Source organism: Candidatus Williamhamiltonella endosymbiont of Tuberolachnus salignus (genome assembly GCF_964019775.1).
In the GTDB taxonomy this organism is placed as follows: Bacteria; Pseudomonadota; Gammaproteobacteria; order Enterobacterales; family Enterobacteriaceae; genus Hamiltonella; species Hamiltonella defendens.
On record NZ_OZ026471.1, the window covers coordinates 749,728 to 807,398 of the forward strand.

Below are 57,671 nucleotides of genomic sequence, written 5' to 3' on the forward strand. Positions count from 1 at the left end.
ATGAGACAACAGATCCATAGAACCCAGTGGATTGATATTTACTATCAAAATGATTCCTTTTGCAGGCATTCATCGTAACGCAGCAATTGATTCATAGAGATTTTTTCTTTTGTTTTTGCATCTACTTTTTTCACAATGATGGCAGCATACAGGCTGTGGCTTCCATCTTTAGCAGGGAGACTGCCTGGAACAACGACGGCACCGGCAGGAACACGACCATAATGCATAGTTTGGGTTTCACGATCATAAATGCGGGTACTTTGGCTGATAAACACGCCCATAGAAATGACAGCGCCTTCTTCCACCACCACGCCTTCAACGATTTCTGAACGAGCACCAATAAAACAGTTGTCTTCGATAATAGTCGGATTGGTTTGTAGAGGTTCCAAAACACCTCCAATACCCACACCGCCTGATAGGTGAACGTTTTTACCAATTTGGGCGCAAGAACCCACTGTGGCCCAAGTATCGATCATCGTGCCCTCATCAACAAAAGCGCCGACGTTAACATAAGAGGGCATGAGAACCGTATTTTTCGCGATAAATGCGCCTTTTCGTACGGTTGCCTGGGGAACCACACGTAAGCGTTCACGTGAAAATCTGTCGCTTTGATAATCAGAAAATTTCAAAGGTATTTTATCGTAATACGCTGTTTCCAAGCCTTTTATCATCTGGTTATCATGAATACAGAAAAAGAGCAGGATTGTTTTTTTTAGCCATTCATGTGTTACCCAATGCCCATTTATTTTTTCGGCAACTCTTCGTTCGCCCCTGTCTAATTGCTCAATAATCTCATCAATGGTCTTCCTCAGCGAGGGAGCTACATTTTTTGCCGTGATACTGGCGCGATTTTCATAGGCATTCTCAATCATCTTTTGTGCGTCTGACATGTTCATATTTTCTCAATATAAGTGAATGATTTTGATGTATCTCAAAAAGATTTATCTTAAAGAGGATGAATCCTGATGCTTAATCAGCTTAGAAACAGGTTCATCTGGACGCCAGGTTAAAATTTCGCAGCCATCATGAGTGACTGCAACGGTGTGTTCATATTGTGCGGATAAGCTGCGGTCTTTGGTTTTGACTGTCCATTTGTCTTTCATGACTCGAATATGTGCTTTGCCTGCGTTCACCATAGGTTCAATCGTAAAAGTCATGCCTGCTTTCAAAATAAGACCATGATCTTCATCATCATAATGTAATACTTGAGGATCTTCATGAAATGTTCGGCCTATACCATGTCCACAATATTCCCGTACAACAGAAAAATGATGTGATTCAACAAAAGCTTGCATGGCTTTGCCTAATGAGCGCAGACGAATACCAGGCTTCACCATTTTGATGCCTAAATAAAGTGTTTCCAAGGTGGTACGACACAGACGTTCAGCGATAATTGTCGGTTTTCCGACCATAAACATCCTAGAAGTATCGCCGTGAAAGCCATCTTTGATGACGGTCACATCGATATTGAGAATGTCTCCTCTTTTTAAGATTTTTTCATCAGATGGAATGCCATGACAAATCACATCATTAAGCGAAATACAAACTGATTTTGGAAAACCCCGATAGCCCAGACAAGCAGGAATGGCTTTTTGCTGATTTGTAATGTAATCATGACAAATACTATCCAGTTCACCAGTCGACATCCCTTCTTTCACATGAGGTTCAATCATTTCTAACACTGCTGCTGCTAAACGACCAGCGACTCGCATTTTTTCAATTTCTTCAGATGTTTTTATAAAAATAGACATAAAAGCACTTGCTACTCCTCACTGCCGTTTTGAAAATGTTTGAGTGAATATTTTAATTCATCTTTTCAATAAAAATGATTGATGCTGATTCTACATTGAAAGTATGAAGTTATCTTCATGGAATTTGTATATCAGGAGCCCTGGGTGTGGTTTTTATCTAAATATTGATACCTAAACGTTGCGACCACTGAATCAATTGAGCTACTTTGTGGACATCAAGTTTTTTCATCATATTAAGACGATGTGTTTCTACCGTTTTTTCACTGATATAAAGCCTGTCTGCAATGATTCGATTGGAGACCCCTTCTGTAATCAGTTTGAGAATTTGTCGTTCACGTGAGGTTAATATAGAAGGAGAATGCTCCGATTCTTTGATTAATTTCAGTACACTATCCACATTTAAAGTAGGGTCTATATATTGTTTCCCTGCAAGTACGGTTTGCACCGCCGCCATTAAAATTTGTTGAGGGCTTTTTTTAATCACATAACCCAGAGCCCCCATTTTTAATGTTTGACTCGCATAATGCTCTTCTTCTCGAGCAGTTAAGACTAAAATGTTCAGTTGTGGCCATCGGCGATGTAATTGTAAAATCACTTCTTGACCATTCATTCCAGGTAATCCTAAATCCAGGATGACCATATCAGGCTCTGTTTGAACACATAAATTATAAACATCTAATCCATTCTCTGTTTGCCCTACTACTTGATAACGTTTATAAGGCGAGAGCATATTTTTGATACCATTAATAATGAGCTCATGATCATCTACGATCAATATTTTTACGTTCATACTTCTTTCCCCTTTCCCCTAGCTTTCAAAATAAAAATTTTTATAATTAATTAATTATTTATATTATTTTTTGATTAAATTTTTTAATTCTTTGATATCTTTTTCCGTTATTTTATTGTTTTCATGAATACTTTTTTCTAACTCTACCACTTTTTCTTGCAATTCTATGAATCCTGCCTGTCCTGCACACCCTTTCAATTTATGTAAATGATCGGCGAGATAGACTGGATCCGGATTGTGAATGGATTCGGCTATCTCTTCAGCTAACTTTGACATGGATAAATATATTTTTGATATTAGGTTTTTGTCTTTTGTATCCAAAACGGGTTTTAGCGTCGATACCTGTGCGACTAAAGAGATATCGCGCTTTATCTGAAATTGAGCTGTCAGGTCAAGAATACCGGCGAGATCTGCTATAGTTACGGGCTTACATAAATAATCATTCATGCCTGCTTTACAAACCCTTTGTTTTTCTGAAGGACTCGCGTTAGCGGTTAAAGCAACAATCATGCATTCTCTATCCCTATTTTTGAGATCTGTTCGCCACAACCTGGTCGTTTGTAAACCATTTAGCTTTGGCATACGAATGTCCATCAACACTAAATCAAAACGTTGATGATGCGCGAGCTCCAGCGCTTCATCACCACTATGAGCCAACTCCACGTCATGACCCAGTTCAGACAACATCATGCCTATAATTTTAAGATTTATTTCTGAATCGTCCACCAATAAAACGCTCATTTTCCAGGGTTGGACGGGTAATTTTGATTCAGGGAGATGTTCTTGTTCAAAAAGTATTTTTTTCACATTTGAATAAAGCCTTCCTGGCAGATAAATCAGATCTTTATCCAAAAGCTTTGGGTTGACCTCATTATTTGACAGACACGCTATCCCCCAAGCGTTCAGTTGGGGGATTAATGAGGAGGGAGCAGATAAACTGCCGCTGAAAATAGTAGGAGGCGCATATTTTTCATTGACAGGAATCTCAAAACAGACACGTGTCCCTAAATTCAAAGTGCTCTGTAAATCCAGAGTGCCTTTCATGAGGCTGGCTAAATTACTCGCAATCGTGAGTCCAAGACCTGTTCCTTTGTTAATTCCTGCCTGAAAAAAAGGTTGAAATATTTTTTTCTGAAATTTTTCATCGATCCCACAACCGGTATCTTCAACGGTAAAACAGAGCTTGTGATTTTCATGTTGGACGTAAAGAGAAATAGATCCCTTTTGAGTGAATTTTACCGCATTACCTAGTAGGTTAATTAAAATTTGTCTTAAACGTAAAGCATCTAGTTTTAATACTAAAGGCACCTCTTTACTGACGAAGGTATACAAATTCAGTGAATGTTTAAACGCCTGGCTTTGAATGGTTAACATGGCTTGATCTAAAATGGGCAGCAATTCCGTCTGCTCTAAGACCAATGTCATCTGACCTGATTCTATATGTGAAAAATCAAGTAATGCATTAATGATACTTAACAAAGAAGCAGAACATTGTTGTGTTGTATCCAACAGCTTTAATTGGGAAGGACTCAAAGAAGTATGTTTGAGTAATTCAATAGCACCAAGAGCGCCATTGAGAGGTGTTCGGATTTCGTGGCTAATCGTGGTTAAATGTAAGCTTTTACGACGATTGGCCTGTTCTGCCACTTGTTTGGCGCGTTCCAACTGTAGTGTTCGTTCATTGACTCTCGTTTCTAAAGTATCATATTGCTTATTAAGTACATCCAGTAAATCATTATATGACTGAGCGATTCGTCCTAGTTCATGATGACGATTCATTGGTAGACGTTTTTCCATGGATTCCGTCCCTGTTGTACTAATAATTTTAACGAAATTCCAGAGGGGAACGGCCAGGTAATAGCGTAATAAAAAAAATACGGTGAGAGTAAGTAATACCAAAATGCAGATGGCAAAGGGTAATTGATCTAACGCTGGCTGAGCGGCTTCTTTTAGGAAATTGGCGCGGGGATAAACGATCAATTGTTGCAATTTTTGGACAGGTAATCGTAAACGCCAAACCAAAAAATTTTCAGTTTGTTGTAATCCATCATGCAACTTAATCGTTCTAAGTTCTTTCAAAAGATGATTGATTGTTTTTTTTGAGCTGAGGGGGTGGGAAGACGCTAAGAGATCACCCGCCTCATCTAATAATAAATGAATATCCTGATTCTTTTTTTGGGGATCATGAGAAAAAAAACGGTTTATGTTCAAAGCAATGCCAGAGAATCCTCCATGTTTATTACATAAAGCAAGAGAAAGATGCCATCCATCGTTTTTTACATAAACTGGGTTTCCCCAAAAAATATTGTCTTTTGGAGAACCAGACAACAGATCCAATAACTCATTTTGTCTTTTTATGAGCTCTTGATGAGAAAGAGTTTTAGGTGTGAACAGAGCGATCCCTTTTTCGGGTTGTATGATAAAACTAAAAAAATAATTTTTTTGATCTATCATTCTTGAGACCTGTAAGATATTTTGCGCACTGCTCAGAAGTGGCAACCTATTGCAGTTTTGATTTTGAATGAATGATCCAGAAAAATCTTTAGCGTTATGGGGAGCAATTTCATCAATTTGTGTCAATAAAAGCGCATCGCGCTCAGCTGTTTGAAACAGCTGATTGATTAATCCAACTTGTAAATCCGCTTTATTTTCTAACTCCTTAATCAAACGCGTTGTTGTGTTTTCAAATGAAAAAAAAACATTCATCGCTGTTGCAATGAACCAAATGCACGTCAAGTTGATACCCAATAATAGGGTCAATTTATTGACCAGTGATGAGGATTTATTCTTTTTCATAGTATTATCATCCCGATTTTTTAAGGGCATTTTGTCAAACCAGTACTAGTTCGCGTTCAATAAATTTTATTCTAAACTTTGATATGTTTAAAAAATCAAACATTTTCAATTGAGGTTTTCGCCTTATATTTTAAATCTCTTATTGAGTTAATAATATAAATGTTCAAATTCGCTTGGGAGTTGAGATGCAAGAAATATTAAATGTGCTCCCTCTGGTGACCGATATCCAGCTTTTAAAAAGCTCAAATACCATTGAGTTTATTTTAGATAACGTCCAGGCCCAGGCAAAAGATTATCAACATTCTGTTTGTGTAGGATTGCTTTTATGTGAAGAAAAGATTTTATACGATGTCATCTTTAAACATATAAGCTTACTATTCGCCTCCTTGGAAGAGGCACAAGATTACGGATTAGAGCTCAGAAAGAAACATTGGTGGTTATGGTGTCGAGCTGATGGTGATATTGGGACCAATGTAGAAGAGATGGCATCCATATTAGATCAACTATTATCTTTTAGACATTATCTGATCTCACTGATATCAAATCATTCTAAAAATTGATGAGAACTTTTTGGTCATCATTTCAAGATGAGTCTAAATCGGATGATGAATCTGAATGATATTTCCCTCTTTATTTTCCCGTTTAACTATAGTTGATATTATTCGGGATAATTTTCAAAAAAATAAATGCGATATCACAATGAAAAAAATCATCAGCCTTTTTATCTGTTTTTTGTTAAGCAACCCCTTTTTAAAGGCACAGACCATTCATTGGAAAGGTGCCCCGTTTTTTATTTACACTCATGGCATCTCGCTTGGAAAACTTCTAAAAGAAATCGGGCTTAACTACGGTATTCCTGTGATCGTAAGCCCCGACATTACTGACACTTTTTCCGGCGAATTAAAAGATAAAACCCCTAATCAAATGTTAGATGAGTTATCCACTCAATATAATTTGACGTGGTATTTTGATGGTGATGTCATTTATTTTTATAAAATTCAAGATATTAAAAAGCAGATTCTGTCTTCTGGTGATTTACCCATCAAAGCATTAATTAAGTATTTAAAAAATAGCGGCCTCCCTAATGGGAAAAATTGTGCCTTAAAAGCCTTGACTCGTCTTAATACAGTAGAAATCAGCGGTGTGCCTGTGTGTATTGAGCGTGCAACCCAGTTAACCTCATTATTAAATACACAACGGCAAAATTATAATGACAATAAACAAGCCGTCCGGGTGTTTTCACTGAAGTATGCTTCAGCCACTGATACCACTTATCAATATCGTGATCAAAAAGTGACTTTACCAGGATTAGTGAGTGTTTTACGTGACATGAATTCACAAAATACCATCGCTATAGGAGAAAATAAAACCTCTGGCAAAGATCAATCTTTAGGGTTACCCCTATTTTCGGCCGATCCTCGTCAAAACGCCCTCATTGTGAGGGATAGAGTGGTTAACATGCCAATTTATGCCAGTTTAGTAAAACAACTTGATGTTCGCCCGATTGAAATAGAAATTTCAGTCGCGATTATTGATGTTGATGCCTCGGATATAAACCAGTTAGGTATTAATTGGGAGGCTTCTGCGTCTCTGGGCGGTGGTAAAGTTTCGTTTAATAAGGGTTTTATATCCAGTGATGACGGTGGATTTTCTACCGTTGTGGGCAATGATTTCATGGTACGAATTAATGCGTTAGAACAACATTCAAAAGCTCGGGTTTTATCGCGTCCTTCTATAGTCACTCTAAACAATATTCAAGCGGTGCTGGATAAAAACGTGACATTTTATACGAAATTACAAGGGGATAAGGTGGCAAAACTAGATTCAAGAACGACGGGTACCCTGATGCAGGTCACACCTAGAATGATTAAAGATAAAGGCAAAGAAGACGTACTATTAAATCTCGATATTCAAGATGGTCAGCAGAGACCTTCTATTAATAATACAACCGAAATACTACCTCAAATAGATAATTCTCAAATTACGACTCAAGCAGTTCTTAAACCTGGACAAAATCTTTTATTGGGAGGATTTATTCAAGATAGTCAAAAAGCTTCAAAGCACAAAATTCCTTTATTGGGAGACATTCCTTTAATTGGAGGACTATTTCGTAGTTCAAGCAAACAATCCAGTAGTGTTGTCAGATTATTTTTAATAAAAGCTGTGCCGGTGAAGAATAAAAGGCAATAAAATATGAAAGCACAGTTTAAAGTACGCTTATTGAATGGCATATTGAATGGCCGTGAAATTTTATTGCCAGAAGGCATATTTACTTTCGGAGAGCAGGATTGCGATATCTTTTTAGTATTGCCAGATGCTCATATCCTGACACTCAAAATCGAAGAAAATGAAATTTTCATGGAGGCTCAATGTCAGGTTTGGGTCAATGGTGTTGCGTTTGATTTAAACCATCCTTTGCCGCTTCATCAGGTGATTGAAGCAGATGGCATTTATATGCTCTTGGGAGCACATGACGATACTCTTACTGCGATGCCTTTACCAAGGCGGGTTGATCAAAGACCCTCTCTATGGTTATCAGTATTAGCGCTCATTTTATTATTCACTTTTTTAGGGGGAGTGTATTGGCTTTCTTCTAATAAGAATAGGCTTTTAAAGCACAGTGAAAAGAAAATGATTGAATATCAATCGACAAACATCGCAAGTCAACTGGCAAAGAAATTAAACACATTAAAATTAAAAGAAGTGAAGACTATTTGGCAGCCTGATGGAAGCGTCATTTTAAATGGATATTGCCAAAATTCTGATTTAATAAAAAATGTACAGAACTTTTTGTTGGCGAATGAGATCGCATATCACAATAATCTGATCTGCGATGATCATTTAATGTTAAGTGTAAAAAACGTTTTCCTTCAATTTGGTTATCCTGACGTTGAGGTCAAGCAAGGTAGTCTTCCTAACACGTTGGTAATTCATGGATTAATTCAATCAGGGCCAGAATGGGCAAAAGTGCAGGAAGCCCTTTCATCTATTGCAGGGTTAAAAGGATGGAGCGTTGTTAACAATCAGGGCGAACAAATTAAGTTTTTGATACAACAATTAATGGAATCGGATCTGCTGGGTTATTTAAGCATGGAGCAAAATAAACAAAATATTGTGATGAGCGGTTGGCTTTCTTCTGAACAGCAAAAAAAATTAAATGAAATGTTAGACAATATTCATCAAAAAGATCCCACTTTTCCCAAAGTCATTTATCAAAATATTCCTGTATTCGATCAATCTGCACAGATATTACCCTCTCCTGTCATGAGCTACGGTGGTAATATTAAATCTGTATTTATTGATTTAGAAAACGGACAGCGTTTACAAGTAGGCACAGTATTATCGAATGGATATAAAGTTATATTCATAGGCAAGCAAGGAATACAACTCATCAAAGGAAATGACATGATACATATTCCTTTAAATTTTTAATTTTTAGACGTTATTGAGAACATCATTTTTATGGCCACTATCACTTATCTTGAAGACTCATTAAAAAACTGTCCTGAACAATTACAGTCAAAATTAGATGAATTGGATGAAGCAGAGGTGACACTAAAATCCGCTTTATCTTCACCAAAAACCCCTGAAGAATATGAAGGGCTACAAAAACTTTATGATTCAGTATTAAGTGCTAGAAAAATCATCAAAACATTGTCTTATCGTTATCACAAAAAAAAACCAGAAAATCTTTTTGATGACGATCAATTTAGTTAGAAAAATCCAAAAATTGAAAGACGAACTCACAAAAGAGGTCTAAATTACTTATAAAATAAATTAAATGAATTTTTTTAAAAAAAATATATATTTAATCAATAATTAATATTAATATTTAGTGGTCAAAATTAAATCACTAGGGAGTGTATATTATGAATATGCAGGTTATGCCTGATTTAGTTAATCTGGTTAATGAAAATAAGGCTTTTTATGCTGAAAACAGCGACAAAACTATTCCAGCCAAGGGCGCTACCGAAGGTATCCAAAAGCTCACAAAAAATCAAATGGGGCGTCTAGAAAACATTTTAAAACAATTGATTCATTCAGTAGAACATGAACCTGTTGATGTTGGTAATAAATTACAGGAACTGCTGACTCTTGCAAAAGAAAACATCTCTAATAAAGATGACTTTAAAAAATATATAAATGATTTTAAGCAATTCATTAATCAGCATAAAGAAGCAAAAGCTAATAAAGAAGCAAAAGCAAAAGCTAAGGCTGACGCGAACATAAAGCTGGTTGCTTTAGCGGTTGAACATTTTCTAAAAGAAGTCGATCCCAAGCGAATCAACAAAAACATGTTGCTTTTCGAGAAGCAGCTCCATGAAATAGCGCTTTCAGGACACCTTTCAGAAATACAGCACAAAGAAATCAGAGAGCAAGCGCGAAAACTACATAATAAACATATATCACCTACAAGAAATAAACGTAGTGTTTTTAATGAGCCTGACCTTAGTGATGATTCTGATGATAATCCCCAGGATTTTAATCATAAAGATATATCTTCTATTCCTATAAGAAATAAACGTAGTATTTCTAATGAACCTGCCCCTGGTCCTGATCCGTATGATAATCCCAACGATGTTGAGGGTAGAACTCTTTTAAGCATGTTATCCAGTGCGCTTCATGATCCTAATATAAGTATGTGGATGTTAATGATATTGCTCTCAATGTGCGAATACAATGCGAGTGCTTCTGGCGCCCTTCATATAGCGGAAAATCAAAAAAAAGCATTAGAAAGACAACAGGCAGCTCAGGAATTAAGCAATCGAGTCAATGAGCTTGTAGATGAAATTCCGCCCAGTGATGCTACTAAAAAGGAAGATTTTACTAAAGAATTAATTGAAAAGGCCGAAGCATTAGGTCTTCAAGTTGACGGTAAAAACATTGTTGAGTATCTAAAGAATCAAACGTCAGATGGAAAAGGTGGTTATCAGATTTCGAGAGATTGTCTTGATGCCATAAAAGGTGCTTCTGATCAAATTGTGTCTGTAGCAACTCAAGTTTCTAGTGAGGCTCAAATAAAGGTTTCTCAGCAAAATAATACAGCATCAAACTGGATGAACCTGGCAAAAACAATGGTATCTTCTTTGGGTCAACTATGCAGAACCATTATGAGCTCTTAGTCACCTGCTTAAATAACAAAATTATCTTAAATAGAATCCATGACTTTATAAAAAATCATCTTAAATGTTTGAAAATGCCGGGGGTGTCATATGGTTGCAGAAATTGATGTTAATCAAACAAAATATCATGGCTTTCAAAAACAAAAAGAGGTTGGTACCTTAACTTCTTTTATAGACAAAAAGAAAGAAGAAAAAACACAGGAACAAGAACTCAAAAAAATATTAAAACAATTAAAACAACGCTTTGTTAATTTTAATTTAAAATCAGAAAATTTAATTTTGATATTAAAAAATCATACATCGCAAACTGAAGCAGTCAACTCTCTTGAGAAACAATTAAAAAATCAAAGTTTGGCCCCACACGAACGACAAGAAATCATCTCCAATTTATTGCCTCATATAAAAAACTTTTTTAATCATTCAAATACTAAAAACGATAAAGCAATTTCACAAAGATCTGCAATAAAAAAATCTTCAATAGAATTAAAAGACAAAATCCCTACTGCACTTGATGCAATAAAAGGGGCAAACCATTTGCTCGATTCTATTTCGGATTTTTGCAATCTTTCCCATGTTTCGGACTTAATGGGTGCTTCCCCTGAAAAGGCAAAGGAAGCCATCAAAATGACTCTTTACCAATTGCATTCTTTAGGTAAGGATCTTGATTCTTTTTCTTCTAATAAGGATCTGGTTAATCTTTTTTCCCGTTTAAAAACACTTCATTCAAATTTACTATTACTTCAAAACACTCCTGATTTCTCTGTTAATAACAACCATGATGCGTATTTAAATTTCGGAAACAACATTATAAATAACAATTTGAGTTTTCAAAATATAATGATCGCCGTCTTTTTGCATTATCAACAAGTTGTTATAAATAATATGTCATCACAGAATCAACAAGACAGGGATAATCTTAAACATCAAAAATTATTAATAGATTATGAGCACCAAAAATTAGTAGATATGATTCATCAACAACAAGAACAAATTAAAAAAAATGAAGAAAGAAGCTGGTGGGATAAATTAATAGACGTTATCGTTAATGTGGTCCAGGTTATCATTGGTGTAGTAGAAGTTTGTATCGGAGATGAAGTCTCTGGTGCGGCTAATATTCTTGCAGGTGCGTGCGGTTTGGCAAAAGATTTATGTCAAATTCTGGAAGCCTGCCATATTGGTAATAAGGAGGCAGAAGATAAAGCAATTGAAGTCTTAACGGGTTTATCAACGTTTTTTCAGTTTGTTGCACTAATGACTGATATATTTTCTGTTCTCTATAAGCCCGCTAAATTACTAAAAGAAGGTGCAGTAAAACTCATCAGAAAGGGAGGTAGTGACGCTCTTGCAGATGCTGCTAAAGTTGGATCATCCCGATTGGCTGAAGCCGCCGCAGAAGGCATGGAGAAAAAGGGGATCAAATTACTTGAAGAGAGAATGGAAAAACAGCTTGGAAAAGAAGCAGAAGAGTTTATCGAAAATCTTTCTGAAAGGTTTAACTTTAACCCGGAGGAAGGAGGAATTGAGCTGAAAAATATGGCGTCGGGTGAGGGTGAAGAGGCTGAATTTGCATTCGAGGACATTAATGCTAAACCAAAAAATATCCAAAAAAATATCGATCGAGCAACAGAATTTTTTGAAAAATCAAAAAAACAAATCATAAACCGCATTAAGCAGAACGTAATGAAAGCCGCTAAGCAAGCCGCCAAAGATGGAGAAGAAATCACACAAGAAGCAATCAATCAGATTATATTAATGTCAGTATCTAAAGAAATCGAAAAAACGGCTTTCAGATCATTCAGATTTGCAGGGTATCGTGCAGCTCAAGCCTTTGTTGAAGCATCAAAATTAACATTTGACGGTATCATAGAATGGCAAGTCACAGGCTTAACATACGAACAGGAAAAAGACGCTGCAGAAAGAGAGATTTCTAAAAATGAGGTCGATAATACCAAAAAAAGGACAGAACTAAACCAAAAAAATCAGCAAAATGAAGTGAAATTTCTTCAAGCAGAGCAGCAAGAAACCATTAAATCGTTACAGCAGGTGGGGCAGCTGAATGACTTAATAATGGGTGGGTAATTAACTAGTAGGCCACTCACCATAAATAAAAATCAGGAGATCATTATGAATTACAATACCGGATTAACTCAAACTACTTCAAACTTTTTTTCTGTAAACCCAGAGAAAGCTTCTCCAACTTTTGAAAACGATCAAAGTGATAAATCAAAATTAAAGGAAGAGCGACCAGGATTTTCCAGCGTTATATTGAAGACTATTGAAGAAGAACTGAAAGTGAATGGTAAAAAAGTCAAGCCTGACCCAGAGTTAATAAAAATAACAAAAAAAATGGAGGAAGAACTAAACAGTATTCCTTCAGCCACTATCGAAGGAAAGAATAAATCACAAATAAATGACAAAGATATAGAGCCTATGGCAAAGATATGTTTAAAGTATGCGTTCCCTATCGTAAAGATTCTTGAAAAGTCTGAAATCAGTAATAATCCTAAAAACGGTATCATTTTAGATAAAGATAATCTAGATACTATCAGTAAACGTGTACATGACATAGCTAACGGGCCTTCAGATAACATGGAGCTCGTCATGTTACAGCTCATGATCATGATCATGCTGGTGGCATTAGAGACTTTAAAAAAGAACTGCATGGACCTTGAGCTGAAAGATAAAAGCCAAATGCGTAGATGCGAGCTCATGCTGGCCTCAGCAGATGAAAAAGCAAAAGGAGGTTATATTGATAGTGGTTGCAAAATTTTCGGGGGCTTACTTGGGGCGGTATGCTCATCTTATGGTATGGCAAAAGGAAATGAGTTGGGTTCTATTGCCGGTCATGCTAGCAGTGGTGTGTCTGGTCTTGGTGGCATCGCCAGTCAAAATGATTATAAGCAATCAAATTACGACAATGCGTTTGCTCAAAATGCAACTGACATGGTTCAGTCAGCTGACACTATGTTTCAGAATAACCAAAAAATAGTGATAGACCTCTTGACCACTTTATTGCAATTTATGAAAGAAATGATGCCTCTGCTCTCTCGTTTACTGCATGGAGGGAGTTTTGTCGCCGGCGGTTAATGAAAAATCGGCGGTTGTTTTTTTCATATAATAGAGCGACTTTGTATAAAATATACTCGATCCATTTATCACCCATAGAAATAATAAACTGATTACTATATGATAAACACACTCCCGATAGGGGGGGCAAAACAAACTTTTTGAGGAATCAAATATGAAAAAAACATTAGCATTCATTATTGCAGTGACGATATCTTCCACTGCTATTGCTGCGGAAGGTTCTATGTTGAAGCAACCCAACCCTACGGAAGTCACTTCTAAAGTGGCGTCTTCAGCAGTGACTTCTTCGACGGCTGATTCAGCGGGTAATATCAAAAAGACTAAAATTGAGAAGTATCATAAAAAAACTGAAAAAAAAAGGATGAAAAAAGATTCTAAAAATAAGCCGGATGCTAATATGAAAAATATGGAAAAGGACAACGATGATAATATGAAAAAAGAGAGCAATTTTAATATGAAATAATCCATTTTTTTCTGGTTTAAAAAAAATGCTCATTTAGCATCACATTCCTTATTACCCTATCTTTAGGTCACATTGCATAGTTTAACCGATTGGCCGAAAAGATAATTTAGGATGGTTTGTAACACAAACCATCCTTCCCATAACCTCTCTCAACCCACGCGGCCTACTTCATTAAAGTTAAACAACCCGAGAGTTAGAGCTTAAGTCGAACGAATCGTTTTGCTTATAAGGCCTTTCTGAGTTTTAATTTGCTTTCGACTCAGCCTGATGTATGGAAATGCCATGCTTTTTTTGTATTTCTTTTATTTTTTCTCTTTCGCTTGAATAAGATTGAATCACTTCTTGAAGCTTTTCTTGTTTTTTGCTTGAATTTTTAAGCTCTTTTAAAACGTTCCCGAATACGATGAACCCAACAATGGCTCCCCCTATTATTACAGCCGGTACGGCTCCAATAGATGCAAGCAATAAAATAACAGTTGTACCAATTCCGGCAACTACCCCTGTGCGCGTGAAAGTTGATGTCATTGCTGCTGAAAAGCTTTTCCAGAAAGTTTCTTCTCTGGGAAGAGAGTTGTTTATTAAATCGAGTCTCTTCAAAGCCATGCTTGTGATTTTATTTATGCATTCTTTCTTTACTTCTTTTGGTATATCTAGATTAGAGATCTGAATAACTTTCTCATTGATTTTATTTCCATTTTTCTCAATTTCTTCTTTGTTTATTTTTTTTGTTGAATTAAAAATGAAATAATCTTTTTTATCTAAAATTTTGTCTACAATGTCTGGAAAACTCAACGTCTGTTCGCAGTTTTTGAGTTTTGATTCATAATTCTTTTTTAAAGAATCATTTATTGTAATCTTCGTTTTATCCGAAAACCCTTTGATCTCTTTGTTAAATTCTTTAACACGATCTTCTTGAACTTGATCTATTTTTTTGCTGAATTTTTCAAGTTTTCCAAAAGAGTTGAGATGATCAGTATCAACCTTACTTATTTCTTCCTGTAAGATTTTTTTATGTTTTTTAAAAATTTCTTTAGTTTTTACATCAGTTATATCAGTTATTATTGCAGTTGTTTTTTCTGGGAATCGCTGCGCTAACAATTTACGTAACGACGATTCATGATCCATAGAATTTTCTAATAATTTTTTTAAAATAGCATCTATTTTTTCTTCTGTAGGCTCTTCATTCCATTTATATGGATTTTGAGTATCTTTTGTTTTTTTCAAAACATCATTATATTCATCTAATTTTTTATGTAGTTTTTCTTGATGATCTTTGTCTTTCCCATATTGATTCAATACTTGTAAAAGTCTATCACTATTGATATTAAGCTCAGGATGACGTTTAGAAAATTCTGATTGAAAATGAACTAAAAGTTGATTCAGCTGCGACTCTTTTTTTGGATGCTTTTCTAATAATGCATTTACAATAAAACAAATATCGTTGATATCTGGATTTTTCTTCCATTTAATTTTTTCTTCAAAATTATTCTTTTCTATTTTAATCCAATTATTACCTAATATATCTTCTAAAATTTTTAGATGACTACCACCATGGCTCAATTTTTTAATGGGGCTTTTTGTGGATGTATTGGCATATTCATTCAATATCCTCAAAAGTTGATCGTGCTCTTTAACTATTGTCTCTTCATTAAGAGGATTCTCAGCTGGCTGAGTCACTAAATTATGATTAACATTGTCATCTACATCATTGAATAAATTGCTATTAGTAGAATCATCAGACTGAGAGTCAGGCGTATTATTTTGATTATCTTCACTGCTGACCAATTTATTTTCTTGAGTAGCAGGAGATATTATTGATATTGTATTTTGTGTTGTATCCTGAGTTATTGTATCAGTAGAAAATGCAGGCACTTCGGGAGTTTTTTCGGCATCGTTACTATCACGTGAATTTTTTGTATAAGTATATGAAGTTAAATTACTTTCAGCAACTTTGATTTGTTCATTAACCGTGTTTAAAATGGTACGCAAACTCGACTTAAAAAAACTACAACTTTCTAAAGCTTCTCCAATGATTTTTTTAAGTTCACTCAGATCTTTAGGCTGTTTATGTTGAGACCATGCGACTTTGTTGCTATCTGTTATAATCAGAAAATCTTTGAATCTGTCTTTTACGTTGTTCTGACGAACTGTTCTGTGTTCATCATTTATATCTAAATCATTTATATATTTATTTAACTTTTTAAATAAAGTTAGCTGAATTAAAGCAACATCAAGACTAAGTCTTGATTTATCAGTCTCAGATTGTGGCTCCCCATTTAATTTAACCTGATCCGCTTTATTTTGAGAAAAAATACCCTTGTCTGTATTTTTAGCAGTAAGCCTCTTTTTAGAAATAGCACTTGCCCCTTTTTGTTTGGAGGAGTCTTGACTTTTTAAAAAAGTAAAAAATTTTAAATTCATATTTGAAACTGTTGATTTTGGCATACTGACCTCTTTACTAACTTAGTATGAATTGCATTATTAAAATATATTTTAAGTTATTCCTTTTTTAAAAGGCGATTTTTAAAAAAGTGATTGGTTAATATTAAAAATATTTTTAACTTTACAGTAACTTGAAATTAAAAAAAACTTGAAGGTCACAAATTGATAGAATAAGGAAAAAACAATCAAATTGATATTTCATTGGGATTGATCACATCGATCAGGTGCTTTTTTTAAAAGAACCTGAGCCTTGATACGTGACACCAGACACATTATCTATTTTTTGATTCATTTAAAATATGAGGTATACACCGGATATTCCCTTTTAGAAAAAATCGATAGATTGTCAGCATTAATACTTAAACGAAGGGGAAAATAATGCAATCAATACAATTTATTTTATTTCTTAAAGCCGGCTCATTGAAATGCTCTGGTGAATATTATGATGTTCCTTCTGGAAGTTTGGTTGTTTCAGATGAAAGTGCTGTCGCTTCTACTGTTGATGGTTATCATTTAAAAAATATTATATGCTATTCGGCTGATTTATTACCGATTTACAAAACACTGACACAGCATTCATCACAATCAAATTCATTTCAACGTTTTGCATTTGATCGCTGTAAAATATTGTCTCTTCAAAAAAATATTATTCAAGTCACTGAACGACTTATGAGCATTCAACCTGGAATGTCGCTTCGATTTATTTATCTTTATTGCCTGGGTTTGGATAGTGAATATTTTTATAATTTGCTGAATTTGATGGTCGGCAATAGCAATGAGTTGCTAGAATTTTTTGAACAAAATAGTCTTAATGCGTGGAGTGTTTCACGCTATGCCGAAGAACTAGGTGTATCATCACGAAAATTGAATTTCTTGTTTTATCAAAAGTTTGGAACGTCCGTAAAACAGTGGCTATTAGACAAGCGTTTAAAAAAAGGATTAGAATTGCTCAAGTCGACTCGGCTACGTGTCTCTGATATAGCGATGGAGTGTGGTTTTAGTAATCATGCTCATTTTTCAGACAGTTTTCGTCGTCGCTATCAGCATTCGCCTTCGCAATTGCGTACTTTAATCTAAAATTAGGAGAAAACCATGAATATTGAATCCTTGATAAATGCTCTGTCAGATAAAATGTCAAAAGTTTCTCAAGATTTAAAAGCCAAAGTATCCTCTACTGACCTCAATAATCCTGGCCACATGGTAAAAATGCAGTACAGCATACAGCAGTATAGTAATTTAGTGAGCATTCAGAGTTCATTAGTTAGAGTATTTAAAGATCTTTTTAGTTCGATTATTTCAAAAATATGACGATACTTTCAAAATCCTGTCGCCAGCTGATCGTTGAAGCCGCTATTGCTGGCCTCAACCACAATTTTTGTAAAGAAAGTCGTGCAATCATGGAATCTCTGCCTTTTTTAGTGCCTGATATTAACGTCCGTTTAACTTGTCATGCCTTATTACTGCATGGTCTTGGCGAAACTCAAAAGGCAATCAATTTACTTAAAGACAGTTCATTAGAAGAAGCCATAGTGCTTCGAGAAATATTTTTAAATGTTGAAACATAAAAAGATAAAAAATCAATGTACAGATAAAACATTATTTTGGAGCTATGACTATGACCACTGAACCTATTATTGCGTTAACTGAGCATCTACAGAACGTCCAAAAAGATAAAAAAACGCAAGGAACTCCTGAACAAATTAATCGTTTTTTTGATCTCCTTTATAATAAAAAGCCTGTAACAGATACCCCTCAAGATGCACTGGGTATTCAATATGGTGTGGCCCGCGCAACAGTAAAAATTGATTTAGATGCTAAAATTGCGGGCGTTTTGGGGCAAGGAATTAATAAATTAGTGAGTATGCAATGAGGTCTGTAAGACGTATTTTTTATATATTTTTAATAATACTGTCTTTAAGCGCTTGTAATGTTCAACTTTATTCCGGATTAGCGCAGTCTGAAGCCAATCAAATGTTGGCGTTGCTGATGCTTCACCATATCAATGCTGAAAAACAGCAAAACAAAGATGGCACCGTGACTGTGAATGTTGACCGTAAGCATTTTATCGATGCAGTCGAGCTATTACGCCAAAATGGCTTCCCTCGCAGAAACTATGTCACTGTGGATAAAATATTTCCTTCAAATCAACTGGTGACTTCTCCTGGGCAAGAACAGGCCAAGATGGTTTACATTAAAGAGCAGCAGTTAGAAAGCATGCTAAGCCATATGGAAGGGGTGATTCGTGTTGATGTCAGCATCGCTGTTGCCGCACCTTCAAACGATAAAAACATGAATCCCAGTTCTGCCTCGGTATTTATGAAATATTCTCCTGAAATCAATTTAGAAATTTATCAATCTCAAATTAAAAATTTAATTCACGATGCCATACCCGGCATTGATTACTCAAAAATCAGTATATTAATGCAGCCTGCCAATTTTCGATTTACTCCTAAAAAAATAACAGAGGCAGACAACTTACAAAAACAGGAACAATCACATTCTGCTCTGGAATGGCTATTAGAGCACATTAAAGTCATACAGATGATTTTGGCTGGTTTGGCAGGAGTGGTAGCCGTATTGTCAGTAGTGGGCTGGATAAGGTATTTACGAAAATGAAAGACCAAAATGAACCTGTTTATCCCAATTTCGATCAAAAGTGTGGGGGTATTAAGACCATTTCGAGTCAGCTTTTACATTTACATCAACTGGCCTGGCAACCCGCTCGTTTTGCTCATCCTTTATGGTTAACCAAAGCAGGTTTAAAAGCGCAAAGCTACTGTTACGGGAATTCTCCTGCTCTTGATGCAGCTTTGAACCGTTATCTCATTCATGTGCGGAACTTTCCTCTCGAACCTCTCCCCGCTGTTTTAACAGATCAACAAAAGTCAGATTTATTGCTGGAATCTCGTTTAAAGAAACTCTGTATGGCGTTAGGCCTTATCAGCTTAAAATGCGTAGAATATCTAAGGATAGCGCATTATCGTCAGGCGTTTCATCCCACTCTTAATGAAACAGATATGCGTCAACTTTTAGGGATTGGCTGTCCATCTCAAAGTGCTATCAGCTTTACTCCCGATTTATTACCAAAGATAGCCAGACAGTTGGGTTATGGCATTTTTCATTCGATAGAATCAGGTAATTTAATTTGGCGTGCATTCTCTATTCTTTTGCCACCTTTACCTAGAGCCATTCATTTTCCTCAAGCACGTCTTTGGCTCGGACGTTTGGAGCGCCTTTTATGAGTAATCCTTTTCATATCAGCATCAAGGAATACAACAGTTCACTGCCAATCGGGCCTTACATCCCCTCAGAATTTTTAAAAAAAATTGACTGGAAAGAAACAATAGAAGAACAAGCTCACAAAAAAGCCAGAGCGATCTTACAGCATGCAGAGGAAGAAAAAACAGCCATATTGAGGGAAGCTCAACTAGAAGCAGAAAAAATAAAACAAAAGCAACAGGATAAATTAGAAGCCTCGCTCCTTGAACGACATGTGAAATGGTTATTAGAGAATAAAAAAATCGAGGACATTTTAGTAGAAAGTGTTCGCCAAAATATTATACAAGCTATCACCACAGTCATCAGAAGTTGGGCTGGCCAGCAATCTATTGATGAAATCCTGGTGGCCCGTTTGGCCGATAAAGTGGAGAAGTTAGCAAAACAAGGCAGCTTAACTTTAAGGGTACATCCAAAACGCTTATCCCCTGTATTACATGAAACCTTCGCTCATCGTTTACTTTTATCCGAAGACGAGACTTTGGATGTCAATCAGGCCATTTTGGCTTCTCCATTACTTTCAGTAGATATTTGCCTGGATCGTCATTTATCAGAATTAATCATCTGGATAGAAGCCGCATCAGAGGGGATAGCGTCATGAGTACAATCAACAGCCATCATTCACTCTTGATCAATGATATTGATCATCGTCAGTCAGCTGAAAGTGAAAAAAAAACCACAATTGCTCACCAAATATCTCCTGGCAGCTCTGTCATGGAAGCCATCTTCGAACAACAGGTACAATTAAGCAGTCAAACTGAAACGATAGAAATGATGGGGCTTAAGATAGGAGAATATTACAAACAGCTGAAAAATACGCGCTCTGAAAGAAGTAAAAACCTGCTACTTCAATTCATTGAGAGCCAAGGCAAAGATGGTTTCAATGATTTACTAAAAAAAAATTTATCCCATCATGCCAATTCGGATTTACTGTTGGCTCAACAAATATTACAAACTGGTTTTTTATTAACACAGCAGGGGCATAACCCTTTGCGGCGGCGCCAATTATCAAAGCAACTCGCAGATTTAATGGAGCAAGAAGGTTGGGAAATTTCCTTATTTGGTCTATTAGAATTTAATGACATGCCCACTGAAAATTTTTCGCGCCTAAGACGCCTTTTTCAACAGGTGATAGATGATGAAGAATATTCCGTGATAAATTTTTTTGAAAAAATAAAAGAATGGGCAGATCGTAAGCGTAGGATCAGAGTCCTTTTACGTGCCATGGCATTTGAATTAAATTCACAGCCCGCTCCAGAGAAAGGGCGGAGGCTAAAAATAATGATCGATCGATTAAAACGCCTTCTTCTTTTTCTCAGTCTAGATGAGCGTTGTGAAGTGATGGCATCTTGTTATGGGTTAGAAGGTGATGTCTTACTATCCCAAATATTAGAGATAACCGCTCAATCCTGGGTCTTCAAAGATTGGCTAGAAGAGCGTTTAGATGATGCTTTCAATTTAGAGAATCTACAAAAGCGCGAATTGATTTTTGATTTAACCAGGCTTTTTAAAATCATGCCTGATGGCTGTTTTACTGATGATGATCATCGTGAACAAATTTTAGAAGCGTTTTCTTCTTTTGAATGTTGAACTTTAAAAAGTGGATATCAATCTCGTCGTCACTCGTAACTTGCAACTGTTTGTTCGACTAGCTCAACTGCCTTGTGAATCGATTGAATCCTGTATGGAATGGAGAATCGGGCAACGGGTCGTTTTTTTAGAGGTCCGCCAGCAAAGAGTATTATTAACAACAGGACGTTTACAGGAATATGCACACAATACTCAATTATTTGATTTACAAAAGCGTTGGCGTCTCGAACGTTTCCAAGGTATACCGCAACGTATCTATTTATTAAATGCAGGTGTTATGGTCAGCTGTTGTTTTGATTTTTCATCCAGGGCTGAGCTCTGGTATCAAATTTATTTACAGCAATATGTATTATTGCGATCTCTGCCAGGCACATGGTCATGAGAGGAGATAAAATAAAAAAAGCGCTGGCTTTACTGTTAGAGCGGCAAGATATTTTTTTAGCGGTCATGTTGCTTGTCGCCATCTTTATGATGATTTTGCCATTACCCACAGAATTGATCGATGTCTTGATTGCCGTCAATCTGGGGCTTTCTGCTATTTTACTGATGATTTCTATTTACATTCGGGATCCACTTGAATTTTCAGTATTCCCTTCTTTATTGCTGATCACCACTTTATATCGCCTTGCCTTAACCATCAGTACCAGCCGTTTAGTATTACTACAGCATGATGCAGGCGAAATTGTTGAAGCTTTTGGACAATTTGTTGTGGGCGGTAATCTGACAGTAGGTCTGATTATCTTTAGCATTATTACTGTTGTTCAATTTATCGTCATCACAAAGGGCTCAGAACGGGTTGCTGAAGTGAGCGCCCGCTTTTCTTTGGATGGAATGCCCGGTAAACAAATGAGTATTGATGGTGATTTACGATCAGGATCTATCGATTCGGCTGAAGCGGGGAGACAAAGAGAACGAGTTCAAAAAGAAAGTCGCTTGTTTGGTGCGATGGATGGTGCGATGAAATTCGTTAAAGGAGACGCAATTGCAAGTATCATCGTGATTTTGGTCAATATTATTGGTGGCATTTCGGTTGGGGTTTTTCAACACCAGATGTCTGCGAGCGAGGCATTACAAACTTATGCGGTTCTCTCTGTCGGGGATGGTTTGGCCTCTCAAATCCCTTCCCTCCTGATTTCAATCACTGCCGGGATTGTGGTAACACGAGTACCAGGGAAAGAAAGAAAAAGTCTTGCAAATGAATTAGCTAATCAAGTGGGCAGGCAACCTGAAGCTTTATGGATGGCCGGAGGTATTTTGCTCGTATTTGCATTGATCCCAGGTTTTCCTTTTTTCGTTTTTGCTTTGTTGGCTTCTCTTGTTGCCAGCCCCGCTTTTCTTGTTTATCGCAAAAAAAAGAAGCTCGGCCAATCTGAATCTATGGGTTTGAATGCCGACGGGGAACCTCAAAATGAAATGAAGCCAGGGGCTGTGCCTTTACTGCTACATTGTGCGCCCAATTTAAACCGCTCTAATCTCAAAACGGAAATTGATTCACTGCGTTTACGTCTTTTTGAACACCTTGGCCTACCAGTCCCTGAGGTCGTTGTACATATCAATCAACAATTAGAAAAAAATGGTTTATCCATCAGCGTCTATCAGGAAAGAGTATTAGAATTGGTATTAGCAGAAAATGAATTGCTGATCGAACGGCCTCACGCCGAATTAACAGTACGCCATCAAAATTTAAGCCGACGTATGGGCGAGCTGTATTGGATATCTTCTGACCAAAAATCACAGGCAATAAGCTTGAAGATCACTTTTTTTGAAGGGGACGAACGCATTATTCAATGCTTGAATTATGTGTTTGAGCGCCATTCTTCTGAATTTATCGGTGTACAGGAAACTCGTTATTTAATGGATGCTATGGAAAAAAATTATGCGGAACTGATAAAAGAGTTGCAGCGTCAAATGCCGGTGAACAAAATTTCAAATATTTTGCAAAAACTGGTACAGGAAAACATTTCTATCCGCGATCTGCGAACCATTTTTGGCGCAATAGTGGAATGGGCACCTAAAGAAAAAGACAATGTGATGTTGACCGAATATGTCCGTATTGCGCTTAGGCGTCATATCTGCCAACGTTTTAGCCACAGTAAAAATTATTTGACCGTATTTCGTGTAGGGGAAGGGCTAGAAAATATTATTCGTCGTTCTATTCGTCAGACTTCTGCAGGCGCTTATTCAGAGCTCAATGCAAAAAAATCCACTCTCATTTTAAATAAAATTAAAAAATCCATTGAAAATAAAACGGGTATTTTATTACTAACCAGCATCGATGTACGCCACTACTTGCGTAAAATGATTGAACATGATCTCTTTTCATTACCTGTCTTATCTTTTCAGGAAATAGGCGATGAAATGCCGATTAAAGTAGAAGGCATGGTCGAATTCATTGGAGAAGAGTTAAATGAGTTTGAATAAAATTCATTTGCCAGATGTCTCACCAGTGAGTGAGCGCCTGAAAAAAAAACTGGATTTTACGATCCCTGTACCCAGTGGCGCTGTTTATAGAGGACCGATACTGAATGTTGGACGCACCTTAATCAAGGTGAGTTTACCTGGCGTCAGAATGGGTGAACTCTGCCGAATAGAGCCGAATCGAATTTTAGCAGAAGTCGTTTCTATTGAACAAAAAACAGCGCTTTTATCTCCTTTTTCATCCTGTGATGGCCTTTATGCAGGTCAATGGGTTTCTCCTTTAAAATATTCTCATCGAGTCCCTGTCAGCATGTCCTTAATGGGGCGTATTCTCAATGGATTAGGTCATCCCATCGATGATGGTCCTGGCTTGGGTTACCATTGGCGTTCATTAGACAACGCCCCTCCTGATCCTCTGAAGCGTAAACCCATTACAGACCAACTTGTCACAGGTATTCGATCATTAGACGCGATATTATCTTGCGGAGAAGGTCAAAGAATCGGGATTTTTGCAGCAGCAGGGGTAGGAAAAAGTACTTTACTTGGGATGCTGTGCGATGGCAGTGATGCTGATGTGATGGTATTGGCACTGATTGGAGAACGAGGCCGAGAAGTTCGCGAATTTTTAGAGCAAGTACTTACCCCTAAAGCCCGACAGCGTACCGTTGTGGTCGTGGCCACCTCAGATCGACCTGCTTTAGAACGCTTAAAAGGGATTTATACGGCCACCACCATTGCTGAATATTTTCGGGATTGTGGTAAAAAAGTCGTATTAATGGTGGATTCTCTCACGCGTTATGCCAGAGCCGCGAGAGAAATTGGTTTAGCCGCTGGCGAGCCACCCGCTGCTGGCAGTTTCCCTCCAAGTGTATTTGCTCAAATGCCGCGTTTACTTGAACGAACAGGAAACAGCGATCTTGGAAGCATTACCGCATTTTATACCGTACTGGTAGAAGGTGATGACATGAATGAACCTGTTGCTGACGAAGTGCGTTCTTTACTAGATGGACACATTATATTATCCAGAAAATTAGCCGGAGCGGGTCATTACCCTGCGATTGACATTGCGGCCAGTGTGAGTCGAATTATGCCACAAATAGCCTCTTCCTGGCACTTGGAAATGGCGCAAAAATTGCGATTCATATTGGCGCGTTATGAAGAAATTGAATTATTGGTACGAGTGGGAGAATATCAAAAAGGGCAGGATTTAGAAGCAGATGATGCCTTAAAACGATACCCAGCTGTTTGTAACTTTTTGAAACAGAAAGGAGGTGAGCATTGGGCATTAGAAAAAACATTAAAAATGCTCGAACAAACAGTGATCTCGTGACCCTGGTTCGTCTATTAAATCTAAAAAAAAATAGAGAACAAACTTTACGTCGCTGTATTTCTGGAAGCATCAAAACACAGGAAAATTTAAAAAGGCAAACTGAAGGTTGCCGCATCAAGCGTGAACAAATATGTGAACAATTAAAAGAATTGACACACTGGCAGGGTGTTTTAGAGGCTAACGAATTTGCTGAACACAAGGAATTGTTTCACTCATTTTATGAGCAAGAGCGTGAACAGTTATCAAAAAGAAATGAATTTTTGATGCAATTGAAACAGGTTGGAAAAAAACTTCAAGAACTTCAGCTTTTGTTAAAACTCAATTTAATAAAACAAGAAAAATTACGGATACTTATTAAAGATGAATCGAATTCATATTGAAGGTGCCATTCCCTTACCTCCACCAGAAAAGGCACGTCGTCAATCAAAAGACGGACAAGATCACGAACAAAAGAAAAAGCATTTTCAACATTTATTGCAGCCCTCCTCTCCTTCAACTCAATTAAAAGAAGATCTGAACCCCTCGCTTTCTCCTTTAGGAGAACAATGGGCAGATTATCATATTGTATCAGGAGTACTTACGGGTACCGTGATCAGAGTCAGTTTTGCTCAAAAAGGCTTTGTCGTGAGATTAACCTGTCCTGGCGATATAGTAAAAAAACGAGTGCTAGGATTACGTAAACGTTGGGAGAGGGAATTAGTACGTATAGGCATACCCTGTTTTTTGGAGGTCAGTGATGCTACTACAAGTCCTCCCTGAATTTAAAGCATTAAGCGCTTTAGTAGGAAATGGCCGGAAAAAAGAAGAAGTGACCGTCAACATGAGAGTGATGGAAGGCCCGGGGATTTATTTTTCAGTGATGTTAAACGAATTACCCTGTGGCCTTTGGTTATCCGAGCAACAGTGGTCATCCTGGTTAGAATCCATCATTTCTGTTGCCTCTCCAGATTGCTTGCATCCTGATTTGTTGATGGGTATCTCCGATTGGACTTTATCTTATTTGCCTAACTTATTTCCTAAAATGACATTGGGCCATGATATACCTCGTCCAACCAGTATAACAAAACAATGGGCTGTTGTTTGTAATTACAAAATAAATCAACAGGAATTTGGTTTTGTGCTGCTAAATTGGTCTGCTCATTTTTTGCTTGAAACCTTGGCAGATTGGCATTCTGTTGATAAGGAAAAAGAGTTTTATGATAAAAATAATGATAAATTACAGTATGAATGCGGACTAGTCGCAGGATGGTGTCGCTTATCTGTATCTCAGTTGAAACATATTCAAGTGGAGGATGGCTTAAGGTTACTGGCCTGTGCCGAACTGGATCAAAGCTGTTGCTGGATGTGGCCAGAGCAGGGTTCCCAATTTTATATCAGCTTAAACGAAGGCAAAACTGTGACGATAAAAGACATCAATGACGATATTGACACTTTTTTAGAGTTAGATTCCGATACAGAGTCAAATGACTTTTCTTATAAAGCGCCTTCTGATGAAGACGCTTCGGATGCATCATCGCCTGATGTTATTCCTGAATTTGAAGAAGAGCCAAAAAAAATCTCTTTAAATGAATTCACACAGACTTTGGTGATGGAAATTGGTCGTATTAACATACCAATCCAGGATCTCAAGCAACTTTCTGTTGGAAAAACGTTAAATTGTAAAACAAGCTTTTATGGGGAAGTGATGATCCGTTTAAACGGCCGGAAGATAGGATCCGGTAATTTATTGAGCTGTGACGGAGAATTGATTGTTCGTATTGAGCAGTGGTTATTGGATAAATAGGGTTAGAAGTTTATCAATTCATCTCTCTCAATAGCATCATTTATAAAAAATGCCTTTTAAAAATAAATCACCCCCAAAATATCGTGCTCCCCTGAACTAAATCCCAATTTTATTATCAGTAAGTTGATTAAGTTTGATGTCAATTAAATGATATCGATACTGTTTAATGTGTACCGCTCAATACTTTAGCAGGATCTAATTTGCTGGCTCGACGTGCTGGATACCAGCTGGCCATTAAACTGAGTAATAATGAAGTCATAAATACGTAAAATACGTCAAACCAATGCAGCTCAACGGGAAAGAAATTGATAAAATAAATATCCCCAGACAAAAATGAATAACCCATCCATTTTTCCAGTAAGTGCATAATTTCAGTTAATTTTAGTGATAGCAGCACACCAAGAAATACTCCACTGATACTACCGATCAAACCTGTCCATAAACCATAAAAAATAAAAATGGTTTGTATGAGTTTATCTTGAGCTCCTAATGTACGTAATATAGCAATATCATTTTTTTTATCTTTTACCACCATGATGAGAGTCGAAACGATATTAAAACTGGCCACACTCATCACTAATACCATCGCGATATACATGATGCTTCGAATCATTTGAATGTCATGATACATATAACCATAGGTAGAGATCCAACTACTAAAATTGACATCACTTTTTGTCGCTTGAGCTGCTTTATGAGTGATATGATCTGCATTAAAAATATCCTTTATTTTTATTTTAATACCACTGATTTTATCACCCATTTCTAAATATTGTTGTGCATCTGACAGGGGAATGATAGCCAGATTATGGTCTAATTGACCACTGAGCTGAAATACGCCTATCACTTGTAGATGTATCCGCTTTGGTTTTAATAATCTGATTTGAGGATTTATGTTAGGGATCAGGATGGTTAGCCATGACCCCACTTTGACACCGAGAGTGTTTGCTAAGCCTTGACCTAAAATAATTTGTTTCTGGTTGGCTTTAAATTTTTGCCAAGCATGATTAAGAACGAAATCGGGTAAAGCACTAATGCTGTGTTCCCTTTTTAGAGAAACGCCATTGATCTGCACTGCTCGAATTTTTGTTTCATTTTCTATTAAGCCCGTAAAATCAATGTAAGGAGCCGCTGAAATAATGCCTTTTATTTTTTCTACACGATTTAAAATAAGAGGCCAATCATAAATAGACAAATCAAGAAAATGAATTTGTCCATGTGGTACCACTGCAAGCACCCTGTTTTTTAATTCTCTTTCAAAACCATTCATTGTACTAAGACTAATAATGAGCACTGCAACTCCTAGCGCAATCGAAAAAATCGAAATTAAAGATAGCAGAGATACCATCCCTCCTTTTCGCCGATCACGATTGAAACGCCAAGCGATTAACCATGCTCTGGCAAATAGGAATGTCATTCTTACCGTGCCTCGGATAACGATAAAATCGGATGCAAATGGCCATCAGTCATTTCCAATTGTTGATTTAGGCGTTTTGCATATTTTAAATCATGGGTCACCACCAGAAAGGTCGTGCCTTGATTTATGTTTATTTGACTTAATAGATTAAAGACGGCTTCTGCATTTTGTTGATCTAGATTACCGGTCGGTTCATCCGCAAGTACTAAAGAAGGTGTATTGACTAACGCACGAGCAATAGCGACTCTCTGGCGTTCCCCACCAGAAAGTTGGGAAGGGCGATGTTGATGACGATTATCGAGGCCGACTAATTCAAGCATCGTCAACGCTTTTTGTTTGGCTGTTCGTGCTTTTTCTCCAGCAATCAACAAAGGCATGGAGACATTTTCTAGAGCAGTAAAATCTGGAAGAAGGTGGTGGAATTGGTAAATGAACCCTAAATGACGATTACGTAACTTTGCTTTTTTTGAAGTAGAAAGATGATTTATCAGGTTACCTTGAAAAAAAATTTCACCAGAGCTTGGTGAATCAAGCCCTCCCAATAAATGTAACAATGTGCTTTTCCCAGAACCAGAGCTTCCAACAATGGCCATCATTTGGCCGGCTTGAAGCGTAAATGTAATATTTTTCAACACATTTGCATGCAATTTTCCTTCTCGGTAAGTTTTACACAGTTTTTCACAGTGCAACAATGGAGGAGCATTTTTATTCATAGCGTAATGCCTCAGCAGGTTGAAAGTTAGCTGCACGCCAAGAAGGATAGAGAGTAGATAAGAGCGCCATGAATATAGCAGACAGACTAATAATAAACACCTGCATAGGATCAATGCTAACAGGTAAGGATTCCCCTGCTATTAATAAACCTAAAATAGGAAGCAATTTTTCTAATTGACCTGTTAATATTATTCCTAATAATGCCCCTAAAACACTGCCAACAATCCCAGATGTTGACCCTTGCACTATAAACATGGTCATAATTTGGCGCCGAGTAAAACCTTGAGTTTGTAAAATAGCGACTTCCCGTTGTTTATCCATCACTAGCAACCCTAATGAAGTCATAATATTAAAGGCTGCCACAATGATGATAAGACTTAACAATAGACCCATCATATTTTTTTCCATTTGCATTGCTTGAAAAAGTGCGCCTTTGCGTTCACGCCAATCTTTCCATACTGTGCCATCCGGTAGTTTTTGCTTGCTTAATGAGGCGACCTTAAGAGGTTGAGTCAAGAATAAACGCCAACCTGTAATATCCCCTAAGGGATAACGCATTAAGCGAGAGGCATCTTGCTGGTTCACAAAAAATTGATCAGCATCGACTTCACTATTTGCAGAGAAAACGCCAACCAGGGTAAATAGGCGTTGACTCAGCATACCTCCCATAGGAGTAAGCTGGCGGACGCTAGGCACAATTAAACGAACGGTATCACCGGATTGAATCCCGAGTTGCTGAGCTAATTTAGCACCCATGATGATGCGGTATTGGCCTGGTTGAAGTAGATTTTGATGAACATTAATAAAATATTTTGAAAGAGGTTCGTATTGTTCTGGATTAATCCCCAGCATGACACCAGCACTGATATTTTGTGCACTCTGTATGACAACATCACTAGTGGTGATAGGTGCAATATGTTTGATGCCTTTTAAATTCTGTAATTTGGAGACAGATATTTTTTGAGGATCAATCACATTTTCAGGAGTTGTAATTAATGCCTCAGGCATAAGCCCTAAAACATTATTTTGCAAATCTCGTTCAAATCCATTCATCACAGATAAAACCACAATCATTGACATGACTCCAAGCATAATCCCGATGCTAGAGAGCGATGAAACTAAACGACCGAAGCGGTCAGAACGTCTTCCATAAATATAACGTAAGCCAATAAAAAGCGTGACAGGCTGATACATGCAAATTGAGATCCTGTTGCTAAAGTCAAGTGTTCAAGGATAATAAAGGGTCTAACTATTTTATGGAACCACTCGTATTTATATTTGCGAGCTTTATCGCATAATTTATGATCTGGTTTTCTTTTACTATATTTGTATGTTTATCCATTATGTTAAATAAAATCATCTCTCAAAAAGACCGTTATAAATTACCCACTGCGCCTTCTGACGTACGACAATTAGGTCAATTAACAGGTTCTGCATGTGTGTTGGAGTGTGCTGAAATCATTGAGCGTCATTTGGGGCTCGCCATCCTGATAACCCCGGATAGGCAAACTGGGCTGCAGTTAAAATATGAACTTCAAGCATTTACCTCTCATCCCGTTTCCATTTTGCCTGATTGGGAAACTTTGCCCTACGATCATTTTTCTCCTCATCAATCGATTATTTCTGATCGTTTAGCTTGTTTATATCAGCTGCCAAGTCGAGATCGTGGAGCGATTATTGTTCCCATAAACACTTTTATGCAGCGAATTTGTCCTTATTCTTTTTTGCATCGTCACGCCGTGTTCTTAAAAAAAAACCAACGTTTGTCCCTTGATCTATTGCGTGTTCAACTCGATAAGGCAGGTTATCGTTCTGTACATCAGGTGATGGAACATGGTGAATTTGCTATTCGTGGCGGATTGCTCGATTTATATCCTATGGGGAGTGATGAACCCTATCGAATTGATTTTTTTGATAATGAAATAGAGAGTTTGAGAGTTTTCGACGTCGATACACAGCGCACTTTATCTGAAATTGAACAAATTAATTTGTTGCCTGCTCATGAGTTTCCTATTGATAAAACAGCCATTGAATCGTTTCGTAGTCAGTGGCGAGAGCAATTTGAGATACGTCGTGATCCAGAACATATCTACCAACAAATCAGCAAAAATATTTTGCCTGCAGGCATTGAATATTGGCAGCCGCTTTTTTTTAATGAGCCCCTGGATACTTTATTTGATTATTTATCCGCTGATGTTTTGTTGATGAATATAGGTGATATACAGGCCGCAGCGGAAGGTTTTTGGAAAGATATTCATCAACGTTATGAGCATCGACGCATTGATCCCATGCGCCCGTTATTGGCGCCTGATAAATTATGGTTAAATGTACCAGAGCTTTTTAGCGGACTAAAAGCCTGGCCTCGTATTCAATTAAGAACTGAGACGCTACCTAATAAATCCGCAAATACCAATTTACCTTATGAGCCATTGCCAGAGCTGGCTGTGCAACGATCGCAAAAAAATCCTTTGATGCATTTATCTGATTTTATAAAACGCTTTAAGGGCATTGTGGTGTTTTCAGTGGAAACTGAAGGCCGTCAAGAAACACTCCGAGATCTCTTAAAGCCGATGGAAATCAATCCAGTTTTGATTTCTTCATTAGATGAAGCCATTCAACATGGGCATTATTTGATGCCAGGAGCCATGGAACGCGGTTTTATCGATACTCAGCGGCTTCGGGCTTTTATTTGTGAAAGTGATTTGTTGGGTGAGCGAGTTAATCGTAGGCGCCAGGACAATCGACGGATCATTAATACGGATGTTTTAATACGTAACTTGATGGAGCTTCGCTCTGGCCAGCCTGTTGTACACCTCGAACACGGAGTGGGTCGTTATCTTGGCCTGATAAACTTAGAAACAGGTGGTATTCAAGCCGAATATTTAATTTTAGGTTATGCGAATGAAGATAAACTTTATGTTCCGGTTTCTTCTTTAAATGTCATCACGCGTTATTCAGGTTCTTCAGACGAAAATGCGCCTTTACATAAATTAGGAGGGGATGCCTGGACAAAAGCATGTAAAAAAACACTCGAAAAAGTACGGGATGTGGCCGCAGAACTTTTAGGTATTTATTCTCAGCGAGCCGCAAAACCCGGGTTTTCATTTAAGAAAGACTCTGAACAATATCAGTTGTTTTGCGAAAGCTTTCCTTTTGAGACCACCCCAGATCAAGAACAGGCTATTCATGCTGTATTAAATGATATGTCTCAGCCATTAGCGATGGATAGACTTGTTTGTGGAGATGTCGGTTTTGGAAAAACGGAAGTGGCGATGAGAGCCGCTTTTTTAGCGGTCATCAATCATAAACAAGTGGCCGTTTTAGTGCCAACCACTTTGCTTGCTCAGCAGCATTTTGATAATTTTCGCGATCGTTTTGCTCATTGGCCGATTCAAATAGAAATGCTTTCACGGTTTCGAACCGCCAAAGAACAAAAACAGATCTTGCAACAAGTGGCGGAAGGAAAGTTAGATATCCTTATAGGAACGCATAAATTGTTGAAAAATGATTTGTGCTGGAAAGATCTGGGTTTGTTGATCGTAGATGAGGAGCATCGTTTTGGTGTACGCCATAAAGAGCGAATAAAAGCAATCCGAACGGATGTTGATATCTTGACCCTAACGGCAACGCCGATTCCTCGTACACTGAATATGGCAATGAGTGGCATGCGAGATTTATCTATTATTGCTACTCCTCCTGCTCGGCGTCTTTCCGTAAAAACGTTTGTAAGAGAATATGACTCGTTTCTAATCAAGGAAGCGATATTGCGTGAAATTTTAAGAGGCGGTCAAGTTTACTATCTTTATAATGAGGTTGAAACCATTGAAAAAACTTATGAAACCTTAAAAAAATTGGTGCCTGAAGCACGAATTACCTTGGCTCACGGACAAATGCGAGAACGGGATCTAGAACGTGTGATGAACGATTTTCATCATCAGCGCTTCAACCTGTTGGTTTGTACCACGATTATTGAGACCGGTATCGATATTGCAAATGCGAATACCATTATTATCGAAAAAGCAAACCATTTTGGTCTTGCACAACTTCATCAATTGCGTGGTCGAGTTGGGCGTTCCCATCATCAGGCTTATGCTTATTTACTGACGCCTCCCCCAAAGGCCATAACAAATGATGCAAAAAAACGTTTGGAGGTCATTACCTCGTTAGAAGATTTAGGTTCTGGATTTGCTTTGGCCACCCACGATCTTGAAATTCGTGGTGCTGGAGAATTATTGGGAGAAAACCAAAGTGGTCAAATAAATGCAGTGGGGTTTTCTCTTTATATGGAAATGCTAGAAAATGCAGTAGAGGCTTTTAAAAAAGGCAAAGATCCTTCATTGGAAGCATTTATTCGTCCTCAATCTGAAATTGAAATGCACCTTCCAACGCTCCTGCCTGAAAATTTTATTCCTGATGTTAATATTCGTTTGTCTTTTTATAAAAGAATTGCAAATGCGAATAATCATGTTGAATTAAATGAGCTCAAGATTGAATTGATTGATCGTTTTGGTTTACTGCCAGATGAAGTGCAGTATCTCTTAAAAACGGCTTATTTCCGACAGAAATCAGAAAAATTAGGCATTAAGCGAATTGAAAGTCATGAAAAAGGAGGATTTTTAACTTTTAGAGACGATCATCAAGTCAATCCTGCTTATTTAATTGGTTTATTACAAAAAAACTCAACAATTTATCGTTTAGAAGGCTCCAGCAAATTGAAATTTATTCTCGACTTAAAGAATAAAAACGAGCGTCTTAAATTTATTGAAGATCTGTTATCATCTTTAGAAGATCATAGATTGATAACAGCTTGAATTAATTGAAGAGATAAATAGATTATTTTTTGAAATAATTGTATTATGAAGCGCGAAATTTTTCGCAGATTTGTATTTTTCTGCTATCAAATATCAATTTTTAATTGAAACAGCATGATAAAGAAAAGTATATTTTCATTACCTCTCTATTCAAAACTCCAGCAAGGGCTGTCTATTCAAAGTCTTAGAGTGTCATGTTAAAAAACTGTCAAGACAGAAGTCACGGTTCCCGATCAGTTTTGAAGAGGTTTTTAAGGAGATTAAAAATGACACAAACAGTATTATTTCAGGGAAAAGAAACCAGAGTTTCAAGAAAATTTCTTGAACCAGGTAATAAGGCCCCTTCTTTCAAACTGGTTGGAAAAAATTTATCAGAACATTCACTCAGTGATTTTGCAGGAAAGAATAAGATCCTGAATATTTTTCCAAGCATTGATACGGGGGTATGTGCTGCTTCAGTACGTCGATTTAATGAATCAGCGGCGGAACTCCGCAATACTGTTGTTCTCTGTATTTCTGCTGATCTTCCTTTTGCTCAATCTCGATTTTGTGGTGCTGAAAATTTAAACAATGTCATTACCCTGTCTGCTTTTCGCGATAACAGTTTTAAGCACGCTTATGGCGTCGACATATCCGAAGGGATGTTAAAGGGATTAACGGCAAGGGCTGTATTAGTGCTCAATCAGCAAGATGAAATTGTTTATAGTGAGCTGGTGAGCGAAATGACTACTGAGCCTAATTATGAAGCTGCTTTGGATGCGTTAAAAAAACTGTAACATTTCATCCGCTCTCTGCAGTAGAAAATTGAAAACATGGGAAACAAGATAGCAGTCAAACAGACAAAGAGATGATTTTAGTGAATGAGGGCTCTTGTGCATCAAAATTGAAAAGATCCCATCATTTTTAGCTATGATCCAGTTGTCTGCTCTATCTGTGAAGAGCTTAAGAAAAGAAAAATACAAAGTTCGCTCTGAGATTCAACGTTTTTTGGCAGGATAAAAAATATCAAAAACTGTCTTTACGTTTTTGATTAACCGGAACTGACTTTTTTTTCGTTTCTCAGTGGCTTATTTTAAAGTATTTTTATTTAATTTAATCCGTGGGAAGATCTTGTTTGTAAAGCAAAACTATTCTCTTCTTTATCTGTAGTAATTTTAGTCTCTTTAAAATGAGGAACCAATCGAGCTTGCTCCTTACGATAATTAGATGCCTCAGAAAAATTATGTTTTACTTTCATACAATCTGAAAACACGTTCGTTACTTTTTCAAAGTTTTCTTTAGTCGCTGGAACATCAACATTCAAATCTCCTGTTGATACTTTATGTGCAGTTTTTATAAGGCCAGTGAACAAACCCGTTAACATATTTGATAAAATTGGTGCTGGATATTCTTCAGGGTCACTTTTACCAAAACGACCATTTTTAGCGTACTGACAATATGTACTTGCGGTATCCAAGAATTCAGAGATGTTTTATAAATAACTTTTATTTCAACTTGTTTCACTGCTGCTGCTTGCATGAAGTGTGGGTGGTGTATTTTTAGGGGATGTATTTTTTGTTACCTCTTTAAAGGTTTCAGGGAGATTTTCTTTATTATGAAAACCTTTTTGATCTATAAGACTTATTTGTGGCATTTCGGTTTTCTTAGAGTAGTTTATTGATGGTAGAGGCGTATAATTTTCCCTTATGATTAAAATTTCGTCATTTTTTATGAAAATGGGTAAAATGTAAATAAATTATTTTATAAAATATTAAATAAGTATCAATATTTCAATTGAGCGTTTATATCACGCCACGTTAATTTATTGAATAAGGTATTTTACTTGGTTTGTATTTTTTGAATTAATATATAATTTATTTATTTCAATAATTTACCATTTTTAATGGTGCCATATAAACATAATATGTGAGTCACATTTCAAAAAATTCACTCTGAGTTTTTAGGAAATAAAAAGCTGGCTATAATTCCAAGCATCAATACTACCATCACGATCAATAAGCTGGTTGGCCCTGAAATATGATAGCCATGATGGAAAATATGCTCTGAAGCATTTAAAGCCAGTTTGATGGCAATAAAAAATAATAACGCAATCACAGATTTTTCCAGATGGATTAAACACTGTTTCATTGCTTCGAGCACAAAATACAAGGTTCTTAAACCCAGTATGGCAAAGACCATGGCACTATAAATAATGACAGGATCACGACTGACAGCGACCACAGCGGGTACAGAATCAAATGCAAATATCACATCAGAAAGTTCAATAACGGCCAAACACAACATTAATGGAGTGGCATAAAACGCACTGTTTCTAAATTGGTCAATCTTAATATCGCTGTTTTCTGGTTTTTTTAATTCTTTCTTGACTTCATTTCCTGTTAATAAAAACGCCGAACCCTTAAGTCTAGGCCATATAGGGAAAAACCGCTTCACCAGCCGATAAGCAAAATGTTGAGAGTAATCTTCAGTCTGCTGTTGATTTTTTTTATCTTTAAGCATCATGAGGGCTGTCCAACCAACAATACCGGCAAATACAAATTCTATCCAAGGCCCCAAGGATAACAAACTGGTTCCTATGGCAACAAAAATCGCCCTAAAAATAATGGCCCCAATTACCCCCCAATAGAGAACACGTAACTTATCGTTATCAGGGACTGCAAACCAAGCAAAAATAGCCATAATCACAAATAAATTATCGATAGATAGTACTTTTTCTAAAGTGTATCCAGTGATAAATAAAGTCGCCAATTCCTGGCCATGGGATAAGTATAGAAAACCCGCAAAAACAAAGGCAATTCCAACCCAGAAAAGCGACCAAAAACAAGCACTTTTAAGTGAAATAGGCTTATTATTTCTGTGCATAAACAAATCTATAAAAATAGCCAGTACAGATAATGTGACAAATACGATGAGTGTTTTTGGAGGAAAACCAATAGTCAAAGGTTCCATATTTTTTCTCAATCAGGTTGATGTTAACTTCAAGGCGATATCATAAAATGATGATTAGGAAAGTATGGTCAAATTAAAAAACAGTAAAAATTATTTTTTAAAAAAATGCCCCATTTTATTCTTTTTTGTTGATAAATAGTCTTGATTGTTTGGATTACTCTCTACGATTAACGACACTCGCTGAACAACATTGATGCCTTCTTTTTTCAAAATCTTGATTTTTTCAGGATTATTGGTCAGCAAACGTATCGCTTTGACATCCAGAATTTTATAAATGTTGGCACAGACGGTAAAATCACGTTCATCGGTGGCAAAACCAAGTTGATGGTTTGCTTCAACCGTATCAGCTCCTTGATCTTGAAGTGCATAAGCTCGAATTTTATTTAACAGTCCGATATTTCTTCCCTCTTGACGATGATAAATGAGTAGACCTCGTTTTTCTTCACAAATCTGCTTAAATGCGGCTTTCAGTTGAAAACCACAGTCACAACGTAAGCTAAACAAGGCGTCTCCTGTTAAACATTCAGAGTGGATCCTGGATAATACGGGGGCATCCGTTGAAATATCACCTAAAACTAATGCAAGATGCTCTTGTTCCTTGTCTAATTCTTTAAATCCGATCATTAAAAAATCACCCCAAGGGGTCGGTAATTTTGCTTCCGATATACGTTTCAGATTCATGTCGATAAGTCATACTCTTAAAAATTTTTTAGTGTAATTTAGTCATAAGATAAAAGCGATATATTGCCGGTTTTTTCTTGGCTTATCTTTATTTTATTCGGCAAGATATAAAGCAGATCGTATGAATGATTCAAATAAATCAAAGGAGGTGAAATGAAAAGTGTGATGAAACAAATTATTTTCAGCAGTATGCTTTTATTGATCATTCCGTCTAGCGCCTGGATTTTTGGGTGGCAATGGCAGCTTACTCATGCTGATTCTAATTTATTAAAGGGGCTATTTGGAGTAACACAAACGGCAAGTTATTCTTGGGGCATTTTGACCTGTATTTTATTATCGGCTTGTTTTCTTCGATGTTTGCGCTTTCGTTTAAAGGTTGCCCTGCAATTTTTGGTGCTCTTGTTGATATTAATGGTCATTGGGCAGACGGTGAAAATTATCATGAAAAATCAAATAAAAGAACCTAGACCTTTTTTAGTATGCCTGGAAACAAAGCATCATATTGAAAATAAAAATTTTTATTCTTTAAATATTGAACCTCGAACGCTTTTATTAAAACGTTTATTAAAATCGGAAACGAATGCGCCCACCTGGTTGAAAAAATATTGGCAGGCTGAAACAGGATTCTCTTTTCCATCAGGGCACAGTATTTTTGCTGCGAGTTGGGCTCTACTGGCGGTCGGTTTACTATGGCCCCTTCGTTATTATAAAACGGTGATTTTTTTGATGTTGTGGTCATCCGGAGTGATGATCAGCCGTTTGCTATTAGGCATGCACTGGCCGATCGACATTTTTGTCTCAATATTAATCAGTAGTTTATTGAGCATATTATCATGCTGGGTTGTTTATCGCTGGATTAATCCAATCCCATTGAATAAAAAAGAAAAGTTCTAACGCTCATTGATTAACGTTTTTTTACTTTTTTTCTAAGGTAGGAATATCTGTGAAATTTGTTCTCATTTTTTTATTAGTCTGCATACTGTCCGTGATTTTAATCATATTTGGGGCGAATAATAAGGAAGAGGTTGTTTTTAATTATTTATTGGCTCAAAACTCATATCGTTTATCAACCTTGTTAGTCAATATTTTTTTAACTGGGTTATTTTTGGGGTGGATCATCACGGGTATATTTTATTTAAAAGCACGAATAGCGCTGATGAAAGCAAAACGAAAAATAAAACAATTAACATTAAATCAAGATCAACAGGTCAAAAATGACGCCAATTTAAAGATCATTGACGATAAAAAGAGATTTTTTTAAATGCTTGAGCTTCTATTTTTATTATTACCTGTAGCAGCAGGCTACGGGTGGTATATGGGATCGAGAGGTTTTAAAAACAATCAACAACAAAATGAGAATCGATTATCACGTAATTATGTCAATGGTCTGGATTTTTTACTTTCAAATCAAAAAGACAAAGCTTTTGATCTTTTCCTCGAGATGCTTAAAAAAGAGGGTTCTGCTTTTGAAGCGCATTTAACGTTAGGAAATTTATTTCGCTCTCGAGGCGAAACGGATCGTGCCATCAGGATCCATCAATCTTTGATGGAAAGTGCTTCTCTGACCTTTGATCAACGTTTATTAGCTATTCAACAATTAGGGCGAGATTATATGGCCGCGGGATTGTATGATCGTGCGGAAAGAATGTTTAATGAACTTATTGAAGAAAAAAATTTTCGAGTGAGTTCATTACAACAGCTTTTGGCGATTTATCAGGCCATGAGCGAATGGGTTAATGCCATTAAAGTCGCCCAAAAATTAATCAAATCAGGCAAAGAACATCAACATTTACAAAAAAAGGTGGCACATTTTTATTGTGAGTTGGCTTTAAAGGCGATTGCTATCGATGATACTTCTAATGCCATTAGTTTGCTAAAAAACGCCATTTCGGTAAATAAGCATTGTGCGAGAGCATCCATTATGCTTGGAAGACTTTATATTGATTCTAATGATTTTTCTAAAACAGTGGCAGTGCTTCAAAAAGTATTGGATCAGGATAAAGAAGTCATTAGTGAAGCATTACTCATGCTTGATAAATGCTACAAAAATTTACCGAAATCCACATCGGATTGGATGATTTTTTTAAACCGTTGCGTAAATGAGGGGGCAGGGGTAGTCGCTGAGCTGATGATGTCAGATTTAATTGAACAGAAAGAGGGATTAGAAGCCGCGCAAATTTATGTTAACCGGCAATTACAACGTCATCCCAATATCCATCTTTTTCATCGATTAATGCATTATCATTTATTGGATGCAGAGGAAGGTCGAGCAAAAGAAAGTTTATTGTTATTAATGAACATTGTTGCCGAACAGATTCGCACAAAACCTTCTTATCATTGCCGTCAATGTGGTTTTACATCACATTCTTTCTACTGGCGTTGCCCATCTTGTCGCTCTTGGGATTCAGTCAAATCTATTAAGGGCTTTGATGGTCAGTAAATGCTCATCGAGCTAATTGAAGAGATGCATCTTTTATAAAGAACCGCCCTTTGATATAAAATGGAAAATGACAAAAAATGATATTTTACAAGCCTAAAAAAAATTCATCTCACTTTCTTTCACCCATTATTGTTGCACTCGATTACAGGGATAAAAATAAAGCGTTGGCTTTTGTTGACAAAATTAACCCTCAGTATTGTCAATTAAAAGTGGGGAATGAAATGTTCACGCTCTATGGGCCTGAATGGATTAAAGAGTTGCAAAAACGGGGATTCCAGGTTTTTCTTGATCTTAAGTTTCATGACATTCCGAATACAACGGCTCGATCAGTGGCTTCCGCTGCTGAGTTAGGCGTCTGGATGGTCAATGTGCATGCAAGCGGAGGCGGCCATATGATGGAAGCGGCCAAAAAAACACTTTTGCCTTACGGTAAAGAAGCTCCTCTATTGATTGCGGTGACCCTGCTCACGAGCATGACAACTCAAGATTTACAGCCCATAGGTATTTATGGTGAACAGCAAGAACAAGTGACACGTTTAGCAAAATTAAGTCAAGATTCTGGAATGGACGGTGTCGTTTGTTCCGCTCAAGAAGCTCAAATGTTAAGACAGCACTGTGGATCAAGTTTTCAGCTAGTGACACCGGGTATTCGCCCATTAAACAGTGTTAATTTTGATCAGTCACGCACCATGGATCCAAAAGAAGCCTTAAAAGCGGGGGCGAATTATTTGGTCATAGGTCGTCCCATAACAGGATCTGAACATCCAGTTCAAAGTTTAAAAAATTTATATACTTTATTGATGAACTCATAAAATATGATGAACGATCCCAACAGTCATTTAATTTATTCGACAGATAAGAATGCTTTTCCTAAATTAGAAAAGCGGGAACCTTTACCTATTCAAAAAGATGCTCTGATACGATTAGAGTACCAAACACATGGACGAAAAGGTAAAGGGGTAAGCCTTGTGATCGGTTTAAAAGGAGGGGATGAAGCGATTTCTTCATTGGCGGCAGAATTAAAAAAGCAATGTGGTTGCGGGGGAACGGTTAAACAAGGAATCATTGAAATTCAAGGAGATAAAATCGCTTTTTTAAAAAAACGACTTGAAGCGAAAGGTTTTAAAGTGAGACTGGTTAGAGGGTAAAACAGGTTCGAAATTTTATGAAAAAACGGGATTGAGTTTCGCTTGAAAAAGATCACGAATTAAGTGAATTTATTTTATTTGGATGTTCCTTACTGCCCGTTTTCCAACGGACCTCTGAATGGACGTTATTCCTTTATTGTGCCGAAGTCTGTCAGCAGCGGTGAACTGAGGGCGTTTAATGAAAATTAATAATTAATAGTTAAATGGCTATTTAAAATGACAGATTAAAGGCGTTTAGTGTTCCGTTGATTCGAAAACACCTGGTTAATGTATCAGTTCATCGATTATAGGCATTTTTTTATCCTCAATAATCAAATTCTTAATTAGAATGGCTATTGACACAGTTTATTTTTTAGACTTTCGTATTTGATCACTGTGCTATTTTTCGACCTCACCCTAAACGATTTTAGTCCACTTTTTCATGTCCATTAATACAGGCGGTGTATCTTTAGTGAATTCTTTTTTAACACTATGACACAAAATGCGGGTTAATGAGGTTGGGAAAGCAGTCACTTCTCTTGAAAGGAGATCAGAAAATGCTTTATGCCCTGGATCATATACAGATATCGATTTTACAAAATCAAGTTTACTAAGGTCTGGTAGGCTAGTTATTGGTGCATCTTCTAATTTCAAATAACTCGCTTTCGTTCTGATAGCATGTAAAATTTTTTCTGAAACTAATAAACGGTTCTTCTTTTCATCATTATTAGGCGCGTTATTAATCCATTCAACCAAACGTGTTGTATTTGGATATTCATTTTCATCTAAATTAATTCCAGCTTTCACGCAATTATAAATCTGGTTCATATTAAGCTTATCAATTATGATTCTGTGCGGTAATACAGGTAATGATTGGAAGAAGTCGAAGGTTTGTTCTGATAAATTATCATGAGTTAAAGTACAATTGTTTTGTTCATATTTTTTGGTACTCATACCAGCATGTTTTTCTACAGTTTCGTTTGTTTTATTTTCATTCTTCACATCTTTAGTCTTCAAACTACAATTTGAATTTTTAATTTTAATAAGATTAACAAATTTGTTTTTATTTACTCTGATTTTTTTACAAACAAATAGATTCAAATTTGAAACAAAATTTTTGCACGCTTTTTTTATACTCATCATTTTTCACCAATCAAAGTTAGAATTTATAATGACAAATTTTTTGAGCTCATGCTTTCAAAAAAATACTTAATTAGCTAAATTTTGCCAAAAAGGTAAAGCTAGCTTTTGTATTCATAAATCTGATATTGAATCGACATTGAAAAAAGTGATCGCTTTTTACCAACTCAAAAAAATGGTCGGCCCTAGTTATCAAGATAAATTTCGAGCCTTTTTAACAAAAGCACTCTCAACGATGAAATCTCGAACATACAATTATTAATGACATTTTAATAATGATAAAGGCATGAGACTATTTTGAGAGTCGTGTTATTTATTCCGTGTATCAGCCTGTGCTCATCGGTGATTCGTCTAGACCAAAAACCCGATAAATCATGCTTCAGAGGTTCTGGCTTTCCCTTTCCAGAGAAAGGGGTACATTGAATATCGCGTAGCAATTCATTAATACGTTTTAACGTCTTTTTGTCGACCTGTTGCCAATAAAGATAATCCTCCCACGATTGGCTAGAAAAGACGATTTTCACTCTATCAATTCTCTTTCTTGACCTTTTTCATGATTGATCTCTTCGATGGACTCTATCAGTTTTCGGGCATTTTTGGGCGAACGGAGTAAATACGCCGTTTCTTACAGTGATTGATATTTATCAAAGGACATTAAAACGCACGGTATCCCTTTCTGTCTGGTGATTAATATGGGAGGTTCTATCTTCAATGGTTTTATTCATCAGTGAGGCAAAATTTTACCTGTCTTCGCTATAATTGACGGTTTGCATTCGGTTATTCCCTTTTAAATTGCTCATTTTTTTATAAGATAAAAGTACAATTATTTGTACTTTTATTATTAATAAGGAGCATATGGCCTAAAAATGGTCTATTTTATTACTTGCCATGGCTAAGCGATTTAATTTTGATTGATGGATATATTTTGCAAACAAAGACTCCATGTCACAGTGAAGTTCTCTGCTTTTATTTTATATCTTAACTAAATTTAAATCGTTTAGGCATATCACCTTATAAAACTGGCATGCAATTCCTGAAGGGAGATCACCTTTTCAATCGGATTTTCCATAAGAGACATCACAGTCGCTAGCCCACCATTGAGAGTCGTATCATAATGCACTTTGTATTGTAATGCGGCTCTGCGAATTAATTTAGAATCCTCAATCGCTTGGCGCCCTGAGGTAGTGTTGACGATATAAATGTACTCTCCATTTTTAATGCGGTCTTGAATATGAGGGCGACCTTCATGCACTTTATGGACCCGTCGAGCAGGCAACCCCGCTTTTTCTAAAACATCCGCGGTCCCTTGAGTCGCATCTAACTCAAAACCTTGTTGTAAAAATTGTTTTGCCAAATCAACCACTCGTGTTTTGTCGCCATCTCGAACAGAAAGCAAGACTCGCCCTGTTTTTTTCATTGATGAATGACTCCCCAACATTGCTTTTGCGAATGCTTCTGCGAAAGTATGTCCAACCCCCATCACTTCACCTGTGGAATGCATTTCTGGCCCCAAGATGGGATCCACGCCAGGAAATTTATCAAAGGGCAGGACCACTTTTTTAACAGAATAATAAGGAGGAATGATTTCATTTAACATATTTTGCTGAACTAATGACTGCCCTGCCATGACTTTCGCCGCTATTTTTGCTAAGGGGATACCCGTCGCCTTGGAGACAAAAGGCACCGTGCGGGCAGCACGCGGATTGACTTCAATCAGATACAGCTGTTCTTTTTTGACAGCAAATTGGACGTTCATTAACCCTTTAACACCGAGTTCAAACGCCAGTTTTGTCACCTGATCCCGCATACATTTTTGAATAGACTCGTTTAAGGTATAAGCCGGCAGTGAGCAGGCCGAGTCGCCAGAATGTACCCCTGCTTCTTCGATGTGTTCCATAATACCGCCGATGAAAACGTGCTCACCATCGCAGATGGCATCAACATCGACTTCAACTGCATCATCTAAAAAACGATCCAATAATACAGGCGAATCATTAGAAACCTGAACCGCATTTTGAAAATAACGCTGCAAGTCAACCCTGTTGTAAATGATTTCCATCGCGCGCCCCCCGAGGACATAAGAGGGGCGAACCACCAGCGGATAACCTAAAAGGTCAGCTTTTAAAAAAGCTTCTTCAAGTGTTTGGGCCGTCGCATTCTCAGGCTGTTTTAAGCCTAAGCGATGAACGGCTTGCTGAAAACGTTCACGATCTTCTGCTCTATCAATCGCATCAGGGCTCGTTCCCAAAATAATAACGCCTGCCGCTTCAAGCTCTCGAGCCAAGCGCAGAGGCGTTTGCCCACCATATTGAACAATAACCCCTTGTGGTTGTTCAATCCGCACTATTTCAAGGACATCCTCCAGCGTGACGGATTCAAAATACAGGCGATCAGAAATATCATAATCCGTCGAAACGGTTTCTGGATTGCAATTGACCATAATGGTCTGATATCCGGCCTCATGAAGCGCTAAAGATGCGTGCACACAGCAATAATCAAATTCAATTCCTTGACCAATCCGATTAGGTCCTCCTCCTAATATCATGATTTTTTTCTGTTCGTGATTGGGTCTGGCTTCACATTCTTCTTCATAGGTAGAGTATAAATAGGCCGTATCTGTCCCAAATTCCGCAGCACAGGTATCCACTCTTTTATAAACAGGATGCAAATTCGATTGGTGGCGTCGGTCTCGTATTTCTTTTTCGGGTACGGCCAGTAATTTGGCCAAACGTGCATCCGAAAATCCTTTTCGTTTAAGATGCCTTAAAAAAAGCGCGTCTAAGGATTGAATGCCGGTTTGAGTCAGCTGTGCTTCGAGCTGGACGAGTTCCTGAATCTGCATCAAAAACCAGGGATCAATTTGGGTGAGATCAAAGACTGCGTCTAATGAGAGCCCCGCACGAAAAGCATCTGCGATATACCAGATGCGCTCCCCTCCGGCATCTTTGAGCTCACGACGAATAGAGGTAATGGCCTCCGGATCATTCAAAGACACTTTGGGATCGAGCCCCGTGGCCCCAACTTCTAGCCCTCTGAGCGCTTTTTGCAGCGATTCTTGAAAAGTTCGCCCTATGGCCATCACTTCTCCGACAGATTTCATCTGAGTCGTCAAGCGATCGTTTGCTCCTGCAAACTTCTCAAAGTTAAAGCGGGGCATTTTGGTGACCACATAATCTAAAGAAGGCTCGAAAGACGCCGGCGTTCGGCCACCTGTAATGTCGTTTTTTAATTCATCCAAGGTGTAACCAACAGCCAGCTTTGCCGCAATTTTTGCGATAGGAAACCCGGTGGCCTTTGATGCCAGTGCTGAAGAACGAGAAACGCGGGGGTTCATTTCAATGACAACCAGCCGTCCACTTTTTGGGTCGACGGCAAATTGAACGTTCGAGCCACCTGTTTCGACACCGATTTCACGTAATACTGACATCGAAGCATGTCGCATTCTTTGATATTCTTTATCCGTCAAAGTTTGAGCAGGTGCGACGGTGATAGAATCCCCAGTGTGAATGCCCATGGCATCCATATTTTCTATCGAACACACAATAATGCAATTGTCATTTTTGTCACGGATGACTTCCATTTCATATTCTTTCCACCCGATCAGGGATTCATCGATCAACAATTCATGCGTGGGTGATAAATCAAACCCTCGTTCGCAAATTTCTTCAAATTCTTCGCGATTATAGGCAATCCCCCCGCCGCTGCCGCCCATAGTAAAGGAGGGGCGGATAATGCAAGGGAAACCTATATCAGAAACAACGGAAAAAGCCTCTTCCATGCTATGGACAATGCCAGAACGCGGGGTATTCAGGCCTATTTTTTTCATCGCTTTATCAAAAAGCCTTCGGTCTTCAGCCTTATCAATCGCTTCTCCTGTAGCACCTATCATGGTCACGCCATAATCTGATAAAACCCCTTTTTTCTCTAACTCGAGTGCGCAATTGAGTGCCGTTTGTCCACCCATGGTCGGCAATAAAGCATCAGGATGTTCTTTGGCGATGATCTTGCGAACCACTTTCCAATGAATTGGCTCAATATAGGTGGCATCTGCTATGTCAGGATCTGTCATAATGGTCGCGGGATTAGAATTGACCAAAATCACCCGATAGCCTTCTTCTCTCAAGGCTTTACAAGCCTGAACGCCAGAGTAATCAAATTCACAGGCTTGACCAATGACAATAGGGCCGGCACCCAAAATCAGAATGCTATTGATATCTGTACGCTTTGGCATGATGTGAATTCCTGATTACAGATGATGAAGAGATTTTTCATGATGCATTTGCATCAAATCGATAAAGTGATCAAAAAGCGGCGCCATATCATGGGGGCCAGGGCTGGCTTCAGGGTGGCCCTGAAAACCAAAGGCCGCTTTATCGGTGTGATGTATGCCTTGTAATGAGCCGTCAAACAAGGAGCGATGAGTTGCACGTAAGCAAGGAGGCAAGGTCGATTCATCAACAGAAAAGCTGTGATTTTGTGTGCTGATCATCACAAGACCGCTCTCTAAGTCTTTCACAGGATGATTTGCACCATGGTGGCCAAATTTCATTTTGATCGTTTTTGCGCCGCTCGCCAGAGCCAGCAGTTGATGGCCGAGGCAAATGCCAAAAAGGGGGATATTCGCTTCCAGTAAATCTTGAATCGCAGCGATTGCATATTCACAGGGTGCGGGATCGCCTGGACCATTCGATAAAAGCACACCATCGGGTTTTAATGAGATCACCGCTTGGGCTGAAGTGTGTGCGGGAACGACCGTCACGCGACAGCTTCGATCCACCAGCATACGAAGCATATTTCGCTTAATGCCATAATCGTACACGACCACATGAAAAGGAGATGCGTCTCGTTTTTTGGTATTTGGCGTACCATCACTGAGCCATCCTCCTGTCCCTTCGACCCAATCATAGGGGGTTTTGACAGAGACTGTTTTGACCAAATCTACGCCTTTTAAACCCGGAAAATCATGAATTTCTTCTAAAGCCAGCGCCGGATCTAAAGTTTTTGACGCGATAATGCAGCCTTTTTGAGCGCCTTTTTCAGACAAAAGACGTGTCAGCTTTCGAGTATCAATATCGGCAATGGCCACGATATGATGGCGTTTGAGATAATCCGACAGGGTTTCTTCACTACGATAATTACTGGCCACCAGGGATAAATCCCGGATGACCAGGCCCTGTACATAGACTTTATCGGATTCTGCGTCAGAAAGATTGGTGCCCACATTCCCGATATGAGGGCAGGTCAGAGTCACGATTTGTCTTAAATAAGAAGGATCAGTCAAAATTTCCTGATAACCTGTCATTGAAGTATTGAAAACCACTTCTCCGACGACCAACCCTATCGATCCAACCGATCGACCGTAAAATTCGGTTCCATCTTCAAGAACCAATAGTGCTGACGTCATCAAAATATCCTCCAGGAAAATCAAAATTGCTGATATGCAGATTATTGAGGTCAAAGTCAGTCATCTCTAAAACGCCTATTTTCAGACAAATTGCGAGAAATTCTAATGATGTGTCGTATCTATGTCTAGCACAGATGATATCTTTTTAACGATGAATCTCGTCAAGATGCGATCTTTTTTTGCCAAGTTCATTCGCAAGCAAGTGCAGGCTGACGTAAAATTGACACAATTCATCCCCCTGGAGGCAGATGAATACACTTCAGAAGTATTTTCAAAAAATGGGATAAAAAACACTCAACCATTTTTATTTGAGAGAAAATCGGCCGATGATGCTTTTAGGATCTTGATGACTTTTAAAATCAGCGTCATTTTTTTGATATTCATCATAGCCGCATTTCACGCACTCCATTTTTTCACCTTGCTCTTCATACAATATTGCCAATGTGTCCATGGAATGACATTTCGGACAAACCCCGCCCGCAATAAATTTTTTTCGTTTTCGGTTCATATTCCTAAACCCACTGTTTTTTTCGTCAAATATGTCAGGAAGAGGGGTTGCACTAAAATTAACAAGACAAACGCAAAAAGGACATATTTTTAATCAAATTTAGCATTTTTGATCTATTTTTAAGTAAATTAATTACACTAATAAGTTTTAATTAAAAAAATTAAATTAAACTGATTTTTAATCAAAAATATTTTTTTTATATTGATTATCATTAAATTTTAATTTTTAAAAAAAGAGAAAATAAATTATGATGACGTCTCAAGAAAACATATTCATTCCATCTCAAAATATAACAAATCCCAACATTTTTTATGAATTTTTAAATGATCAATACGCCCTGGGTAAACTCTCTCAATATATTTTAGAACATTCAATTAAAAATAAAAATGATATAAATAGCGTATTAGAGTATTTGAAAGGTAAAATTAATCATCACTGACATCCTTATTCAAAAGCTTTGAGAGAAATAGAAAATTCTTATCAAAAAAACAACGCATCTACAAGCACAACAAATAATACGAATTATTATAAGACCGAAATAACTGCCGGTAAATTTTATCAATTCATTTATCAAAAAATGATTGATAGATTGATTACAGTAAAACAATATGAAAAATTATATGAAGAAATTTCTGAAAAAATGAAATCAAAATCATTCACTATTGAAGAAATAAATCAATTCTGTGAAAATAATAATATTCCTACTTTTAGAGAAGATGAATTATTTAGAATAGCAAAAAAAGATAAAAATACTGTAGACCCAAATTCAGAATATATAGAAATTTTTAAAATCATAGAGGCAAATACGGATTTAACAAAAAATGAGATTGAAGAAGCATTAACAAATACTTTAACTACCTTTAATGAAGCATTTGGTTTTATAAAAAATAAGTCGTCTTTTGTAAGACATCAAAATAAAGCGCATTTTACATTGCATTTTTTTAAAAATGAAAAAAGTTTTTATGATTATACTAAGTCTAAGGAAATTAACTTAGTAGGGTATGCGCCCAATAATAATATATATGTCTATCTTGGTGGTCGTTTTCAGGAACGACTCAATAGGACTATAAGACACGAATTTGTTCACGTGTTCATGAATTACAGTGGGGTAGGAGAAGTCATTAATTCTTTTTCTATTTTGAGGGAAGGCATACCTACGTATGTTGCTGGATTATCAAAAGGTGAAAACGCGATTCATTTTCTCAGTGATTTAAAAAACCATCTTGATGAAAAAAACTTTAATAAAAGTTTGACATTAAAAAACCTTTTAAGCGATCAGTTTTTGAAGGACAATAACCTAAGCCATTATATTGCAGGGCCTGTTGTTATTGCTTATTTTGAGGATATGTTTCCGAATGTTATAGATGAATTATTGTATGATACAAAAGATATGGTTGAAGAAAATAAGGAAGAATTTTTTAAAAAAATACAAAAACTTTATGATGAAGCATATTCGACCCCTTTTAAAAATTGGGTTGAAACACATTCAAATGAAGGATTTCACGCTTGGTTAGAACCGGCACCAACAAAAAATCAGGATGGTGACGGCTCATCTGCTGAAGTGACTTCACTGTCTAAAGATGCTTTAAAGCCTGAAGTTGATTCATCGTTTCAACAGGGTGACTCGCATCAAAATGAGGCTGGATTGTTAAAACAGGGGATGAGTCAATTTTCATCGGATGATGCACCGCATGTTCCGGAAAATCCTGTTTTACACTCTGACGTCATTCCAACTGTGATCAGTAACGCTTCCTGAAAATATTTTTAATACGCTTATCAGAATTAAAACAAACAAAAACCACTCTATGGCTAAACAATTTTATTCTAATGACAAATAGATTTGATCATATTTAAATCATATCAATAATTTAATATTATTGATTGTCATCATTTTTAGGTATTTAGCTAAAGATTCTCCTAATGATGGTTTGTTCGTCTTTCACAGAAGGATTTTTCATGAATCAGATCTGTCTTGAATATTTCGGAAATTCTGTGGCCCGCGTCAAAAAGGCACTGGAGAATTTAAAAAACGGTCATGGTGTTATGGTGCTGGATGATGAAAATCGCGAAAATGAAGGCGATTTTGTGTTTGCGGCAGAAACCATGACGGTCGAACAAATGGCCCTGACGATTCGTCATGGCAGTGGTATTGTTTGTCTTTGTTTAACTGAAGAACGTTGCCAACAGCTTGAACTACCGATGATGGTTGAAAAAAATTCCAGTACTTTTCAAACCCCTTTTACAGTCAGTATTGAAGCAGCAAAAGGGGTTACCACAGGGGTTTCAGCCTCAGATCGGATCACCACCATTAAAGCGGCGATATCACAGACAGCAAAGCCTGCTGATCTTCATCGTCCAGGCCATGTTTTCCCTTTAAAAGGGCATCCCAAAGGCGTTCTGGGTCGTTCTGGGCATACAGAAGCGGCGATTGATCTGGCAAGGTTGGCGGGTTTAAAACCTGCGGGGGTGTTATGTGAACTCACTAATGACAATGGCACCATGGCGCGTGCCCCTGAAGTGATTGCGTTTGCAAAAAAACATCAAATGACGGTTTTAAGTATTGAGGATCTGATTGAATATCGTCAAACTGATATAGAAACAAATTTTTCATAGACTACTTTAAAAAAATTTATTCAAAAATCATATTTGGAGAGTAAATCTATGTCCCCTTTAAAAGCAGGCGATATGGCGCCAACATTTGCTTTATTAGATCAAGACGGTGGAATCATTCATTTAAATGATTTTTCTTCAAAAAGAGTGTTGATTTATTTTTATCCCAAAGCGATGACGCCAGGCTGTACCGTTCAAGCTTGTGCACTACGAGACAATATGGATAAATTAAAAGCACTCGGTGTTGAAATATTAGGCATCAGCACCGATCCTCCACAAAAATTATTTCAATTTCATGAAAAAGAATTGTTAAATTTTACTTTGCTTTCTGATGCCAATCATCAGGTTTCAGAGCAATTTGGGGTTTGGGGTGAAAAAAATTTTATGGGTAAAAAATATGATGGGATCCATCGCATCAGTTTTCTCATTGATCCCACAGGTAAAATAGAAAAAGTATTTGATGATTTTAAAACCAGCGACCACCATACAGTCGTCATTGATTATCTGAAAGAATCTGATCCCATTGCTAAATGAACCATCCTATCTTTGAATACCCAGAAAATTTACCGATTACACAACAAAAACAAAGAATCTGTGAAACTATCGAGCGTCATCAGGTCGTGATTATCTCGGGTGAAACAGGCTCTGGAAAAACAACCCAGCTGCCTAAGATATGTTTGGAATTAGGGCGTGGCGGTGTTACAGGGATGATAGGTCATACGCAACCACGCCGTTTGGCCGCTTATCGCGTTGCTCAGCGGATTGCCGATGAACTCAAAACGCCTCTTGGTGAACGTGTGGGTTATCAAATGCGTTTTCATCAAAAAATCAATGAAAACACCGCAATAAAATTGATGACCGACGGCATTTTACTGGCTGAGATTCAACATGATCGCCTTTTGATGCGATATGACACCATTATTATTGATGAAGCCCACGAACGCAGCCTGAATATTGATTTTATTTTGGGATATCTACGGCAACTCCTTCCTAAAAGGCCGGATTTAAAAATCATCATTACCTCAGCCACTCTAGACTCACAGCGATTTTCTGATCATTTTAATCAAGCACCGATGATTCAAGTGTCAGGCCGGAGTTATCCCGTTGAAGTGCGTTATCGCCCCCCCCAAAAAACAAATGAAAGCGAAGGAGAAGGGCTTCAAGCGATGATAGATGCTGTGCATGAGCTATATCGAGAATCCACGCAGGGCGATATTTTAATTTTTATGAGTGGAGAACGAGAAATCCGTGATGCAACAGAGGTGCTGCGCCAGGAAAATATATCTCACACTGAGATATTACCTTTATATTCACGTTTATCTTATGCTGAGCAAAAAAAAATTTTTCAGGCACATGTGGGTCGACGTATTGTTTTGGCGACGAATGTCGCGGAGACCTCTCTCACGGTGCCTGGTATTAAATATGTGATAGATACCGGAACCGCTCGCATCAGCCGTTATAGTTTTCGTACTAAAATTCAGAAATTATCCTTGGAGCCGATATCCCAGGCTGCTGCCAATCAACGCAAAGGGCGTTGTGGACGAATTTCCAGCGGAATTTGCATTCGACTCTATGAAGAACAGGATTTTTTATCACGCCCTGTTTTTACCGATCCAGAAATTTTAAGAACGAATCTTTCAGCGGTGATATTACAAATGATGGCTTTTCATTTAGGGGATATCACTTCCTTTCCTTTTATTGATCTTCCTGATAAACGCCGGATTCAAGATGGCATGGCGTTATTGTCAGAACTTGGGGCGATTGAGCATTCCCCAAAACCCAATCTGACCAAAATAGGTCGGCAATTGTCACGGTTGCCCATTGACCCGAGATTGGGTCGGATGATTTTAGCGGCTCAATCGAGGTCCTGCGTTCAGGAAGTGATGATTATTGCGGCGGCACTTTCTATCCAGGATCCACGTGAAAGGCCTCAAGATAAAAAACAGGCGGCCGATGAAAAACATCATCGTTTTTCGGATAAAGACTCCGATTTTGTCGCTTTTATTCATCTATGGAATTATATCGAAGAACAGCAGAACGCTTTATCTGTCAATCAATTTCGTCAATTATGTCATCGAGAGTTTCTGCATTATATGAGAGTACGCGAATGGCAGGATATTTACTCTCAACTCAAAAAAAGTGCTCAAAAATCAGGTCTATTGACATTATCCATCAATCACATTGAGCCCCATTATTTTCATGTTCATACGGCTCTTTTAACGGGTTTGTTATCTCATATTGGGCAAAAAGACATGGAAAGCCATGAATTTACAGGCCCTCGTAACATACGCTTCGCGATTTTTCCGCACTCTTGTTTGTTTAAAAAACCACCCAAGTGGATTATGGTCTCTGAATTACTTGAAACTCGTCGACTATGGGGGCATATCGCTGCACGCATTGAACCTGAATGGCTAGAACCCTTAGCAGGACATTTGCTCAAACGTCATTACAGTGCACCTCATTGGGAAAAAAATAAAGGGGCAGTGATTGCCCATGAAAAAGTCACCTTGTTTGGGCTGCCGATTATTTATGATCGAAAAATCAATTATGGCGCGATTGATCCAAAATTATGTAGAGCCTTATTTATTCGACAAGCATTGGTTGAGGGGGAGTGGGAAACGACTCATGCTTTTTTTCACCAAAATTTAAAGCTGTTGTCAGAAGCCGAAGAGTTAGAAAATAAATCCCGACGCAGGGATATTGTGGTCGATGATCACACCTTATTTGAATTTTATGATCAAAGGATTGGCCAAGAAGTGGTCTCTTCACGCCATTTTAATCATTGGTGGAAAAAAACGTTTCAAACTGACCCTGATCTACTGAATTTTGATAAATCAATGCTGATCACAGAAAACGCACAGGAGATCACTGAAGAAGATTTTCCTGATTTTTGGACTCAAGAAGCATTTAAATTAGACCTATCCTATCAATTCGAGCCAGGCAACGAAACCGATGGGGTCACCGTTCATATTCCACTCGTGATGTTGAATCAAATACAGGCTCAAGGTTTTGATTGGCAAGTGCCGGGCATGCGGTTTGAACTCATCACGGCCTTGCTCAAATCCCTGCCTAAAAAACTGAGACGACATTTTGTTCCTGTGCCCAATTATGCACAGGCCATTTTAGAGAGTATCCGGCCTTCATCAGGTTCATTTTTAAGTGCCATTGAGAAAAAATTATGGCAGATGAGCGGAGTCAAAATAACAAGAGAAGATTGGCAGTGGCATCAAGTGCCTGAGCATCTTAAAATCACTTTTCGCATTTTGGATGATCAAAATCAAATGATAAAAGAAGGAAAAGATCTTGAAGTTTTACGGCAAGCACTGACAAGACAGTTTAAAAAAACGCGCAGTACCTTGATAGAAAAGTGCACTTTCGAAAAACAGGATCTCAAAGAATGGAATTTTGGCACCGTGCCTCTTTACTATGAAAGCACGCAAGAAAATTATTCTATTAAACATTATCCCGCGTTGGTGGATGAAACCCATTCTGTTGCACTGCGTTTATTTGAAACAAAGCAGCAACAAAAAATAATGATGTGGAAGGGACTCCGACGTCTGCTTTTGCTAAATATGGCTTCTCCTGCTCAGGCTTTACGTCAAAAATGGTTTAATAAATCAAAATTAGGGCTTTATTTTAATCCGTATGAAAATATACCGGCATTGCTAGAAGATTGTGTCGCCTGCTCGGTAGACAAGCTGATGGCTGAATATGGAGGTCTTGCGTGGACACAATCTGAATTCTTGATTTTAAAAGAAAAGATACGTCCCAAGGTATATGAAGTCTCAGAAAAAATAACAAGAGAAGTTCAACAAATATTGGAGAAGGCTTTTTTTATTCACAAAAAATTACAAGCGCGTTGTGATCTCGCACAAGTTGCCGCTTTTACTGATATGAGACAGCAATTAGAAGGGTTGGTTTGTCCTTATTTTATTAGTGATAACAGCTTAAAGCCTTTGGCTGATATTTTGCGTTATTTGAAAGCGATTGAAAGACGGTTGGAAAAATTACCCTCTCAGTTGCAAACAGATCGATCGAATATGGAGAAAATACACACACTGAACGATCTGTGGATAAAATGGAAAAATCAATTGACGGAATGGAGAGAAAAGGAAAAAGAGATAAAAGAAGTACGTTGGATGCTGGAAGAACTGCGTGTCAGCTTATTCGCACAGCAACTCGGTACTGCATACCCTATTTCAGAAAAACGCGTATTAAATGCGATGAATAAACAAATAAACGGCTAAGGCTAAAGCTAAGGTGCAAGTGTCATTGCTGTGTTATCCGACCAAATAATTTCACCCGTTTTCACTAGCATCAATTCCATATTGATCACAGGAGATTGAATGTCATCACTGACATCCGTATAGAGCACATACTCCGCTTTCAGATATCGCCCCAAAGCAATCGTCTTACTACGTGAGCTGAGGTTATCTTGCTTTGAGATCCCGAGTGCTGTTTTGGCCTTCGCCAGTTGATTGGCTGAAATTAAAAAAAACGTATTATTGGAGGATAAAATATGTAGCAAGCTCTCAGTGGCTTTTTCTATCTGTAATAACCCATTCGTATTATTTTTGACGGTATCTACCAATAAAACGCTTCCATTAGGCAGATCCTTCGTTTGACTCATATTTTCAACGAGTGGCTTCATAGGAACTGACCAATCAAATGATTTAATCTTAGGGGTCAAAGGCACGATACCTATTTCTGCTGACTCGGAGGAGATACCCTCAGGTGAATCGGTAGAAACAGTGGATGGTTCGCTTTTCGATGGCCGCCCTATTTTTGCGGGCGGCTGAGCACAACTGGCCAACAGAAAGACGATGGAAGCACTCAGAAGATATTTCTTCATGACTATTTTTATCCTTTAAATAACGGCCCTAATGGGCAGCCACCCAACAGATGCATATGAATATGATAAATTTCTTGTCCCGCGTGATCATTGCAATTCATAACGAGCCGATAGCCATCTGCTGAAATCCCTTTTTCGTGTGCAATTTTAGCGGCAACCGTGATCATCCTACCCAAAGCCGGCTCATGCTGCTTTTTCACATCATTCAAGGTTGGGATAAAAACGTTAGGAACAATTAAAATATGTACCGGTGTTTGAGGAGATATATCACTAAAAGCGGTCACCAGTTCATCCTGATAGAGAATGTGAGCCTGAATTTCTCTTCTGATAATTTGACTAAAAATGGTCTCTTTACTCATCCAATAAAGCCTTTTTCATAAAGTAAGATAAAAAATGGTATTTCTTAGAATGATGTCTAAATTTTTTAAATCATAACAGAGCAAAAGGCAAAGTTAAGAGGTAAAAAACCTAAACTCTCTCATAAACAGCAAGCTCTTAAGACAACCCATGGTCACTCTACCTTCTAAATCGCATCTCAATCGTATTTGAACATCCCCAAAAATAGTGCCTATTTTAAAATCTGCTTGGTTAATATTGCCATATATTAGCTATTCAAAATTGATGTTAATACGACCGGAAGATTGGCAAAATAATGAATTGACGGTAATCTCTCAGCTTAATACAACGAATCCCCCAATCATGGAAATTGAACATGTTTGAAAAAATCACAAACGCTCCGCCCGATCCTATTTTAGGATTGGCAGACAGTTTTAATGCAGACCCTCGAGATTGTAAAATTAATTTAGGCATTGGGATTTATATGGATGAAACAGGGAATACACCCATATTAAATACGGTAAAAAAAGCAGAACAACATTTACTTGACCATGAAAAAACCAAAAATTATTTAGGGATTGATGGATTAAAAAAATTCGCGGCCTGTACACAGGATCTCTTATTCGGAAGAGCTCACCCTATTTTGATGGATAAAAGAGCCCGTACGGCACAAACCCCCGGCGGAACAGGTGCCCTTCGTATTGCTGCTGATTTTGTCACCAAAAAAGCAGGCGTCAAACGAGTTTGGCTAAGCCGACCCACCTGGCCAAATCACAATCAGATTTTCTCTTCGGTAGGGCTTCAAATCGTTGATTATGATTATTATGATGCAGAACATCACCGTTTAAATTTCACAGCGATGTTAAATTCTCTAGAAAAAATCCAGCCTGGAGATTTGGTGTTATTTCATGGATGCTGTCATAACCCAACGGGGATTGACCCGACAAAAGAACAATGGGAAGTACTGGCGGAATTCATAAAAAAGAAAGGCGGATTACCCATATTTGATTTTGCCTATCAGGGTTTTGGGCGAGGTTTAGAAGAGGATGCAGAAGGTCTGAGGATTTTTTCTCAAAAGCATGCTGAATTTATGGTTTGTAGCTCTTATTCGAAAAATTTTGGGCTGTATAACGAACGGGTTGGCGCCTGCACCATTGTGGCAGGTGATGATAAAACCGCCGAGGCGGCATTGAGTCAGCTCAAAACCATCATACGAGCCACCTATTCAAATCCCCCAGCTCATGGGGGCGCGATAGTAGAAACGATTTTAATTGACGATATATTACGCAATGATTGGGAAAAAGAATTAACAGATATGCGCCAGCGTATTCAGAGAATGCGTCAATTATTTGTTCAAACTTTAAAAGAAAAAGGTGCGAATCAAGATTTTAGTTTTATTATCGATCAAAAAGGCATGTTTTCGTTTAGTGGTTTAAAAACGGAGCAGGTGTTACGTTTGCGTGAAAAATTTGGGGTATATGCCGTTAACTCTGGGCGAGTTAATGTGGCCGCGATGACGCTCAATAATATGGTGCCTTTATGTGAAGCCATCGCGGCAGTTATTTGAAAAACTGGTTTAATCATCACAGAGAATAAGCGAATCAATCACTGAAAAAACGCTAAGTGCCAAACCGCTTTTTTATGAACGGATGTACTGTTAATCTCTCATCAAAAAAAGAAAAAACCTGGTTGCATCAGCAGTAACTGAAGCAATCAAGTTTTTTCTGAAGAAGGTACGTTTTAGACAAGGTAACCGAAAAAATCGCGCCCCCCTTTGAAGCTTATTTGAGAAGGCTCATTCCTTTTGATAAAGCATTCCATGCATTTTAACCA

The 57,671-nt window shown here is 37.6% G+C and carries 55 protein-coding genes and 1 pseudogene (1 of these 56 running past the window's edge); 35 read left to right on the forward strand and 21 right to left on the reverse strand.

Annotated features, from left to right (window positions below; genetic code table 11):
• The 5 genes from ppnN to AACL23_RS03550 all read right to left on the reverse strand — a co-directional run.
• A protein-coding gene (gene ppnN / locus AACL23_RS03530) for a nucleotide 5'-monophosphate nucleosidase PpnN (protein WP_339050172.1) crosses the window boundary here: on the reverse strand, positions 1-48 show its 5' end (the start). 1,335 nt of this gene lie to the left of the window's left edge; the window shows 48 of its 1,383 coding nt (coding positions 1-48); it begins with the start codon at positions 46-48; its stop codon lies beyond the left edge, outside the window.
• Positions 45-890: a 2,3,4,5-tetrahydropyridine-2,6-dicarboxylate N-succinyltransferase gene (dapD, locus tag AACL23_RS03535; protein ID WP_100097062.1), complete on the reverse strand. Its 846-nt coding sequence runs from the start codon at positions 888-890 to the stop codon at positions 45-47. The genes ppnN and dapD overlap by 4 nt, the downstream gene beginning before the upstream one ends.
• Before the next feature lie 51 nt (positions 891-941).
• Positions 942-1,751: a type I methionyl aminopeptidase gene (gene map, locus AACL23_RS03540; RefSeq protein ID WP_012737889.1), complete on the reverse strand. Its 810-nt coding sequence runs from the start codon at positions 1,749-1,751 to the stop codon at positions 942-944.
• A 157-nt stretch (positions 1,752-1,908) separates the two neighbouring features.
• Entirely contained in the window at positions 1,909-2,541 is a 633-nt protein-coding gene (locus AACL23_RS03545; RefSeq protein WP_095033801.1) for a two component system response regulator, read from the reverse strand.
• Positions 2,542-2,604: 63 nt separating this feature from the next.
• Positions 2,605-5,337: a two component system sensor kinase gene (locus tag AACL23_RS03550; protein WP_171967582.1), complete on the reverse strand. Its 2,733-nt coding sequence runs from the start codon at positions 5,335-5,337 to the stop codon at positions 2,605-2,607.
• A gap of 185 nt (positions 5,338-5,522) precedes the next feature.
• Between AACL23_RS03550 and AACL23_RS03555 the strand changes: the two genes are divergently transcribed.
• The 8 genes from AACL23_RS03555 to AACL23_RS03590 all read left to right on the forward strand — a co-directional run bounded on the left by AACL23_RS03555 (position 5,523) and on the right by AACL23_RS03590 (position 14,010).
• A complete protein-coding gene (locus tag AACL23_RS03555) occupies positions 5,523-5,897 on the forward strand; it encodes a type III effector protein (RefSeq protein WP_339050176.1) in 375 nt (124 codons plus the stop codon).
• A 139-nt stretch (positions 5,898-6,036) separates the two neighbouring features.
• The gene (locus AACL23_RS03560; RefSeq protein ID WP_100097060.1) at positions 6,037-7,527 is read left to right on the forward strand and encodes an EscC/YscC/HrcC family type III secretion system outer membrane ring protein; all 1,491 of its coding nucleotides are present in this window, start codon (positions 6,037-6,039) and stop codon (positions 7,525-7,527) included.
• Between the two features lie 3 nt (positions 7,528-7,530).
• Positions 7,531-8,769, forward strand: a complete 1,239-nt coding sequence (gene sctD, locus AACL23_RS03565) for a type III secretion system inner membrane ring subunit SctD (protein ID WP_012737884.1) — start codon at positions 7,531-7,533, stop codon at positions 8,767-8,769.
• Between the two features lie 30 nt (positions 8,770-8,799).
• On the forward strand, positions 8,800-9,054 hold the full coding sequence (locus tag AACL23_RS03570) for an EscE/YscE/SsaE family type III secretion system needle protein co-chaperone (RefSeq protein WP_095033798.1): 255 nt from the start codon (positions 8,800-8,802) through the stop codon (positions 9,052-9,054).
• A gap of 152 nt (positions 9,055-9,206) precedes the next feature.
• Positions 9,207-10,460, forward strand: a complete 1,254-nt coding sequence (locus tag AACL23_RS03575; RefSeq protein WP_339050182.1) for a type III secretion system protein — start codon at positions 9,207-9,209, stop codon at positions 10,458-10,460.
• Positions 10,461-10,550: 90 nt separating this feature from the next.
• Positions 10,551-12,539 carry a type III secretion system protein gene (locus AACL23_RS03580; protein WP_235661247.1) on the forward strand — a complete coding sequence of 663 codons (1,989 nt, stop codon included), beginning with the start codon at positions 10,551-10,553 and terminating at the stop codon, positions 12,537-12,539.
• 45 nt (positions 12,540-12,584) lie between these two features.
• The gene (locus tag AACL23_RS03585; RefSeq protein ID WP_100095982.1) at positions 12,585-13,547 is read left to right on the forward strand and encodes a type III secretion system protein; all 963 of its coding nucleotides are present in this window, start codon (positions 12,585-12,587) and stop codon (positions 13,545-13,547) included.
• Positions 13,548-13,701: 154 nt separating this feature from the next.
• Complete coding sequence (locus tag AACL23_RS03590; RefSeq protein WP_171967579.1) at positions 13,702-14,010, forward strand: hypothetical protein; 309 nt, start codon at positions 13,702-13,704, stop codon at positions 14,008-14,010.
• A 243-nt stretch (positions 14,011-14,253) separates the two neighbouring features.
• Here AACL23_RS03590 and AACL23_RS03595 read toward each other — a convergent pair whose 3' ends face one another.
• Positions 14,254-16,455, reverse strand: coding sequence for a hypothetical protein (locus tag AACL23_RS03595; RefSeq protein WP_339050187.1), 2,202 nt, complete (start codon positions 16,453-16,455; stop codon positions 14,254-14,256).
• Between the two features lie 375 nt (positions 16,456-16,830).
• Between AACL23_RS03595 and AACL23_RS03600 the strand changes: the two genes are divergently transcribed.
• The 14 genes from AACL23_RS03600 to AACL23_RS03665 are packed head-to-tail and all read left to right on the forward strand — an operon-like array spanning position 16,831 to position 26,849.
• Entirely contained in the window at positions 16,831-17,529 is a 699-nt protein-coding gene (locus tag AACL23_RS03600) for a helix-turn-helix domain-containing protein (protein WP_012737876.1), read from the forward strand.
• A 15-nt stretch (positions 17,530-17,544) separates the two neighbouring features.
• A complete protein-coding gene (sctF, locus tag AACL23_RS03605) occupies positions 17,545-17,760 on the forward strand; it encodes a type III secretion system needle filament subunit SctF (protein ID WP_012737875.1) in 216 nt (71 codons plus the stop codon).
• Positions 17,757-18,017 (forward strand): EscG/YscG/SsaH family type III secretion system needle protein co-chaperone, encoded by a 261-nt coding sequence (locus AACL23_RS03610; protein WP_012737874.1) that lies wholly within the window; start codon positions 17,757-17,759, stop codon positions 18,015-18,017. The genes sctF and AACL23_RS03610 overlap by 4 nt, the downstream gene beginning before the upstream one ends.
• Before the next feature lie 50 nt (positions 18,018-18,067).
• Positions 18,068-18,322, forward strand: a complete 255-nt coding sequence (sctI, locus tag AACL23_RS03615) for a type III secretion system inner rod subunit SctI (protein WP_100095980.1) — start codon at positions 18,068-18,070, stop codon at positions 18,320-18,322.
• On the forward strand, positions 18,319-19,068 hold the full coding sequence (gene ssaJ, locus AACL23_RS03620; protein ID WP_012737872.1) for an EscJ/YscJ/HrcJ family type III secretion inner membrane ring protein SsaJ: 750 nt from the start codon (positions 18,319-18,321) through the stop codon (positions 19,066-19,068). Before sctI ends, ssaJ begins: the two co-directional genes overlap by 4 nt.
• Complete coding sequence (locus tag AACL23_RS03625) at positions 19,065-19,694, forward strand: type III secretion system domain-containing protein (RefSeq protein WP_339050192.1); 630 nt, start codon at positions 19,065-19,067, stop codon at positions 19,692-19,694. The genes ssaJ and AACL23_RS03625 overlap by 4 nt, the downstream gene beginning before the upstream one ends.
• Positions 19,691-20,329: a type III secretion protein gene (locus AACL23_RS03630; protein WP_012737870.1), complete on the forward strand. Its 639-nt coding sequence runs from the start codon at positions 19,691-19,693 to the stop codon at positions 20,327-20,329. Before AACL23_RS03625 ends, AACL23_RS03630 begins: the two co-directional genes overlap by 4 nt.
• The gene (locus AACL23_RS03635; protein ID WP_012737869.1) at positions 20,326-21,318 is read left to right on the forward strand and encodes a SepL/TyeA/HrpJ family type III secretion system protein; all 993 of its coding nucleotides are present in this window, start codon (positions 20,326-20,328) and stop codon (positions 21,316-21,318) included. Before AACL23_RS03630 ends, AACL23_RS03635 begins: the two co-directional genes overlap by 4 nt.
• Before the next feature lie 10 nt (positions 21,319-21,328).
• On the forward strand, positions 21,329-21,700 hold the full coding sequence (locus AACL23_RS03640; RefSeq protein WP_339050196.1) for a type III secretion system apparatus protein: 372 nt from the start codon (positions 21,329-21,331) through the stop codon (positions 21,698-21,700).
• Positions 21,697-23,739, forward strand: a complete 2,043-nt coding sequence (locus tag AACL23_RS03645) for an EscV/YscV/HrcV family type III secretion system export apparatus protein (protein ID WP_422389621.1) — start codon at positions 21,697-21,699, stop codon at positions 23,737-23,739. Before AACL23_RS03640 ends, AACL23_RS03645 begins: the two co-directional genes overlap by 4 nt.
• Entirely contained in the window at positions 23,726-25,066 is a 1,341-nt protein-coding gene (locus tag AACL23_RS03650; protein WP_422389622.1) for an EscN/YscN/HrcN family type III secretion system ATPase, read from the forward strand. The genes AACL23_RS03645 and AACL23_RS03650 overlap by 14 nt, the downstream gene beginning before the upstream one ends.
• On the forward strand, positions 25,015-25,446 hold the full coding sequence (locus AACL23_RS03655; RefSeq protein WP_100095977.1) for a type III secretion system apparatus protein: 432 nt from the start codon (positions 25,015-25,017) through the stop codon (positions 25,444-25,446). Before AACL23_RS03650 ends, AACL23_RS03655 begins: the two co-directional genes overlap by 52 nt.
• On the forward strand, positions 25,427-25,825 hold the full coding sequence (locus tag AACL23_RS03660; RefSeq protein ID WP_095033788.1) for a hypothetical protein: 399 nt from the start codon (positions 25,427-25,429) through the stop codon (positions 25,823-25,825). Before AACL23_RS03655 ends, AACL23_RS03660 begins: the two co-directional genes overlap by 20 nt.
• Positions 25,803-26,849 (forward strand): YscQ/HrcQ family type III secretion apparatus protein, encoded by a 1,047-nt coding sequence (locus AACL23_RS03665; protein ID WP_100095976.1) that lies wholly within the window; start codon positions 25,803-25,805, stop codon positions 26,847-26,849. The genes AACL23_RS03660 and AACL23_RS03665 overlap by 23 nt, the downstream gene beginning before the upstream one ends.
• Positions 26,850-27,012: 163 nt before the next feature.
• On the opposite strand, the gene lolE is transcribed toward AACL23_RS03665, so the two are convergent.
• From lolE to lolC, 3 genes are read right to left on the reverse strand one after another with little or no spacing between them, the layout of a single operon-like run.
• Positions 27,013-28,266, reverse strand: coding sequence for a lipoprotein-releasing ABC transporter permease subunit LolE (gene lolE / locus AACL23_RS03670; protein ID WP_100095975.1), 1,254 nt, complete (start codon positions 28,264-28,266; stop codon positions 27,013-27,015).
• A 2-nt stretch (positions 28,267-28,268) separates the two neighbouring features.
• The gene (gene lolD, locus AACL23_RS03675) at positions 28,269-28,979 is read right to left on the reverse strand and encodes a lipoprotein-releasing ABC transporter ATP-binding protein LolD (protein ID WP_095033785.1); all 711 of its coding nucleotides are present in this window, start codon (positions 28,977-28,979) and stop codon (positions 28,269-28,271) included.
• A complete protein-coding gene (lolC, locus tag AACL23_RS03680; protein WP_100095973.1) occupies positions 28,972-30,174 on the reverse strand; it encodes a lipoprotein-releasing ABC transporter permease subunit LolC in 1,203 nt (400 codons plus the stop codon). The genes lolD and lolC overlap by 8 nt, the downstream gene beginning before the upstream one ends.
• Before the next feature lie 164 nt (positions 30,175-30,338).
• Between lolC and mfd the strand changes: the two genes are divergently transcribed.
• Both mfd and tpx read left to right on the forward strand, forming a co-directional pair.
• On the forward strand, positions 30,339-33,791 hold the full coding sequence (mfd, locus tag AACL23_RS03685; RefSeq protein WP_339051571.1) for a transcription-repair coupling factor: 3,453 nt from the start codon (positions 30,339-30,341) through the stop codon (positions 33,789-33,791).
• Between the two features lie 266 nt (positions 33,792-34,057).
• Positions 34,058-34,567, forward strand: coding sequence for a thiol peroxidase (gene tpx, locus AACL23_RS03690; RefSeq protein WP_339050205.1), 510 nt, complete (start codon positions 34,058-34,060; stop codon positions 34,565-34,567).
• Positions 34,568-34,878: 311 nt separating this feature from the next.
• On the opposite strand, the gene AACL23_RS03695 is transcribed toward tpx, so the two are convergent.
• The 4 genes from AACL23_RS03695 to ribA all read right to left on the reverse strand — a co-directional run bounded on the left by AACL23_RS03695 (position 34,879) and on the right by ribA (position 37,421).
• Positions 34,879-35,247, reverse strand: coding sequence for a hypothetical protein (locus AACL23_RS03695; protein ID WP_095033783.1), 369 nt, complete (start codon positions 35,245-35,247; stop codon positions 34,879-34,881).
• 33 nt (positions 35,248-35,280) lie between these two features.
• Positions 35,281-35,424, reverse strand: coding sequence for a hypothetical protein (locus AACL23_RS03700; protein WP_339050207.1), 144 nt, complete (start codon positions 35,422-35,424; stop codon positions 35,281-35,283).
• A gap of 293 nt (positions 35,425-35,717) precedes the next feature.
• On the reverse strand, positions 35,718-36,740 hold the full coding sequence (locus AACL23_RS03705) for a TerC/Alx family metal homeostasis membrane protein (RefSeq protein WP_339050209.1): 1,023 nt from the start codon (positions 36,738-36,740) through the stop codon (positions 35,718-35,720).
• 90 nt (positions 36,741-36,830) lie between these two features.
• Positions 36,831-37,421, reverse strand: coding sequence for a GTP cyclohydrolase II (ribA, locus tag AACL23_RS03710; RefSeq protein ID WP_095033781.1), 591 nt, complete (start codon positions 37,419-37,421; stop codon positions 36,831-36,833).
• Positions 37,422-37,574: 153 nt separating this feature from the next.
• Between ribA and pgpB the strand changes: the two genes are divergently transcribed.
• From pgpB to AACL23_RS03735, 5 genes are all read left to right on the forward strand, one after another.
• Positions 37,575-38,315: a phosphatidylglycerophosphatase B gene (pgpB, locus tag AACL23_RS03715; RefSeq protein ID WP_339050212.1), complete on the forward strand. Its 741-nt coding sequence runs from the start codon at positions 37,575-37,577 to the stop codon at positions 38,313-38,315.
• 49 nt (positions 38,316-38,364) lie between these two features.
• Positions 38,365-38,682: a LapA family protein gene (locus tag AACL23_RS03720; protein WP_174889167.1), complete on the forward strand. Its 318-nt coding sequence runs from the start codon at positions 38,365-38,367 to the stop codon at positions 38,680-38,682.
• Positions 38,683-39,861, forward strand: a complete 1,179-nt coding sequence (lapB, locus tag AACL23_RS03725) for a lipopolysaccharide assembly protein LapB (protein WP_095033778.1) — start codon at positions 38,683-38,685, stop codon at positions 39,859-39,861.
• A gap of 77 nt (positions 39,862-39,938) precedes the next feature.
• Positions 39,939-40,673: an orotidine-5'-phosphate decarboxylase gene (pyrF, locus tag AACL23_RS03730; RefSeq protein ID WP_100095970.1), complete on the forward strand. Its 735-nt coding sequence runs from the start codon at positions 39,939-39,941 to the stop codon at positions 40,671-40,673.
• Between the two features lie 6 nt (positions 40,674-40,679).
• Positions 40,680-41,009, forward strand: coding sequence for a stress response translation initiation inhibitor YciH (locus AACL23_RS03735; protein ID WP_100097057.1), 330 nt, complete (start codon positions 40,680-40,682; stop codon positions 41,007-41,009).
• Positions 41,010-41,405: 396 nt separating this feature from the next.
• Here AACL23_RS03735 and AACL23_RS03740 read toward each other — a convergent pair whose 3' ends face one another.
• The 6 genes and pseudogenes from AACL23_RS03740 to AACL23_RS03765 all read right to left on the reverse strand — a co-directional run bounded on the left by AACL23_RS03740 (position 41,406) and on the right by AACL23_RS03765 (position 48,040).
• Positions 41,406-42,131, reverse strand: coding sequence for a hypothetical protein (locus AACL23_RS03740; protein WP_158530899.1), 726 nt, complete (start codon positions 42,129-42,131; stop codon positions 41,406-41,408).
• A gap of 266 nt (positions 42,132-42,397) precedes the next feature.
• Positions 42,398-42,652, reverse strand: coding sequence for a Txe/YoeB family addiction module toxin (locus AACL23_RS03745; RefSeq protein WP_012737848.1), 255 nt, complete (start codon positions 42,650-42,652; stop codon positions 42,398-42,400).
• Positions 42,649-42,853, reverse strand: a pseudogene (locus AACL23_RS03750) (type II toxin-antitoxin system Phd/YefM family antitoxin). Before AACL23_RS03750 ends, AACL23_RS03745 begins: the two are co-directional and overlap by 4 nt.
• Positions 42,854-43,134: 281 nt before the next feature.
• On the reverse strand, positions 43,135-46,359 hold the full coding sequence (gene carB / locus AACL23_RS03755) for a carbamoyl-phosphate synthase large subunit (protein WP_339050220.1): 3,225 nt from the start codon (positions 46,357-46,359) through the stop codon (positions 43,135-43,137).
• A 15-nt stretch (positions 46,360-46,374) separates the two neighbouring features.
• Complete coding sequence (gene carA, locus AACL23_RS03760; RefSeq protein WP_171967574.1) at positions 46,375-47,535, reverse strand: glutamine-hydrolyzing carbamoyl-phosphate synthase small subunit; 1,161 nt, start codon at positions 47,533-47,535, stop codon at positions 46,375-46,377.
• 301 nt (positions 47,536-47,836) lie between these two features.
• Positions 47,837-48,040: a YheV family putative zinc ribbon protein gene (locus AACL23_RS03765; protein ID WP_100095966.1), complete on the reverse strand. Its 204-nt coding sequence runs from the start codon at positions 48,038-48,040 to the stop codon at positions 47,837-47,839.
• Positions 48,041-48,287: 247 nt separating this feature from the next.
• On the opposite strand from AACL23_RS03765, the gene AACL23_RS03770 reads away from it, so the two are divergent.
• From AACL23_RS03770 to hrpA, 5 genes are all read left to right on the forward strand, one after another.
• Positions 48,288-48,479 (forward strand): hypothetical protein, encoded by a 192-nt coding sequence (locus AACL23_RS03770; protein ID WP_171967573.1) that lies wholly within the window; start codon positions 48,288-48,290, stop codon positions 48,477-48,479.
• Between the two features lie 18 nt (positions 48,480-48,497).
• Positions 48,498-49,796: a hypothetical protein gene (locus AACL23_RS03775; protein WP_339050225.1), complete on the forward strand. Its 1,299-nt coding sequence runs from the start codon at positions 48,498-48,500 to the stop codon at positions 49,794-49,796.
• A gap of 200 nt (positions 49,797-49,996) precedes the next feature.
• Positions 49,997-50,653: a 3,4-dihydroxy-2-butanone-4-phosphate synthase gene (gene ribB / locus AACL23_RS03780; RefSeq protein ID WP_100097056.1), complete on the forward strand. Its 657-nt coding sequence runs from the start codon at positions 49,997-49,999 to the stop codon at positions 50,651-50,653.
• A 48-nt stretch (positions 50,654-50,701) separates the two neighbouring features.
• A complete protein-coding gene (bcp, locus tag AACL23_RS03785; RefSeq protein WP_100095963.1) occupies positions 50,702-51,184 on the forward strand; it encodes a thioredoxin-dependent thiol peroxidase in 483 nt (160 codons plus the stop codon).
• Positions 51,181-54,897: an ATP-dependent RNA helicase HrpA gene (hrpA, locus tag AACL23_RS03790; RefSeq protein ID WP_339050228.1), complete on the forward strand. Its 3,717-nt coding sequence runs from the start codon at positions 51,181-51,183 to the stop codon at positions 54,895-54,897. The genes bcp and hrpA overlap by 4 nt, the downstream gene beginning before the upstream one ends.
• 8 nt (positions 54,898-54,905) lie before the next feature.
• Here the strand turns inward: hrpA and lpoB are convergent, their stop codons facing one another.
• Positions 54,906-55,502 carry a penicillin-binding protein activator LpoB gene (gene lpoB, locus AACL23_RS03795; protein WP_339050230.1) on the reverse strand — a complete coding sequence of 199 codons (597 nt, stop codon included), beginning with the start codon at positions 55,500-55,502 and terminating at the stop codon, positions 54,906-54,908.
• Positions 55,503-55,510: 8 nt separating this feature from the next.
• The gene (locus tag AACL23_RS03800) at positions 55,511-55,861 is read right to left on the reverse strand and encodes an HIT domain-containing protein (RefSeq protein ID WP_012737841.1); all 351 of its coding nucleotides are present in this window, start codon (positions 55,859-55,861) and stop codon (positions 55,511-55,513) included.
• A gap of 353 nt (positions 55,862-56,214) precedes the next feature.
• Between AACL23_RS03800 and AACL23_RS03805 the strand changes: the two genes are divergently transcribed.
• Positions 56,215-57,405: an amino acid aminotransferase gene (locus AACL23_RS03805; protein WP_012737840.1), complete on the forward strand. Its 1,191-nt coding sequence runs from the start codon at positions 56,215-56,217 to the stop codon at positions 57,403-57,405.
• Positions 57,406-57,671 lie beyond the last annotated feature (266 nt).

What these genes read in the sequence shown, in the direction of transcription:
- dapD (WP_100097062.1), bottom strand. Translation starts at nt 890, where the DNA reads ATGTCAGACGCACAAAAGATGATTGAGAATGCCTATGAAAATCGCGCC.
- map (WP_012737889.1), bottom strand. Translation starts at nt 1,751, where the DNA reads ATGTCTATTTTTATAAAAACATCTGAAGAAATTGAAAAAATGCGAGTC.
- AACL23_RS03545 (WP_095033801.1), bottom strand. Translation starts at nt 2,541, where the DNA reads ATGAACGTAAAAATATTGATCGTAGATGATCATGAGCTCATTATTAAT.
- AACL23_RS03550 (WP_171967582.1), bottom strand. Translation starts at nt 5,337, where the DNA reads ATGAAAAAGAATAAATCCTCATCACTGGTCAATAAATTGACCCTATTA.
- AACL23_RS03555 (WP_339050176.1), top strand. Translation starts at nt 5,523, where the DNA reads ATGCAAGAAATATTAAATGTGCTCCCTCTGGTGACCGATATCCAGCTT.
- AACL23_RS03560 (WP_100097060.1), top strand. Translation starts at nt 6,037, where the DNA reads ATGAAAAAAATCATCAGCCTTTTTATCTGTTTTTTGTTAAGCAACCCC.
- sctD (WP_012737884.1), top strand. Translation starts at nt 7,531, where the DNA reads ATGAAAGCACAGTTTAAAGTACGCTTATTGAATGGCATATTGAATGGC.
- AACL23_RS03570 (WP_095033798.1), top strand. Translation starts at nt 8,800, where the DNA reads ATGGCCACTATCACTTATCTTGAAGACTCATTAAAAAACTGTCCTGAA.
- AACL23_RS03575 (WP_339050182.1), top strand. Translation starts at nt 9,207, where the DNA reads ATGAATATGCAGGTTATGCCTGATTTAGTTAATCTGGTTAATGAAAAT.
- AACL23_RS03580 (WP_235661247.1), top strand. Translation starts at nt 10,551, where the DNA reads ATGGTTGCAGAAATTGATGTTAATCAAACAAAATATCATGGCTTTCAA.
- AACL23_RS03585 (WP_100095982.1), top strand. Translation starts at nt 12,585, where the DNA reads ATGAATTACAATACCGGATTAACTCAAACTACTTCAAACTTTTTTTCT.
- AACL23_RS03590 (WP_171967579.1), top strand. Translation starts at nt 13,702, where the DNA reads ATGAAAAAAACATTAGCATTCATTATTGCAGTGACGATATCTTCCACT.
- AACL23_RS03595 (WP_339050187.1), bottom strand. Translation starts at nt 16,455, where the DNA reads ATGCCAAAATCAACAGTTTCAAATATGAATTTAAAATTTTTTACTTTT.
- AACL23_RS03600 (WP_012737876.1), top strand. Translation starts at nt 16,831, where the DNA reads ATGCAATCAATACAATTTATTTTATTTCTTAAAGCCGGCTCATTGAAA.
- sctF (WP_012737875.1), top strand. Translation starts at nt 17,545, where the DNA reads ATGAATATTGAATCCTTGATAAATGCTCTGTCAGATAAAATGTCAAAA.
- AACL23_RS03610 (WP_012737874.1), top strand. Translation starts at nt 17,757, where the DNA reads ATGACGATACTTTCAAAATCCTGTCGCCAGCTGATCGTTGAAGCCGCT.
- sctI (WP_100095980.1), top strand. Translation starts at nt 18,068, where the DNA reads ATGACCACTGAACCTATTATTGCGTTAACTGAGCATCTACAGAACGTC.
- ssaJ (WP_012737872.1), top strand. Translation starts at nt 18,319, where the DNA reads ATGAGGTCTGTAAGACGTATTTTTTATATATTTTTAATAATACTGTCT.
- AACL23_RS03625 (WP_339050192.1), top strand. Translation starts at nt 19,065, where the DNA reads ATGAAAGACCAAAATGAACCTGTTTATCCCAATTTCGATCAAAAGTGT.
- AACL23_RS03630 (WP_012737870.1), top strand. Translation starts at nt 19,691, where the DNA reads ATGAGTAATCCTTTTCATATCAGCATCAAGGAATACAACAGTTCACTG.
- AACL23_RS03635 (WP_012737869.1), top strand. Translation starts at nt 20,326, where the DNA reads ATGAGTACAATCAACAGCCATCATTCACTCTTGATCAATGATATTGAT.
- AACL23_RS03645 (WP_422389621.1), top strand. Translation starts at nt 21,697, where the DNA reads ATGAGAGGAGATAAAATAAAAAAAGCGCTGGCTTTACTGTTAGAGCGG.
- AACL23_RS03650 (WP_422389622.1), top strand. Translation starts at nt 23,726, where the DNA reads ATGAGTTTGAATAAAATTCATTTGCCAGATGTCTCACCAGTGAGTGAG.
- AACL23_RS03660 (WP_095033788.1), top strand. Translation starts at nt 25,427, where the DNA reads ATGAATCGAATTCATATTGAAGGTGCCATTCCCTTACCTCCACCAGAA.
- AACL23_RS03665 (WP_100095976.1), top strand. Translation starts at nt 25,803, where the DNA reads ATGCTACTACAAGTCCTCCCTGAATTTAAAGCATTAAGCGCTTTAGTA.
- lolE (WP_100095975.1), bottom strand. Translation starts at nt 28,266, where the DNA reads ATGACATTCCTATTTGCCAGAGCATGGTTAATCGCTTGGCGTTTCAAT.
- lolD (WP_095033785.1), bottom strand. Translation starts at nt 28,979, where the DNA reads ATGAATAAAAATGCTCCTCCATTGTTGCACTGTGAAAAACTGTGTAAA.
- lolC (WP_100095973.1), bottom strand. Translation starts at nt 30,174, where the DNA reads ATGTATCAGCCTGTCACGCTTTTTATTGGCTTACGTTATATTTATGGA.
- tpx (WP_339050205.1), top strand. Translation starts at nt 34,058, where the DNA reads ATGACACAAACAGTATTATTTCAGGGAAAAGAAACCAGAGTTTCAAGA.
- AACL23_RS03700 (WP_339050207.1), bottom strand. Translation starts at nt 35,424, where the DNA reads ATGCCACAAATAAGTCTTATAGATCAAAAAGGTTTTCATAATAAAGAA.
- AACL23_RS03705 (WP_339050209.1), bottom strand. Translation starts at nt 36,740, where the DNA reads ATGGAACCTTTGACTATTGGTTTTCCTCCAAAAACACTCATCGTATTT.
- ribA (WP_095033781.1), bottom strand. Translation starts at nt 37,421, where the DNA reads ATGAATCTGAAACGTATATCGGAAGCAAAATTACCGACCCCTTGGGGT.
- pgpB (WP_339050212.1), top strand. Translation starts at nt 37,575, where the DNA reads ATGAAAAGTGTGATGAAACAAATTATTTTCAGCAGTATGCTTTTATTG.
- lapB (WP_095033778.1), top strand. Translation starts at nt 38,683, where the DNA reads ATGCTTGAGCTTCTATTTTTATTATTACCTGTAGCAGCAGGCTACGGG.
- pyrF (WP_100095970.1), top strand. Translation starts at nt 39,939, where the DNA reads ATGATATTTTACAAGCCTAAAAAAAATTCATCTCACTTTCTTTCACCC.
- AACL23_RS03735 (WP_100097057.1), top strand. Translation starts at nt 40,680, where the DNA reads ATGAACGATCCCAACAGTCATTTAATTTATTCGACAGATAAGAATGCT.
- AACL23_RS03740 (WP_158530899.1), bottom strand. Translation starts at nt 42,131, where the DNA reads ATGATGAGTATAAAAAAAGCGTGCAAAAATTTTGTTTCAAATTTGAAT.
- carB (WP_339050220.1), bottom strand. Translation starts at nt 46,359, where the DNA reads ATGCCAAAGCGTACAGATATCAATAGCATTCTGATTTTGGGTGCCGGC.
- AACL23_RS03765 (WP_100095966.1), bottom strand. Translation starts at nt 48,040, where the DNA reads ATGAACCGAAAACGAAAAAAATTTATTGCGGGCGGGGTTTGTCCGAAA.
- AACL23_RS03770 (WP_171967573.1), top strand. Translation starts at nt 48,288, where the DNA reads ATGATGACGTCTCAAGAAAACATATTCATTCCATCTCAAAATATAACA.
- ribB (WP_100097056.1), top strand. Translation starts at nt 49,997, where the DNA reads ATGAATCAGATCTGTCTTGAATATTTCGGAAATTCTGTGGCCCGCGTC.
- bcp (WP_100095963.1), top strand. Translation starts at nt 50,702, where the DNA reads ATGTCCCCTTTAAAAGCAGGCGATATGGCGCCAACATTTGCTTTATTA.
- hrpA (WP_339050228.1), top strand. Translation starts at nt 51,181, where the DNA reads ATGAACCATCCTATCTTTGAATACCCAGAAAATTTACCGATTACACAA.
- lpoB (WP_339050230.1), bottom strand. Translation starts at nt 55,502, where the DNA reads ATGAAGAAATATCTTCTGAGTGCTTCCATCGTCTTTCTGTTGGCCAGT.
- AACL23_RS03800 (WP_012737841.1), bottom strand. Translation starts at nt 55,861, where the DNA reads ATGAGTAAAGAGACCATTTTTAGTCAAATTATCAGAAGAGAAATTCAG.
- AACL23_RS03805 (WP_012737840.1), top strand. Translation starts at nt 56,215, where the DNA reads ATGTTTGAAAAAATCACAAACGCTCCGCCCGATCCTATTTTAGGATTG.